This is a genomic window from Ancylobacter koreensis, from assembly GCF_023016525.1.
Lineage (GTDB): Bacteria > Pseudomonadota > Alphaproteobacteria > Rhizobiales > Xanthobacteraceae > Ancylobacter > Ancylobacter koreensis.
The window spans coordinates 57,321-111,690 of the sequence record NZ_JALKCG010000004.1 but is presented as its reverse complement, the minus strand read 5'-3'; the positions used below and the strand labels follow the sequence as shown (position 1 = coordinate 111,690).

Genomic DNA, 54,370 nt, shown 5'->3' with positions numbered 1-54,370 from the left:
AGAGCGACCCGAACGCCAAGATGCTCGTGACCGCCGATGAGCTGGTCTACGACTACACGCGCAACGAGGTCATCGCCGAAGGCAACGTCCAGATCTATTACGACGGCGCCGTGCTTCAGGCGAAGCGCGTGGTCTACGACCAGAAGGGCAGCCGTCTGCGCGCCGAGGGCGGCGTGCGCCTCAAGGACAAGGACGGCACCGTCATCGCCGCCGACAATCTCGACCTGTCGCAGGACTTCGCCGACGGCTTCGTGAATTCGCTGCGCATCGACACCGCCGACGACATGCATTTCGTCGCCGCGCGCGCGGACCGCTCCGGCGGCGACACGACGGTTCTGACCAGCGGCGCCTACACGCCTTGCGAACCCTGTAAGGAAAAGCCGGAGAAGCCGCCGCTGTGGCAGATCCGCGCCGCCAAGATCATCCATAAGGAGAAGGAACAGACGATCTATTTCGAGGACGCTCGCCTTGAGTTCCTCGGCATCCCGATCGCCTGGGCCCCCTATATGGAAGCGCCGGACCCGACCGTGAAGCGCAAGTCCGGCTTCCTCATTCCGCAGTTCGTCAACACGTCCGAGATCGGCTTCGGCGCCACCATTCCGTATTTCTGGAACATCGCGCCCAACATGGACGTGACGTTCTCGCCGATGATCGTCTCCAAGCAGGGCGTGCTGCTCGACGCCGAGTTCCGCCACCGGCTGGAGACCGGCACCTACTCGATCCGGGCCGCCGGCATCATCCAGCAGGACAAGGACGCGTTCATGGGAACGGACGTCTTCGGCCAGCCGGATCCCCTGCCCGGCTATCGCGACCAGCGCGGCATGGTCGAGACCCACGGCCGTTTCAACATCAACCAGAACTGGTACTGGGGTTGGGACGGCTGGCTGATGTCGGACGAGACCTTCCTTCAGGATTACAACCTGATCAGCGCCACCAAGCGCGAGGTCACGTCGCAGGTTTACCTGGTGGGCCAGGGCGACCGCAGCTATTTCGACCTGCGGGCCATGTACTTCACCGGCCTCACCTCCTACGACGTCGAGGCGCAGCAGCCGGTCATCCATCCCGTGCTCGACTACAGCAAGACGCTGGGCGAGACGGTGTTCGGCGGCCAGCTCAGCTACGACGTCAACTTCACCAGCCTGACGCGCGACGAGATCGACCTGCGCGCCACGTCGGCCGCCTATGCCCCGCTCTTCCCGACGCTGTATGACGGCCCGACCAACCAGTGTGACCCTGCCCGGGTCGCGGCGGTGGGCGCCACGCTGCGCGACGCCTGCCTGATGCGGGGCATGGTCGGCAGCTACAGCCGCCTGTCGGGCGTCGTCGACTGGCGCCGGACCTTCATCGACAACGCCGGCCAGATGTGGACACCGTTCTTCAACATGCAGCTCGACGTCGCTTCGGTGCAGGGGCAGCCCGAGGACACGCCGTGGCTCGACGGCGACGACTATCAGCTCTTCCGCGCCATGCCGGCCGTCGGCCTCGAATACCGCTACCCCTTCATCTCCGCGCAGAGCTGGGGCACGCAGACCATCGAGCCGATCGCGCAGGTCATCATCCGCCCGGACGAGACCGACATCGGCAGGTTCCCGAACGAAGACGCACAGAGCCTGATCTTCGACGACACCAACCTGTTCGAGGTCAGCAAATACTCCGGCTACGACCGCGTGGAAGGCGGCGGGCGCGCCAATGTGGGCATCCAGTACACCGCCAACTTCAACAATGGCGGCCAGATCAACGCCCTGTTCGGCCAGTCCTACAAGCTCTTCGGCCAGAACTCCTACGCCTATGAGGACATGGCCAATACGGGCGCCGAATCGGGCCTCGAGACCGATGCGTCCGACTATGTCGCGCGCCTCTACTACCAGCCGACCAAGGATTTCTCGGTCATCAATCGCTTCCGCTTCGACGAGGCCGACTGGTCGGTCGAGCGCTACGAGATCGAGGGCCGCGCGACGCTGAACGAGAAGCTCACCGTCACCGCGCTCTACGGCCTCTACGCCGCCCAGCCCGAGCTCGGCTATTACGACGAGCGCGAGGGCATCCTCGGCCTCGGCACGCTCAAGCTGAACGAGAACTGGAGCGTGCGCGCGGGAGCCCGCTACAATCTGAACCTCGACGAGGTCGACTACACGCTGCTCGGTATCGCCTATGCCGACGAGTGCTTCGGCATCGCGCTCAACTACCGCTCGGACTACACCGAGAGCGGCAATCGCGAGCGCGTCGACACCCTTCTGGTGACGATCTCGCTGAAGACGCTCGGCGAGGCGGGCTTCTCGTCGCAGCTCGGCACGAGCTCCGGTTCGAGCAACGACTGACGGCCGGCGTCGCATTGACGCCACATCGCCCGCTCAGAAGAGCGCGATCCATGGGAAGAAACGGTGCCCGCGCGCAACGGGCCTGAGGAGATGGGGACGGACATGCTCGCAGGGGCTCGGTTTCAGGATGGCTGGCGCATCTGCCGTCATCTGGTCGCCACGCGGGCCGTCGCCGTCGCGCTCTCCGCATTCGCCCTCCTCGGCGCCGTTTGCGCGGTGCCCGCTCCCGCCGCGGCCCAGCAGATTCTCGTCATGGTGCAGGGCCAGCCGATCACCAGCTTCGACGTCGCCCAGCGCATCAAGCTCGCCCAGCTTACCGAGCGCCGCTCGCCGACCCAGAAGCAGGCGCTGGACGAGCTGATCGACGAGCGCCTCAAGATCGTCACCGCCGAGCGGTTCGGCATCACCGCCGACAAGGACGAGATCGACAAGATGTTCGCCCGCATGGGCACCCGCACCGGCCGCACGCCCGAGCAGCTCACCGCCGCGCTGGCGCAGGCCGGCCTCGACGCGCGCATGCTCAAGGAAAAGATGCGCGCCGACTATGTGTGGAACAACTATGTGCGCGGCCGCTATTCCTCCGCCGCCACGGTGCGCGATTCCGACGTGTTCGCCGCGCTGGAAAGCAAGGGCGAGGACCTCACCCGCGCCCAGCGCACCACGGAATACACCGTCCGTCAGATCGTGCTGGTGGTCTCCCGCACGGCCAGCCCCGGCGAGCGCTCGCAGCGCATCGCCGAGGCGAACAGCCTGCGCAAGGCCTTCACCGACTGCGAGAGCGGCGTCGCCACGGCGCGCGGCGTGCGCGAGACGGTGGTGCGCGATCCCGTCATCCGCACCTCGGCCGATATGAGCGCGCCAGTGCGCAAGGTGATGGACGAGACGCCGATCGGCCAGCTCACCGCCCCCGAAGTCACCCGCGTCGGCGTCGAGATGGTGGCCGTCTGCGCGCGCCGGGAAGTCGTCGGCGAGAGCAGCCAGAAGCGCGAGATTCGCGCCGAGCTGGAGAACAAGCAGTTCGACTCGGTTTCCAAGCGCCTGCTGGACGATGCCCGCAAATCCGTGATGATCCAGTACCGCTGACATGCCTCCCGTCGCTTCCTCCGCCGCGTCCGCGCCCCTCGCCCTGACGATGGGCGAGCCGGCCGGCATCGGCCCCGACATCACCCTGGCGGCGTGGCGAGCGCGCCTTGCCCGCGAGCTGCCGGCCTTCTTCGTCTCCGGCGACGCCGAACTCCTGCGCGTGCGGGCGGCGGAGCTGAAACTTGACGTGCCCGTCGTCGAATGCGCGCCGGAAGATGCGGAGCGCCTCTTCGCGCAGGCGCTGCCCGTGGTCGCCGCCGGCCCCCGCGTCACCGCCGCTCCCCGCCGCCCGGACGCCAGCAGCGCGCCGGCCGCGCGTGCCGCGATCGATGCCGCTGTCGCGCTGGTGCAGGCGGGCCGTGCCGCCGCCGTCGTCACCAACCCGATCTCGAAGGCCGTGCTCTACGCCGCCGGCTTCACTTTTCCCGGCCACACCGAGTATCTCGCCTATCTCTGCGGCGAGCCGGCGCCTCGTCCCGTGATGATGATCTGGTCGCCGGAGCTGGCGGTGGTGCCGGCGACGATCCATGTGCCGCTCGCCGATGTGCCGCGCCTGTTCACGCAGGCGCTGCTGGTCGAGACCGCCCGCATCGTCGACCGCGATCTCCGGCTCCGCTTCGGGCTCGCCGCGCCGCGCCTTGCCATTTGCGGGCTGAACCCGCATGCGGGCGAGGAAGGCACGCTGGGCGAGGAGGACGAGATCGTCACCCGCCCGGCGGTCGAGACGCTGCGGCGTGCCGGCATCGACGCGCGCGGCCCGCTGCCGGCGGACACGCTGTTCCACCCCGCCGCCCGGGCCACCTACGATGCCGCCATCGGCGCCTATCACGACCAGGTGCTGGCGCCGGTGAAGGCGCTGGCCTTCGACCGCGCGGTCAATGTCACGCTGGGCCTACCCTTCGTGCGCACTTCGCCCGACCACGGCACCGCTTTTGACATCGCCGGCACCGGCCGGGCCGATCCGTCGAGCCTGATCGAGGCGCTGCGCCTCGCCCGGCGCCTCGCCGACCGCGACGCCGCCGCGCGCCCGCCGGTCGAAGCGCTGGCGCTCGACGCTCCCCCCGCCTGACCGGAGGGACGCGGCATGAGCATCGACGACCTGCCTCCCCTTCGCGAGGTCATCCGCGAGCACGGGCTGTCCGCGCTCAAGTCGCTCGGCCAGAACTTCCTGCTCGACCTCAATCTCACCTCCAAGATCGCCCGCACCGCCGGGAGGCTCGACGAGGTGACGGTGATCGAGGTCGGCCCCGGACCCGGCGGGCTCACCCGCGCCATCCTCGCGCTGGGGCCGCGCAAGGTGATCGCCATCGAGCGCGACGCGCGCTGCATCGCGGCACTGGCGCAGGTCGCCGCCCATTACCCGGACCGGCTCGACATCATCGAGGGCGACGCGCTGGCGGCTGATTACCGCGCGCTGGTGCCGGAGGGCGGGCGCGCCGCCGTCATCGCCAACCTGCCCTACAATATCGCGACGCCCCTGCTCATCGGCTGGCTTTCGACCGATCCGTGGCCGCCCTGGTTCGAGAGCCTGACGCTGATGTTCCAGCGCGAGGTGGCCGAGCGCATCGTCGCCGCGCCGGGCGAGGACCATTACGGCCGGCTGGCCATCCTCACCGGCTGGCGGGCGCAGGCGCGCATCGCCTTCGACGTGCCGCCTTCCGCCTTCGTGCCACCGCCGAAGGTGACGTCCTCCGTCGTCCACATCGTGCCGCGCCCGGCACCCCTGCCCTGCCCGCTGAAGGCGCTGGAGCGGGTGACGGAAGCGGCCTTCGGCCAGCGCCGCAAGATGCTGCGCCAGAGCCTCAAGAGCCTCGGCGTGGACGTCGGCGAATTGCTGGCGGCCGCCGGCATCGAGCCGACCGAGCGGGCCGAGCGCGTACCGGTGGAGGGCTTCGTCGCGCTCGCCAATGCGTGGCTGGCGCTGCGCGGCGCTCAGTCCGTCAGCGCCGCCAGCTCCTGATCGAGCCGCTCGACAATCGGCGGCAGGCCGAGCTGGCGCTCGCGGCGCAGGCGCTCGGCTGCGAGGATGGCTTCAAGGCTCCGGAAAGTCTCGCCGAGGTCCTCGTTGACCAGCACGTAGTCGTAGTGTTCCCAGTGCGCGATCTCGGTGCGCGCGTTCTTCAGCCGCTTCTCAATCACGCCCGAGGCGTCCTCTGCCCGGCGCTCCAGCCGCGTTTTCAGCTCAGTGGCGGAAGGCGGCAGAATGAACACGCCCACAATGTCGCTGCGCATCTTGTCGTAGAGCTGCAGCGTACCCTGGTAGTCGATATCGAACAGCACGTCCTTGCCGGCAATGAGCGCGCTCTCCACCGCTTCGCGCGGCGTGCCGTAGAAGTTGCCATGCACCTCCGCCGACTCCAGAAGGTCGCCAGCGTCACGTAGCTTCTCAAAGCGCTCGCGCTTGATGAAGTGGTAGTGGATGCCTTCCACCTCACTGGGACGCTTGTCGCGCGTCGTCACCGAGACCGAAAGATGGATCTCCGGGTGCTTCTCCAGAAGCAGGCGCGCGAGGGTGGATTTGCCCGCCCCGGAAGGGGAGGACAGCACGAGCATCACCCCGCGACGGAGAACGGAAATCTGGGAAGGGCTGGTCATGCTCTCACTCAATGTTCTGGACCTGCTCGCGGAACTGCTCGACGACGCCCTTCAGCTCCAGCCCGATGGCGGTCAGCGACACGTCGTTGGCCTTGGAGCACAGCGTGTTGGTCTCGCGGTTGAATTCCTGCGCGAGGAAGTCGAGCTTGCGCCCTACCGCCCCGCCCTCGGCCAGCATGGCGCGGGCGGCCGCGACATGGGCGACCAGCCGGTCGAGTTCCTCGCGCACGTCGACCTTGGAGGCGAGCATCAGTGCCTCCTGATGCAGCCGGTCGGGATCGAAATTCGCGCCGGTGTCCATCAGCGTGCGGATCTGCTCGGCGAGCTTGGCGCGGATCGCCTCCGGGCGGCGCGCCGGATTGGCCTCGGCCGCCGCGGTGAGCCGCGCGATGCCGTCCAGACGCTCGCCCAGCACGACCGCGAGGGCAGTTCCCTCTTGCGCGCGCATGGCGGCGAGCGACGCCAGCGCAGCCTCAAAGCCGGCGATCACCGACTGCTCGGCGGCGCGGCGCGCGGCCTCGCTCTCCTCGGCCTCGGAGACTTCCATCACGCCCTTGATGCCGAGCAGGCTTTCCAGCCGCACCGGTGGGGCGTCGAGATCGGTGGCGACCCGGCGCACCGAGGACATGACCGCGCGCAGCACATCCTCGTTGATGCGTACGCTGACCCCGGGGTCGGTGCGGGTGAGCGACAGGTTCGCGTTGACGTTGCCGCGCGAGAGCACGCGCGAGGCTGCCTGCTTGAGGCCGGGCTCCAGCCCTTCCCACCCGGCGGGCAGTCGCAGGCGGACGTCGAGCCCCTTGCCGTTGACCGATTTCAGTTCCCAGGCCCAGCTCCACGCGCCGCTGGTGCCCTGCGTGCGTGCAAAACCCGTCATGCTGGCGAGCGCCATACCATCCCCCGGCCGCGCCCTCGCGGCGGGCGGACCATAATCGCCGCCGCCGCCGGCCTCAAGCCGGTGAAGGGCCCTCAGTCCACCGCCGTCGCGCCGGTGGTGCCCGAGGTGCCGGCCGGCTGGCTCGCGGGGTCGATCTTGCGATCCTTCTCGATCTGGCGCCAGCGCGTGACGTTCTTGTTGTGCTGGTCGAGAGACTCCGCGAAGGCGTGGCCGCCCGAGCCGTCGGCGACGAAGTAGAGCGCCTTGCTCTTGGCCGGATTGGCGGTCGCCTCCAGCGAGGCGCGGCCGGGATTGCCGATCGGCCCCGGCGGCAAAGCGGGGATGGTGTAGGTGTTGAAGGGCGTCGGCGTCGAGATGTCCGTGCGCGTCAGCGGGCGCTCCAGCCGGCCCTTGCCGCGCACCAGCCCGTAAATGATCGTCGGGTCGGACTGCAGCCGCATCTTCTTGTTGAGCCGGTTGACGAAGACCGCCGCGACCTGCGCGCGCTCCTCCGGCACGCCGGTCTCCTTCTCCACGATGGAGGCGAGGATGACGAGTTCGTCCGGCGACTTCAGCGGCAGCTCGGGATCGCGCTTCGCCCAGATCTCCTTCAGCGCGGCGTCCTGCGTGCGGGTCATGCGGCGCAGCAGGTCCTCGCGCGAGGTGCCGCGGGTGATCTTGTAGGTGTCCGGCATCAGGCTGCCCTCGCGCGGCACCTGCCGCACGGAGCCGGCCAGCTCGGCGATCTCCGCCAGCCGCTCGACGATCTGGTCGCTGGTCAGCCCCTCGGGAATGGTGACGGTGTATTCGATCACCTTGCCGGAGACGAGCGTGTCCAGCACCTGCTGGATCGAAGCGCCCTGCGCGAACTCATATTCGCCGGCCTTGAGCTTGCTGGAGGCGCGGGTGCCCATGGCCGCGCCGACGAAGACCCATTTGTCCTCGATGACGCCCTGCCGCACCAGGAGGTCGGCAATGTCCATCACGCCGTACTCGTTCGGCACGATGACCGCCTTGTCCTCGGCGAGCGGGCCGACGGCCTGATAGCGCGACTTGCCGACCCACAAGGCGCCGCCGCCGAGCACGATGGCGACGAGGAGCAGGGTGAAGAAGGCACTGCCGGCGGCGACGAGAGGATGGCGCGCCCAGCGCGAGGGCCGGCGCACCTTCTCCGGCTTGGCGGGCGCGGCAGCCGGCGGTGCGGCGGCCGGCGGCGCGGAAGCGGCGGGATCGGCGCCGGTCGGCGTCGTGGGAGTCTCGTCGGTCATCGGGTGCCTCGCCTGGCGCTCGCGGGCAGCGCAACGCACTGGCAGACTACCCGAAATAATGGCGAAAGCGGGAAACCGGCGGCCCGGCCGGGCCGCGCTTTCCCCTGCGCCGTCATCACGTTGCGGTCAGTTCGCGTAGCGCTTGAAGACCAGCGACGCGTTGGTGCCGCCGAAGCCGAAGGAATTCGACAGCGCATATTCGATCTCGCGCTTGCGCGGCGCGTGCGGCACCAGGTCGATCGGCGTCTCGACGGAGGGATTGTCGAGATTGATCGTCGGCGGAGCGATCTGGTCGCGGATCGCCAGCAGCGAGAAGATCGCCTCCACCGCGCCGGCGGCGCCGAGAAGATGGCCGATGGCCGACTTGGTGGACGACATCGAGGCGCGGGCGGCGTTGTTGCCGAGCAGGCGCTGCACCGCGCCGAGCTCGATCTCGTCCGCCATGGTCGAGGTGCCGTGGGCGTTGATGTAGTCGACCTCCGCCGCCGTGATGCCGGCGCGCTTGAGCGCGGCGGTCATGCAGCGGAAGGCGCCGTCGCCATCCTCGGAGGGGGCGGTGATGTGATAGGCGTCGCCCGTCAGGCCGTAGCCGACGATCTCGCCATAAATCTTGGCGCCGCGCGCCAGCGCGTGCTCCAGCGCCTCGACCACCACCACGCCGGCGCCCTCGCCCATGACGAAGCCGTCGCGGTCCTTGTCATAGGGACGCGAGGCCCTCTCGGGGGTGTCGTTATAGCCCGTCGAAAGCGCGCGGCAGGCGGCGAAGCCGGCAAGCGCGAGGCGGTTGATCGGCGATTCGGTGCCGCCGGCCACCATCACGTCGGCATCGCCGAAGGCGACGAGACGCGCGGCGTCGCCAATGGCGTGCGCGCCGGTCGAGCAGGCCGTCACGACGGCATGATTCGGGCCCTTGAGCCCGTGCTCGATCGAGACATAGCCGCCGGCGAGGTTGATCAGCCGACCGGGAATGAAGAAGGGCGAGACGCGGCGCGGGCCGCGCTCCTGCAGCAGCAGGCTGGTCTCGGCGATGCCGTTGAGGCCGCCGATGCCGGAGCCGATCAGCACGCCGCTGGCGCACTGGTCCTCATAGGAGGTCGGATGCCAGTCGGCATCGTCGAGCGCCTGGCGGGCGGCGGCCATCGCATAGACGATGAACTCGTCGACCTTGCGCTGCTCCTTGGGCTCCATCCACTGGTCGGGATTGTAGGTGCCTTCGGAGCCGTCGCCGCGCGGAATCTGGCAGGCGATCTTGGCGGGCAGGTCCGAGACGTCGAACGTCTCGACGCGGCGGGCGCCGCTCTGACCGTCGAGAAGACGCTTCCAGGTAACGTCGACGCCGCAACCGAGCGGCGTCACCATGCCGAGGCCGGTAACGACGACACGCCTCATCCGATGTCTCCGGGGAACTTCAGACCTGTGGGCGCCGCGACGGGAGGCCCGCCGCAGCGCATGCGAGCAGCCCTCAGGCCGCGTTCTTTTCCAGGAACTTGATCGCGTCGCCGACCGTCAGGATGGTCTCGGCGGCATCGTCCGGAATCTCGACGTTGAAGGCCTCTTCGAAGGCCATGACAAGCTCGACGGTGTCGAGGCTGTCGGCGCCGAGGTCGTCGATGAAGCTGGCATTATCCGTAACCTTCTCGGGCTCCACACCCAGGTGCTCGGCTACGATCTTCTTCACGCGCTCGGCAATATCGCTCATCGGTCCACCCTCGTCCGTATCCGGAGGTTGCTACGTTGTTCCATATGGCCCCCGCGCGAACGCGGTGTTGGCGGCCGGTTTTATGCCCCGATTACAGGAGGTGTCCGGACGAATCCGCAACTCTCTTGCGGTGTCCACCCCTGTGAGCCGAGGCGGTCGTTAGCATACTTCAACCGTCAAAACCAGCACCGTAAAGAGCCGGTTAACGACGGTCGGAGCGGCTTTGCTCAGATCATCGCCATCCCGCCATTCACGTGCAGCGTCTGGCCCGTGACATAAGCGGCCTCGTCCGAGGCAAGGTAGACGGCGCAGGCGGCGATGTCCTCCGGCGTGCCGAGCCGGGCGGCCGGAACGGCGGAGAGAATCGCGTCCTTCTGCTTGTCGTTCAGCACATGCGTCATCGGCGTGGCGATGAAGCCCGGCGCGATGCAGTTCACCGTCACGCCGCGCGCCGCCACTTCCTTGGCGAGCGCCTTCGACATGCCGATGAGGCCCGCCTTGGCGGCGGCATAGTTGCCCTGCCCGGCATTGCCGGTGACGCCGACCACCGAGGTGATGCCGATGATGCGGCCGGTGCGGCGGCGCATCATGGAACGCGCCGCGGCGCGGGTCAGGCGGAAACCGGCGGTGAGGTTCACCGCGATCACCGTGTCCCACGCCTCGTCGGAGAGGCGCACGAACAGGCCGTCGCGGGTGATGCCGGCATTGTTGACGAGGATGTCGATGTTGCCCATCGCCTCCTCCGCCTGCGGCACCAGGGCCTCGACCTGCTCGGTGTTCGACAGGTCGGCGGGCAGGACATGGGTGCGCTCGCCAAGCTCGGCGGCAAGGGCTTCAAGCACCTCGCGGCGGGTGCCCGAGAGCGCGACGGTGGCGCCCTGCGCGTGGAGGGAGCGGGCGATCGCCCCGCCAATGCCACCCGTCGCGCCAGTGACGAGGGCCGTCTTGCCTGTCAGATCGAACACGGGAATCTCCTGAAATCTCTGCCGTCAGGCCTGCGCCGGGGCGGCGAAGGCGGCGACATCCTCGGGCGTGCCGACATTGGCGGAGGCCACTTGCCGGGCGATGCGCTTGGTGAGGCCGGAAAGCACCTTGCCGGTGCCGACCTCGACAAGGCGGGTCACGCCCTGGCCGGCCATGAAGGCGACGGATTCGCGCCAGCGCACCGTGCTCGTCACCTGCTTCACCAGCAAAGCGCGGATCTCGTCGGGATCGGTGACGGGGGCGGCGGTGACGTTGGCGACCAGCGGGACCTTCGGCGCGCGCACCTCGACGCCGGCCAGCGCTTCGCGCATGGCGTCGGCGGCCGAGGCGATGAGGCTGCAATGGAAGGGCGCGGAAACAGTGAGCAGGATGGCCCGGGCCGCGCCCTCGCGCTTGGCGATCTCGCAGGCGCGCTCGACGGCGGCGGCGTTGCCGGAGACCACGACCTGGCCGGGTGCGTTGTCATTGGCGATGTCGCAGACTTCTCCCTGGGCGGCCTCGGCGGCCACCGCGACGACCTGCTCGTAGTCGAGGCCGAGGATCGCCGCCATGGCCCCCGTGCCGACCGGCGTCGCCGCCTGCATCGCGGTGCCACGCAGGCGCAGCAGCCGAGCGGTGTCGGCGAGCGAGATCGAGCCGGCGGCGGCGAGCGCGGAATATTCGCCGAGCGAATGGCCGGCGACGAAGGCGGCGTCGCGGGCGAGATCGAGCCCGGCCTCGCTCTCCAGCACGCGCAGCGCGGCGACCGAGGCGGCCATCAGCGCGGGCTGCGTGTTGGCGGTCAGCGTCAGCGTCTCGATCGGGCCGTCCCACATGATGGAGGACAGCTTCTCGCCGAGCGCCGCGTCGACTTCCTCGAACACGGCGCGCGCGACGGCGAAGCTGTCGGCGAGGGATTTGCCCATGCCGACCACCTGGCTGCCCTGGCCGGGAAATACGAAGGCGCTGCTCATGACGTTAAGGAATTCCGTCCGCTAAGAATTGGCGGGCGCAGGAACACCGAGCGACGCCCCATGTCAAGCGCAAGCGGCCTCGCGGCAACCGCCGGCGGGGCTTCTCAACCGCGAATTCGGGTCGGCCGGCACTCTCTTATATGCTGAGCGCACGGCGCGGGTCCGGCCGCGCTCCGGCAAGACGGCGAGGGCGTGCGGAGGCATACGGTCCGGCACGGATGGGCGCGCACCTTGATTTCCGCCGCTTTTCACGTATAAGCCCGCGCACTGTCAGTCCCGGCCGGGGGCTGAACGGACGGTCGCGCATGGACTTTTCCACGCCGGCAGCAGGCCCGAGGGTCTGCGTCGTCCCGTGTCCCCGCCTTCGAGATTGTTCGAGCCTTTCCGGGGCTCGAAGGGCTCGGCGCCGGGATGATGGGCCGCAATGGTGCGGTATCCTATTGGAAAGGCACGAAACATGGCTCTCTACGAGCACGTGTTCCTCGCGCGCCAGGACGTCACGGCGCAGCAGGTCGAGGAACTCACCGCCCGCTTCAAGGGTGTGATCGAGGCGAATGGCGGCTCGATCACCAAGACCGAATACTGGGGCGTGAAGACGCTCACCTACCGCATCCGCAAGAACCGCAAGGCGCATTTCTCGCTGCTCAACATCGACGCCCCGGCGGCGGCGGTGGCCGAGCTGGAGCGCCAGCAGCGCATCGACGAGGACGTGCTTCGCGTCCTGACGATCCGCGTCGAGGAGCTCGAGGAAGGTCAGTCCGTCATGCTGCAGAAGCGTGACCGCGACGACCGCGGCGAGCGTGGCTTCGGTGATCGCGGCTTCGGCGGCGACCGCGGCTTCGGTGGTGGTGGTGGTCGCGGCTTCGGCGGCGACCGTGGCGATCGTGGCCCGCGCCGCGACCGTGATGAGGCTCCGGCCAACCAGGAGAACGAGTGATGGCTTTCGGTGGCACTGGCGGTCCGTCCGCGAACTCCTCGGGCGCGCGTCGCCCCTTCTTCCGCCGTCGCAAGACCTGCCCGTTCTCCGGCGCCAACGCGCCGAAGATCGACTACAAGGACGTGCGTCTGCTGCAGCGCTACATCTCCGAGCGCGGCAAGATCGTCCCCTCGCGCATCACGGCCGTCTCGGCCAAGAAGCAGCGCGAACTGGCCCAGGCCATCAAGCGCGCGCGCTTCCTCGGCCTGCTGCCCTTCGTGATCCGCTGATCGCATGACGCCTGCTTCCCCGGCTCTAGCCGGGGGAAGCCTGGCAAGGCTATCCGCCCCCGGCCACGGCCGGGGGCGTTCCACCCGAAAGATTTCCGACAGGCTCGCGGGGATGGTCCCGTGATCCCTGGCTGGGGCGGACGATGATCCGCTCCTAACCGCCCGAAGCGGGACAGCTCGTCGATGGTTCAGAACTGGCTCATAGCGTTCGGCGCCGGTGCGGCGTCCGCCCTCCTGGTCGCCACGGTTGCGACCGGCAACGCCATCGCCCTGCCCCTGTTCTACCTCGCCCCGCTGCCCATCCTCATCGTCGGCCTCGGCTGGACGCATGTCGCCGCGCTGGTGGCGGCCTCCGCCGCCTCGGTCGCCATCGGCGTGTTTTTCGGCCTCGAACTTCTGCTCGCCTATGTCGCCGGCGTCGGCCTGCCGGCCTATGTGCTCTCCTATCTCGCGCTGATGGCGCGGCAGGCGCAGCCGGACGGCCCATATGAGTGGTTCCCGGTCGGCCGCATCGTGCTGGCCGCCGCCATCCTCGGCTGCCTCGCCGTGGCGGCGCTGATCCCGCTCGTCGCCGGCTCGGTCGAGGACTACCAGGCCGCGCTGCGCACGCTGTTCCAGGCGATGCTGGAGGAGAACCCCGGCGCGGGCGCCGCCGACACCGAGCGGCTGATCGACCTTCTGGTCGTGGTGATGCCGCCCGCCGCGGCCCTTGTCACCATGGTGACGCAGATCGGCAATCTCTGGCTCGGCGCGCACGTCGCGCGCATGTCGGGCCGCCTGATGCGCCCCTGGCCGGACCTCGCCGCCATCTCCCTGCCACGCGCCAGCACGGCACTGCTGGCCGGTGCGCTGATCGCCGCGAGCCTTGCTGGCGGCTTCGTCGGGCTGCTGGCCGAACTGCTCAGCGCCACGCTCGTCATGGCCTTCGGCTTCATCGGCCTCGCCACCATCCACTGGATCACGCGCGGCGCCGCCGGCCGCTCGCTGGTGATCGCGACCGTGTGGATCGCGGCACTGGCGCTGGGCTGGCCCTTCGCGGTCCTCGCCCTTCTCGGCCTTGTGGAAACCCTTTTCGGCCTGCGCGGCCGCTTCCGGCGGGGAGGCCCCGCGGGCGGCCCGCCGGCGGCGAATGACGGCTGAACCCGCCTCAATCGAACATCAGACAAAAGATCGAATGGAGAACTGAAATGGAAGTCATTCTGCTGGAACGCGTCGCCAAGCTCGGCCAGATCGGCGACATCGTGCGCGTCAAGGACGGTTTCGCCCGCAATTTCCTCCTGCCGTCGGGCAAGGCGCTGCGCGCCACCAAGGACAATAAGGGCCGCTTCGAATCGATGAAGGCCCAGCTCGAGGCCCGCAACCTCGAACTGAAGTCCGAGGCCACCAAGGTCGGCGAGAAGCTGGCCGGCACCGAGGTGGTGCTGGTGCGCCAGGCCGGCGAGACCGGCCAGCTCTACGGCTCGGTGTCCACCCGCGACATCGCCGAGGGCCTGACCGCCGCCGGCTTCAGCGTTTCCCGCCAGCAGATCGTGCTCAACCAGCCGATCAAGACCATCGGCGTGCATGAGGTTCCGGTGAGCCTGCACCCCGAGGTCGAGGTGACCGTGCGCGCCAACGTCGCCCGCAGCGCCGAGGAAGCCGCCCGCCAGTCGCGCGGCGAAGACCTCTCGGTGGTTCGTGACGACGAGGACGAGGACGAGGCCGAATACTTGGACGAGACCACCGAGGAGACCGAGGTGGACGCCGAGGCCGAGCAGGCCTGAAGCATTTACCCAACGTAATACGTCAAAAGGCGTAGCCCGGCCGGTCACGGCCGGGCTTTTTTGCATGCGCTACAACAACGGGAATGTTGCGAGGAAGAAAATCATGTGATGCAATGATTGGCATACCTTAGACATGCCCAGAGCATGGGCAGGCAGCAACGCATGGTGAAGAGCCCTTGCGGCTGGTCGCCAAGGCTGCCGGTACCGTTGGAGTTGGCCGATGGAACGGTTGCTCTCGCAGGTCCTCGCGCGCATCGTGCGTCGCGGCTCCCTTACTGTCATCTTTGCTTCCGGCATGCGCGCCACCTTCGGCGACGGAACGGGTGAACCGCTCACCGTTCGCTTCACCTCCGAGGCGTGGCAGCGACGGATCTTCTTCGACCCCGAGCTGAAATTCGGCGAAGCCTATATGGATGGCGGCGCCGTGATCGAGGAAGGCGACCTCGCCGACGTCCTCGCGCTGCTGATGGCGCAGGTCGGCCTCGCGGTGCCGAGCGCCAGCGCCAAGTCGCTCATGAAGCTGCGCTTCCTGTTCCGCCGGCTGGCGCAGTTCAACCCGCGCGACCGCTCGCAGAAGAACGTCGCCCATCACTACGATCTCGACGGCCGGCTCTACTCGCTGTTCCTTGACGCCGACCGGCAATATTCCTGCGCCTATTTCGAGCATCCGGGCCAGTCGCTGGACGACGCCCAGCTCGCCAAGAAGCGCCACATCGCCGCCAAGCTGCTGTTCGACCGGCCCGGCCTCTCCGCGCTCGACATCGGCTGCGGCTGGGGCGGCATGGGGCTCTATCTCGCCGGCAATGCTGGCGCGCAGGTGACGGGCGTCACGCTCTCGCAGGAGCAGCTCGGCGTCGCGCGCTGCCGCGCCGAGGAACGCGGCCTCGCCGGGCGGGCCGAGTTTCGCCTGCAGGATTACCGCGACGTGCCCGGCCCGTTCGACCGCATCGTCTCGGTCGGCATGTTCGAGCATGTCGGGGTGAGCCATTTCGACGAGTATTTCGGCAAGGTCGCGCAGCTCCTGAAGGACGATGGCGTGGCGCTGATCCACTCCATCGGCCGCTCCGAGGGGCCGGGCATCACCAATCCGTGGATCGCCAAATACATCTTCCCCGGCGGCTATATCCCGGCGCTGTCGGAAGTGCTGCCGGCCATCGAGCGGGCGGGCCTGCTGGTGACCGACATCGAGATGCTGCGCCTGCACTACGCCGAGACGCTGAAGGCGTGGCGCGAGCGCTTCCTCGCCCATCGCGAGGAGGTCGAACGGCTCTACGATGCGCGCTTCGTGCGGATGTTCGAGTTCTACCTCGCCTCCTCCGAGATGGCCTTCCGCCATCAGGGAATGATGGTCTTCCAGATCCAGCTCGCCAAGCGCGAGGGGATCGTGCCGCTGACGCGCAGCTATATCGCGGAAGCCGAGAAGGCGCTGAAGGAGATGGAGCGGCAGAACCGGCCCGGCCTGCGGCTGGCGGGCGAGTAGCGCACGCCTGCACGCCCCGCGCGAGCGGTCGCCGGGGCCGAATCGCGTCAAGCGAGATTCGGCTTTCCACAGGCACTCCACAGGACAAAATAGGGCGTGCGCGATTCGCCCCGGACTCGCCACCGGGGTGACGGTAGCTCTTGTGGCGCCCTGTCCGCACCCGGAAACGCCATGCTCGATTCCCCCAGCCGCCCCCCGGCGGTGCCCGAGACGACCTATCGCACGGCCCCGCACAACATCGAGGCGGAGCAGGCGCTGCTGGGCGCGATCCTCGTCAATAACGAGGCGTTCTACCGGGTCTCGGACTTCCTCGAGCCGCGCCATTTCTTCGAGCCTGTCCACACCGCCATCTACGAGACCGCGAGCGCGCTGATCCGCGCCGGCAAGGTGGCGACGCCGGTGACGCTGAAGACCTTCCTGCCGGCCGAGCTCGACGTCGCCGGGCTGACCGTGCCGCAATATCTCGCCCGCCTCGCCGCCGAGGCGACGACCATCATCAACGCCGAGGATTACGGGCGCACCATCTACGACCTCTCGGTGCGGCGCGACCTGATCGCCATCGGCGAGGAGATCGTCAACGAGGCCTATGAGGCCGCGATCGACACCACGCCGCAGGAGCAGATCGAGGACGCCGAGAAGCGCCTCTACGAGCTCGCCGAGACCGGGCGCTACGATGGCGGCTTCATGCGCTTCAACGACGCGCTGAAGGACGCGGTCGACATGGCCAGCCGCGCCTTCCAGCGCGACGGCCACCTCTCCGGCACCGCCTCCGGCCTCGAAGACCTCGACCAGATGATGGGCGGCCTGCAGCCTTCCGACCTCATCATCCTTGCCGGCCGCCCGGCGATGGGAAAGACTTCGCTCGCCACCAACATCGCCTTCAACGTCGCGGCCGCCTATCGCTCGGAAACGTTGCCGGACGGCTCGATCCGCGCGCTCGACGGCGGCGTGGTCGGCTTCTTCTCGCTGGAAATGTCGGCCGAGCAGCTCGCCACCCGTATTCTCGCCGAACAGGCCGAAATCGCCTCCTACAAGATCCGCCGCGGCGACATCTCCGAGCACGAGTTCGACAAGCTGGCGAGCTGCGCCCAGATGATGCAGACGATCCCGCTCTACATCGACGACACCGGCGGCATCTCCATCGCCCAGCTTCGCGCGCGTGCCCGCCGGCTCAAGCGCCAGCGCGGGCTGGACTTCATGGTGGTGGACTATCTCCAGCTTCTCACCGGTTCGTCGAAAAGCTCGTCGCAGGGCCGCGTGCAAGAGATCACCGAGATCACCACCGGCCTCAAGGCGCTGGCCAAGGAACTCAGCGTGCCGATCATGGCGCTGTCGCAGCTCTCGCGTCAGGTCGAATCGCGCGACGACAAGCGCCCGCAGCTCTCGGACCTGCGCGAATCCGGCTCCATCGAGCAGGACGCCGACGTGGTGATGTTCGTGTTCCGCGAAGAATACTACCTCAAGAGCCGCGAGCCGAAGGAAGGCACCGAGGAATGGTTCAAGTGGGACCAGGACATGAAGGCCGCCATGGGCATCGCCGAGGTGATCATCGGCAAGCAGCGCCACGGCCCCACCGGCACGGTGAAGGTCGCCTTCGAGGCGCAGTACACCCGCTTCTCCACGCTGGCGCAGGGCGACCGCCTTCCCGAACATTGAGCATCCAGCCGTGAGCGCGCGCGACATTCCGCTTTCCGAGGCCGGCGGCATCCTCACCGTCGACCTCTCCGCGCTGGCGGCCAATTACGGGGAACTCGCGCGGCGCGTGGCGCCGGCCGCCTGCGCCGCCGTGGTGAAGGGCGACGCCTACGGCATCGGGCTGGAGCCGGCCGCGCAGGCGCTCTGGCAGGCCGGCGCGCGCAGCTTCTTCGTCGCCCTGCTGGCCGAAGCGCGCGAGGTGCGCGACCTGCTGCCCGAGGCCGAGATCTTCGTGCTCAACGGGCTGTTTCCCGGCACCGAGGCGGCCTATGCCGCAAAGGCGCTGCGCCCGGTGCTCGGCAGCCCGGAGCAGGTGGCAAGCTGGAGCGCCTTCTGCGCCCGCACCGGCACGGCGCTGCCGGCCGCGCTTCATGTCGACACCGGCATGAACCGGCTCGGCCTGACACCGGCGGAGGCGGTGAACATCGCCGAGGGGCGCGAGGAGCTCGGCTTCCCGCTCGTGCTGCTGATGAGCCACCTGGCCTGCGCCGACGAGCCGGAGCATCCGCTCACCGCGCGCCAGCTTGAGGATTTCCGCGCCATCGCCGCGCTGTTCCCGGACGTGCGCGCCTCGCTCGCCAATTCCGCCGGCGCGCTGGGCGACCCGGCGCTGCACTTCGATCTCGTGCGGCCGGGCATCGCCGTCTATGGCGGGCGCCCGCGCCGGGACGTGGCGCCGCTGCGCCCGGTGGTGCGGCTCGACCTGCGCGTCGTGCAGTTGCGCCATGTCCATGAGGGCGAAACGGTGGGTTATGGCGGCGCCCACACCGCGCTGCGCCCGAGCCGCGTCGCCATCCTCTCGGCCGGCTATGCCGACGGCATACCCCGCCTAGCCGGCGCCTCGGACCTGCGCCCCGGCGCCGAGGCCATCGTCGCCGGCCATCGCTGTCCGCTGATCGGACGCATCTCGATGGACCTGCTGGCGGTCGATGTCACCGAGGTGGCGCAAGAGCGCGTCGCCATCGGCGATTTCGCGACGCTGCTCGGTGACGGGCTCGGCCTCGACGGGCTCGCCCGCCATTCCCACACCATCGACTACGAGATCCTCACCTCGCTCGGCCGACGCTATCACCGCCGCTGGGTCTAGCCGCAGGATTTGATCCCTGTTTGTTCTTTGGCGAAATGACGCTAGAAGCGGGGGAACGATCAACAGCCGGACGAACGCGCCATGGCCAAGCGCCCCGCCTCCTTCATCTGCCAGGTCTGCGGCGCCGCGCATACGCGCTGGCAGGGCCGCTGCGAATCCTGCGGGGCGTGGAACTCCATCGCCGAGGAGACGACCGCCGCCGATACGCTGCCGGCGAACTTGCGCGGCGGGCGCAAGGGCCGGCTGATCGCACTGGAAAGCCTTTCCGGCACCTCCGAGGACGCGCCGCGCGTCCGCGTCGGCATTTCCGAGCTCGACCGGGTGGCCGGCGGCGGGTTGGTGCCGGGCTCGGTGCTGCTGATCGGCGGCGACCCCGGCATCGGCAAGTCGACCCTGCTGATCCAGGCCTCCGCCGCGCTGGCGGGCGCCGAGCATCGCGTCATCTATGTGTCGGGCGAAGAGGCAGTAGCGCAGGTACGCCTGCGCGCCGAGCGGCTCGGCCTTGCCGGCGCGGCGGTCGAGCTGGCCGCCGAGACCAATGTCGAAGATATCGTCGCCACGCTGTCGGAGGGCCGCAAGCCGGCGCTGGTGGTGATCGATTCGATCCAGACCATGTGGACGGACACGGTGGAATCCGCGCCCGGCACGGTGACGCAGGTGCGCTCCTCCGCGCAGATCCTCATCCGCTATGCCAAGCGCGCGGGCGCCGCCGTCATCCTCGTCGGCCATGTCACCAAGGACGGCCAGATCGCCGGCCCGCGCGTGGTGGAGCACATGGTCGACGCGGTGCTCTCCTTCGAGGGCGACGGCGCGCATCATTTCCGTATCCTGCGGGCGCAGAAGAACCGCTTCGGGCCGACCGACGAGATCGGCGTGTTCGAGATGACCGGCCTCGGCCTCTCGGAAGTCGCCAACCCCTCCGAGCTGTTCCTGTCGAACCGCGACAGCGGCGCGCCCGGCACCGCCGTCTATGCCGGCATGGAGGGCACGCGGCCCGTTCTGGTGGAGATTCAGGCGCTGGTGGTGCCGACAAATCTCGGCACGCCGCGCCGCGCCGCCGTCGGCTGGGACCCGAGCCGGCTCTCCATGGTGCTGGCGGTGCTGGAGGCGCGCTGCGGCATCAAGCTCGGCGCGCATGACGTGCATCTCAACGTCGCCGGCGGCTTCCGCATCAGCGAGCCGGCCGCCGACCTTGCGGTTGCCGCCGCGCTCATCTCCTCGCTCTCGGGCGCCGTGCTGCCGCATGACAGCGTCTATTTCGGTGAGGTCAGCCTCACCGGCGCGGTACGCGCCGTGCCGCATGCCATGGCGCGGCTGAAGGAAGCTGCCAAGCTCGGCTTCACCCGCGCCGTCGCGCCGGAGGCCAAGGGGAGTTCCGGCGGGAGTTCTGGCGGGAGCGGCAACGGGGCAGCGAAAGAGCCGCTGGAATCGCCCCTCGCCACCGAGACTGTCACCTCTCTTGGGGATATCGTGGCCGCCATCGCCTCCCGCGCCCCGCGCCGCGCCCCGCGCGAGCGGCAAGAGGGATGACGGGGGCGCTCGCGCACGCTATACGTCGCCCGATCCTGCTGAGGGCCGGGACGGCGCAGATTCGCTGCGCGCTCCCGCCGGAAGCCGCCTCGACCACGGTGCGATAGTCTTGACCCTGCTCGACATCATCCTCGTCGCCGTGATGGTGGTCTCCGGCCTGCTGGCCATGGTGCGCGGTTTCGTGCGCGAGGTCTTCGCCATCGCCTCCTGGGTCGCCGCCGCGCTGGTGACGCTCTATGCCTATCCCCACGCCCTGCCGCTCGCGAAGCAGTACATCGCCAACGACACCTTCGCGATGGCGGCGACCGTGGGCTCGGTGTTCGTCGTCACGCTGCTGATCGTCTCGATCATCACCGTGCGCATCTCCGACCTCGTGCTCGACAGCCGCATCGGCGCGCTCGACCGCACGCTGGGCTTCCTGTTCGGCCTCGCCCGCGGCTTCCTGATCATGGTTGTGGCCTATCTGTTCTTCAACTGGCTGGTCCAGAACGAGCAGGGCCAGCCGGAATGGATTCGCGACGCCCGCTCCAAGCTGGTCTTGCAAAGTGCGGGTGACTGGCTCATCTCCGTATTGCCGGAAGACCCCGAGAGCCTCATTCGCGACATTCGCAGCTCGAAGGAAGCCGAACCGACCGAGCCGCCGCCCGAGCCCTTCAACCCGGCTCCGGCCGCTCCCGGCCAGGCGAAGCCGTCGGCGCCTTAATTCGACCGTGCCCGTGGGACAAAGGCGTCCCGGGGCTCGGTTGTATTCGAGCATGGAGCGGGCGCAGCCTTGAACTGCGCTGAGGAGCGATGGTCCAATGGCCAATCTGACTGCTGATCACGTGGCGTCGAAACCCGCGCAGGCCGACGAGTTCTACGACGATTACGGGGACACGCTGCGCGAGGAGTGCGGCGTGTTCGGCATTTACGGGCACCCGGATGCGGCGGCGATCACCGCGCTGGGCCTGCATGCCCTGCAGCATCGCGGGCAGGAAGCAGCCGGCATAACCACTTACGACGGCAGGCGTTTCCACTCCGAGCGGCGCCTCGGCCTGGTCTCGGACGCATTCTCCGACGGCGAGGCGATCAAGCGCCTGCCGGGCCATATCGCGGTCGGCCATGTCCGCTATTCCACGACCGGCGAGACCATCCTGCGCAACGTGCAGCCGCTTTTCGCCGAGCTCGACGGCGGCGGCTTCGCCATTGCCCATAACGGCAACCTCACCAACGGCCTGACGCTGCGCCGCCAGCTCATCCGCGACGGTGCCATCTGCCAGTCGACCTCCGACACCGAGGTGATGCTTCACCTCGTCGCCCGCTCCAAACGCGCCCGCTTCACCGACCGCTTCATCGACGCGCTGCGCACGCTGGAAGGCGCCTATGCCTTCGTCGGCCTCACCAACAAGAAGCTGGTGGGCGCGCGCGACCCGCTCGGCATCCGCCCGCTGGTGCTCGGCGAACTCGACGGCCACCCCATCCTGACCTCGGAGACCTGCGCTCTCGACATAATTGGTGCGCGCCACGTGCGCGACATCGAGCCGGGCGAGGTCATCGTCTTCTCCTCCGACAAGGTCGAGACGCTGCGTCCCTTCGGCAGCGTGCCGCCGCGTCCCTGCATCTTCGAGTACATCTATTTCGCCCGGCCGGATTCGGTCGTGGGCGGGCGCTCGGTCTACCAGGTGCGCAAGACCATGGGCATGCAGCTCGCCGCCGAGGCGCCAGCCGATGCCGACCTCGTGGTGCCGGTGCCCGATTCCGGCGTGCCGGCCGCCATCGGCTTCTCGCAGGCCTCCGGCCTGCCCTATGAGCTCGGCATCATCCGCAACCACTATGTCGGCCGCACCTTCATCCAGCCGACCCAGTCGGTGCGCGATCAGGGCGTGCGCATGAAGCACTCCGCCAACCGCGCGGTGGTCGAGGGCAAGCGCATCGTGCTGATCGACGACAGTCTGGTTCGTGGAACGACGTCGGTCAAAATCGTGCGCATGATGCGCGAGGCCGGCGCCCGCGAGGTGCATTTCCGCATCTCCTCGCCGCCGATCACCCACCCGGACTATTACGGCATCGACACGCCGGACCGCGACAAGCTGCTGGCCGCGACGCACGACCTCGAAGGCATGCGCCGCTATATCGGCGCCGATAGCCTCGCCTTCCTCTCCATCGACGGCATCTACAAGGCGATGGGCTATGAGGGGCGCGATCCCGCCCGCCCGCAGTTCACCGACCACTGCTTCACCGGCGAGTATCCCACCCCGCTGACCGACCGCGACGGCGAGGTTTCCCCGCGCCAGCTCTCGCTGCTGGCCGAGGCGAGCTGAGCCGGCATGGTCGAACTGCAGCAGTGGCATCGCGGCCGGCTGATCGATCACGTCTCGCTGGTCGTCGCCGATTTCGAGGCCTGCCGCCGCTTCTATGCGGCGGTGCTGGACGTGCTCGGCGTGCCGCTGGTCGAAGGTGACGGCTATTTCTTCGCCGACGAGCTGTTCGTCTCGCCCGGCGAGCCGACCACCGGGCGGGCGCATCTCGCCTTCCAGGCCGGCGACGAGGAGACGGTGCGCCGCTTCCACGCCGCCGCGCTGGCTGCGGGAGGGCGCGACAATGGCGGGCCGGGGCTGCGCGACTATCACCCCGGCTATTACGCGGCCTTCGTGCTCGACCCCGAAGGCAACAATATCGAAGCCGTCACTCATGGCCCCGCCCGGCGCTCGGCGCCGTCGGTGGTGATGACGGATGAAGGCTGATCGTTCGAGGAAACCCCAAGGAAACGCCATGTCGGACCTCCCCGCGGCAGACGTTGCCGCGCGCCCGCTCGCGGGCCGCTACGCCCTCGTCTCCGGCGCCACCCGCGGCATCGGCCAGGCGACCGCCCTCGCGCTCGCGGAAGCCGGCGCGCATGTCATCGCCGTCGGGCGCACCAGCGGCGCGCTGGAGGAACTCGACGACGCCATCACCAAGGCAGGCTCCACCGCCACGCTGGTGCCGCTCGACGTCAAGGACGGCGCCGGCATCGACCGGCTGGGCGGCGCGCTGTTCGAGCGCTTCGGCCGGCTCGACATCTTCGTCGGCAATGCCGGCGTGCTCGGCCCGATGACGCCGCTGGCGCAGGTCGAACCGAAGGAGTGGGACGACACGGTGGCGGTCAATCTCACCGCCAACTGGCGCTTCATCCGCTCGCTCGATCCGCTGCTGCGGCTTTCCACCGCCGGCCGCGCCGTGCTGGTGTCCTCCGGCGCCGCGCACAAGGCGCGCGCCTTCTGGGGCCCCTATGCCGTCACCAAGGCGGCGGTGGAGGCGCTGGCGCGCACCTGGGCCAACGAAGTGGCCAACATCTCGGCGCTGAAGGTGAACCTGATCAATCCGGGCCCGATCCGCACCCGCATGCGCGCCAAGGCCTTCCCCAGCGAGGACCCGGAGACGCTGCCGGCTCCCGAGGAACTGGCGCAGGCGATCCTGTCACTGTGCCTGCCGTCGTTCGGTGAGACCGGGCGGCTCTACGACTTCCCCACCCGCCGGCTGGTGGATTTCCGGATGCCGGACTGAAGCCGGCACGGGTGCCGGGCGGCGATGGACATCCTGATCGGGACCAATCACCTCGCGAACTTCAGCGGTTCGGAGATGGTCTGCCTGGAGATGGCAGCGTATTTTCGCGCGCAGGGCCATCGCGTCACGGTGTTCGCGAATGTCGCCGGCGATCCCGTCGCGCGTGCCTTCCGACATGAGCTGCGGATCGAGATCGTCACCGATCCCGCGCGCGTCCGGCCCCCCGCCTTCGATCTCGTCTACCTCCAGCATCATGTCGCGGGCCTGTTCGATTATGCGACAGGGCCCGATACCCGCGCGCGGACGGCGTTCGTCTTCGGCAAGCTGGGCCGGCGGAGCTTCATGCAGAGCGGCGGCTGGCGTCATGAGCGCGTGCTGGCCGACGGCTATTTCGCCAATTCCGAACTGACCGGCGAGGCGCTCGCCGCCCTCGACCTCGGCGCGCCGGTCCACGTCTTCCACAACGCCGCGCCCGCCGCCTTCTTCCGTCCGGCGGTCACCGCCACACGGCTAAGGACGATCCTCGTCGTCACCAACCACGACGATCCGGCGCTGATGGGCGCCATAGATCGCCTGTCCGCGACCCATCGTGTCCGCCATATCGGGGCCAGCGGCGGAGCGCACCAGCGTGTCACGCCGGACATGATCCGCGCCAGCGATCTCGTCATCTCGATCGGCAAGACGGTGCCCTACGCCTTGGCTGCGCGCGTGCCCGTTTATGTCTACGACCATTTCGGCGGCCCCGGCTATCTGACACCGGCCAATTTCGCCCGTGCCGCGCGCTTCAATTTCACCGGACGCTGCTGCGAAAGACTGCTGGACGCGCAGGCGCTGGCCCGCGAGATCGTCGGGCAATACGCTGCGGGCCTTGCTTTCGCGGCGGGGAGTGGGCCAGCCGAGCTGGAGCGCTACCGGCTGGAACCGCATCTCGATGCGCTGCTGGCGACGGAGGCTTCCGACAATGCGGCGCGGGCGGCGCGGATGGCCGCCAGCGGGCCGGACCTGCAGGCCGAGAGGCTGATGGCGACCTATGTGCGCGAGCAGAGCCGCGATGCGCAATTCCTGCTCCGCCGCCCTTTGAGGGTGCTGAGACGCCGGCTGGTGGCGGAAGCAGCCCTCGCCGCACGGCGGGGGCGGCGCACGGCGGGAGGCCTCATCGGCCGCCTGCGCGGGGACTGATCAGTCCTTCTCCGCGTAGGGATTGTCCTTCTCGCGCAGCGTGAGGCGGATCGGAACGCCGGGCAGATCGAAAGTGATGCGCAGGCTGTTCACGAGATAGCGCACATAGCTCTCGGGCAGCGCGTCGGCGCGCGAGCAGAACAGAACGAAGCTCGGCGGGCGGGCCTTGGGCTGGGTAATGTAGCGCAGCTTGATGCGGCGCCCCGAGACGGCCGGCGGGGGATGGTTGCCCGTCGTATCGATCAGCCAGCGATTGAGCGGGTTGGTCGAGACGCGGCGGTTCCACACCTCGTGCGCCTGCTGGATCGCCCGCACGAGACGGTCGAGCCCCTCGCCCGTCAGTCCCGACAGCAGCACCACCGGCGCGCCCTTGAGCTGGGGCAGCCAATGGTCGGCCTCGCCGCGCATGCGGCTGACCATGCCCGGCTGGTCCTTGACCAGATCGGACTTGGAAAGCGCCAGCACCACCGCCCGGCCCTCGCGCTCGGCGAGGTCGGCGATGCGCAGGTCCTGCTCCTCGAAGGGGTGCGTCGCGTCCATCAGCACGACCACAACCTCCGCGAAGCGGGCGGCGCGCAGGCCGTCGGCGACGGAAAGCTTCTCCAGCTTGTCGTCGATGCGGGCGCGCTTGCGCATGCCGGCCGTGTCGAACACGCGAAGCTCGACGCCGTGGCGCTCGATGTCGACGGCGATGGAATCGCGGGTGATGCCGGCCTCCGGGCCGGTCAGCAGCCGGTCCTCGCCGAGCAGGGCGTTGATGAGGGTCGACTTGCCGGCATTCGGGCGGCCCAGCACGGCGACGCGGATGCGCCGGCCACCGGGGCCGTCCTCCTCGTCCTCGTCTTCCTCATCGGGCACGACCTGCGCAAGGGCACGCACAAGGTCCGCCATGCCGTCGCCGTGCTCGGCGGAAAGCTCCACCGGCTCGCCGAGGCCGAGCGCGTAGGAATCGAGCGTGCCGCCCTCCGAGCCGCGCGCCTCGGCCTTGTTGGCGACCAGGATGGTGTGCTTGCCGGAGCGGCGGGCGAGTTCGGCGAAGGAGCGGTCGCTCGGCGTGACGCCGGCCTTGGCGTCGATCAGGAACAGCAGCACGTCGGCGTCGTCGATGGCCGCCTCGGTCTGCGCGCGCATGCGCCCTTCGAGCGATTCCGCCTTCGCCTCTTCGAGGCCTGCCGTGTCGATGACGCGGAAGGACAGATGGCCGAGGCGCGCATCGCCCTCGCGGCGGTCGCGGGTCACGCCGGGGCGGTCGTCGACCAGCGCGAGGCGCTTGCCCACAAGACGGTTGAACAGGGTCGACTTGCCGACATTCGGCCGGCCGACAATGGCGACGGTCATCGTCATTGGGAAAGGCGCCTCCGCGCCGGTGGCGTCACTGGCCGGAAGGCGCGGCGGCGCCCGACGGGCTGCCCGCCGGCGCCGGGGCCGGCTCGGCGGGAGCCATGCCGTAGGTGGAATTGGCGGGCTGGGGCGGCGCCTGATTGTAGTCGACGCCCGGCACGCCTTCCGGAAAGACGGGAGTGCGCGCGCCCGGCAAGGGCTTCTCGCGCTCGGCAAACGGGTTCAGCGCGTCCAGCGTCTCGCAGCCGGCCATGGCCAGCGTCAGGCCGAGCAGGGGAACGAGGAGAAGGAGGCGGGGGACGGTGTCGCGGCGCATGGGCGGCTCCTCACTGCACCGCGGGAGCCGCGGCAGGCGCGGCTTCCGGAGCGGGCACGGCTTCCGGGGCGGCAGCGGGCGCCGGCGCCGGGACGGGGAGCGAAGAGGCCGCCAGCGTGCGCAGCAGCTCCGCGCGACGGCGCAGGCCGGGCGGCGTCTCGCCGTCGTTCAGGATCGCGGTGAAGCTGTCGGTCGCCGCCTTGTAGTCGCCCGCCTTGTACTGGGCGAGGCCGACGATCTCGCGCGCGGAGTGGCGGAAGGCGCCGGCCGGCGTGTCGAGGGGCTTGAGGCGGCTCTCGATATCCGAAAGCGGGGCGGTGTCCACCAGCAGCAGCGCCGCGCGCACCTGCGCCACGTTCTGCATCAGCGGGCTGATCGCGGGGTCCTTGGCGATGGCGTCGTAATCGGAGACAGCGGCCGCCTTATCGGTCTTGGCGAGCTCGGTCGCGGCGCGGAAACGGGCGAGGACGCGGTAGCCCGACGTGCCGTCCTTCTCGATCGCCTGGAAGGCGGCTTCCGCCTCGGCGGGCTTGCCGGCGGCGGCGAGCTGGAGCGCTTCCTCGAAGCGCGCGCCGGCGGCCTGGTCCTGCTGCTGCTTCCACCATTCATAGCCGCGCCAGCCGGCCACGGCGACGACGATCAGCACGGCGAGCGCGATGACGTGGGCGCCGTAGCGCGTCCACAGGCGGTTGAACCGCTCGCGGCGCAGATCCTCGTCGATCTCGTTGAAGATGTCAGCCATGTCGCGTCCGTCGCAAGCTCGTCGAAAAGGCCCGCCTCGCGGCGGGCCGTGCTGGAAAGGCCGGGTAAACTAGCGATGCGGCTTCAACAAGGCAAATCGCAACGGGCCCCTGCGGCGCCCGGCGCGGCCTTGCCGCCAGCGTTGCCCGTCAAGACTTCTTCGGCGCGTAGACATGCTCGGGCCCGGGGAAGCTGCGCGCGCGCACCTCGCTCGCATAGGCCTCTACGGCGGCGCCGATGGACGGGCCGATATCAGCGAACTTCTTCACGAATTTCGGCACGCGGTCGGAGAGGCCGAGCATGTCTTCCAGCACGAGTATCTGCCCGTCGCAGGCGGCCGAGCCGCCGATGCCGATGGTCGGCGGGGCCACCTCGGCGGTGATCTGGCGGGCAAGCGGCTCGGCCACCGCCTCGATGACGATGGAGAAGGCGCCGGCATCGGCGATGGAGCGGGCATCGTCGCGGATCAGCGCGGCGCTCGCCTCGTCGCGGCCGAGCGCGCGGAAAGAGCCCAGCGTGTTGATCGCCTGCGGCGTCAGCCCGACATGGCCCATGACCGGCACGCCCCGGTCGGCGAGGAAGCGCACGGTCTCGGCCATGCGGCGGCCGCCCTCCAGCTTGATCGCGCCGGCGCCGGTCTCCTTCAGCACCCGCGTCGCGGTGGCGAAGGCCTGCTGCGGCGACCCTTCATAGGAGCCGAACGGCAGGTCCACCACCACCAGCGCCCGCGAGGAGCCGCGCATGACGGCCTGCCCCTGCAGGATCATCATGTCGACCGTCACCGGCACCGTCGTTTCCATGCCGTGCATCACCATGCCGAGCGAATCGCCCACCAGCATGAAGTCGACATGCGGGTCGACGAGGCGCGCGGTGTGGGCGTGGTAGGCGGTCAGCGAGACAATGGGTTCGCCGCCCTTCTTCGCGCGGATATCCGGGGCGGTGAGACGGCGCGCGGCGGACTGGACGGACATGGCGGGCGCGATCCTCTTTTTGCCGGCCAGCCTTGGGGCGGCCTTGTCAGCCCATCACGGGCACCCCGACGATGTGGGGGTGGAACCAGAAGGCGAGGAGCGCATAAAGCACGACACCCCCGGCGACCGCAACGAGATCGCCCCACCAGCCCGACGGCGCCACCGGCAGCGGCGCGCCCCGACGCTTGGCGAGGATGCGCAGCACCACCGCCCAGCCGAGGATGACCACCGCCAGCGTCACCGTGGCGGCATCGCCATTGGCCAGCAGATGCGCCAGCGCCCAGGTCTTGATGGCAACGAGGAAGGGAAACTTCAGCCACGCCTTGATGTGGCTCGGCACCAGCGCGGCGACGGCGGCGATGCAGGCGATGAGCATGAGCAGCAGCGCCAGATGGCGCAGGCCCACCGGCGGATCGTAGAGCTGCGCCGGCCCCGCCGCCCGCCACTGGCCGAAGCCATAGGCGATCATCAGCACGCCGGCGATGGCGAGCACGGCGTGGACGATACGGTAGAGCGTCGGGTCGAGGCCCGCGAAGGCGCCGGCCTTGCGGCGCGCCGCGACGATGTGGATGGCGACGAAGAGGGCGAGGCCCACCAGCATCAGGATCATGGAAGCGCTCCCGGACATGAATTCCGGCGCGACGCTAGAGCGTTTCCAATCCGAGCGCCATGGCCCGCCCCCGCGCCTTTCGTCGCTTGCCGGCAAAGAGGCGCACGGCCCGGCCTGCGGCAAGATCATACGGTTGTGTAAACCATAGCCGGCATCGGCGCTCCCCCGTCCGGCACCGTCGTGCCAGAATGCTGCCGCAATTCGGGGAGGGCTGCCATGAAGCCGCTGTTCTGCACGCTCGCCGTGGCCGTATCGCTGCTTGCCATGTCGCCGGCCATGGCCGGGAGCCTTGCGCAGCCGGAAGGCGCCGGCACCTCGCCCGCCACCGCGACCGGCGTCACCATCCCGCAGGATGCCGGGCAGGCGACAACGCTGCCGGCCGCCCCCGCCGCTCCTCCCGGCGGCGCCGCGCACGGCGTGCCCGGTCCCTCGGCCGCCGTCGACGTCCCCTCCCCGCCGATGACAGATGCCGGCGTACCCTCGGCGTCGTCGGCGCCCGCCGCGCCTCCGGCTGTTCCGGCCACCAGTTCCGCCGCTGCGCCCGCAGCGCCGGCGGCCGCAAGCACCCCGGTGGCGGCGATCACGCCGGCCGCCCTGGCACCGGAGCCGCCGCCGCGCAACGTGGTGGCGCAGATCAGCCTGTCGAAGCAGCGCATGGAAGTCATCGTCGACGGCCAGACGCGCTATTCCTGGCCGGTCTCGACCGCCCGCAAGGGCTACCGCACCCCGACCGGAAGCTATGGCGTCGAGCGCATGCACCGGCGCTATTTCTCGCGTAAATACGACAACGCGCCGATGCCCTACGCGATCTTCTTCCATCGCGGCTGGGCGATCCACGGCACGGGGGACCTGCGCCGGCTCGGCCGCCCCGCCTCGCATGGCTGCGTGCGCCTGCACCCGAACAATGCGGCGGCGCTGTTCGCGCTGGTGAAGGATTACGGGCGCGACAATACGCGGATCGTGGTAACGCGTTGACGTCAGGGCAGGCGTGCCCGCGTCTTTTGAACCAAATTCGAAACGATGAGTTGCTTGGCGCCGCAACTATGGCAGCATGCGCGCGGCTTGAGTTCGGCGCGCCCTGATGCTGCTTGATTACGTCACCCTGCTGACGGCGGTCGGAATATCGGCAGCCTGCCTGTCGATCACGATCTTCATGGGCTGGCTGATGGCGCCCAGGGACAGCTATCTGCTCGCCTGCTCGGCGGGTGGCGCGGTCGCCGGGCTCGGTCTTCTTGTCTACGGCTTCTACGTCGCCAACCCGCTTCCCGTCTTCGGGATCGCGGCCTTCGCCGTCATCATCGCCGGTCTGGCACTACTGGTCGGCGCGGGGCACTGCTTCCGCACGGACCGGCCGGCGCGGCCGCTGGTGATCGGGCTGACGCTCGGCGGCTGGGCGCTCGCACTGCCGGGGCTGGCCATGGGCTATACCGGCCTTGGCTTCGTGCCGATCAATCTGGTGGTCGGCGGCCTGCTGCTGCTCACTGCCGCGCAGTACTGGGCGGCGCGGAAACAGGCTCCCTATGCCATCGCGACCCTTTGCGGCCTCTACACGCTCACGGGTCTCTCCTTCTTTGTCTGCGCGGCCGACCTGCTCAGGGATGGCCGTGCCGTGCTGGACGGCGCGCCGCAGGGATGGGCCGAGGACCTGTCGCTGCTGGTGATGATCGCCTGCATTCCCGGCATCGGCGCCGTGACGCTGGCTCTGAACCAGGCGCGCATCGCCCGCCGGCACCAGCTGGAGGCGATGACCGATTCGCTGACCGGCCTGCTCAACCGCCGGGCGCTGTTCGACGCTGCCGACGGCCTCTCCACGTCGGGCGGAACGGCCGTGATCGTCTTCGACATCGACCGCTTCAAGGCCATCAACGACCGGCACGGCCACGCCGCCGGCGACCGGGCGATCATCGCCTTCGCGCGGGCAATGACGCGTCATGCGCCACCGCCGGCCATCGCCGCGCGGCTCGGCGGCGAGGAGTTCGCCATCGTGCTCCCGGTGGCGACCGCCGACAGCGCCTTGCGCATCGCGGATACGATCCGCCACCGCTTCCGGGAATCCATCCGGGATTTCGCCATCGAGGGGATGGAAGGCTCGGTCAGCGCGGGCATCGCCTTCGTGCGCGCCGCGCGCATCAAGGCCTTGAGCTTCGAACAGGCGCTGAACGAGGCCGATGCGGCGCTCTACGCCGCCAAGAATGCCGGCCGCAACCGGGTGATCATGGCCGACCCCCGCCTCGCCTCCGACCGTGGCAGCCGGCGGGCCTTCTAGCCCGCCCTCCGCTCAGGCCGCCTTCTTCACGTCCTTCACATCGGTGAAGACGATGCCGGGCCAGCGGTCGCCGGTATAGCCGATCATGAAGGCGGACGGGCTGAGGAAGACGAGGTCGCCGTCGAGGTCCTCGGCGGTGGAAAGCCGGTTGCCGGCGGCGAACTCGTCAACCCGCTTGGGATCCTCGGCCGAGACCCAGCGGGCGAGCTGGAATTCCGACATGTCGAAGCCGACCTCCAGCCCGTATTCGGCCTCCAGCCGGTTCTTCAGCACGTCGAGCTGAAGCGGCCCGACCACGCCGACAAGCGCGGGCGAACCGTCGGTCGGACGGAACACCTGCACCACGCCCTCTTCGGCCATCTCCTGCAGCGCCTGTTTGAGCTTCTTGGCCTTCATCGCGTCGGGCAGCTTCACCCGGCGCAGGATTTCCGGCGCGAAGCTCGGCACGCCGACGAAGTTGATTTCCTCGCCCTCGGTCAGCGTGTCGCCGATGCGCAGATTGCCGTGGTTGGGGATGCCGACCACGTCGCCGGCATAGGCTTCCTCGGCGAGCTGGCGGTCCTGCGCGAAGAAGAACTGCGGCGTGGCGAGGCTCATCGGCTTGCCGGTGCGCACGAGCTTGGCCTTCATGCCGCGCTGCAGCTTGCCCGAGCAAAGGCGCGCGAAGGCGATGCGGTCGCGGTGGTTCGGGTCCATGTTCGCCTGGATCTTGAAGACGAAGGCCGTCATGCGCGGCTCTTCCGCCTCCACCCGGCGCGTGTCCGCCTGCTGGGCGCGCGGCGGCGGGGCGAACTTGCCGAGCCCTTCCAGCAGGTCGCCGACGCCGAAATTGCGCAGCGCCGAGCCGAAATAGACCGGCGTCAGATGGCCTTCGAGAAAGGCGGAAAGTTCGAACGGGTTGCAGCCTTCACGCACGAGGCCGAGTTCCTCGGCGAGCGCCGCCTCGTCCAGCGTGACGTTGAGCGCGGCGATCTCGCCCATGCTCATCTGGCGCAGCGCGCCGGTCTTGCCCTCGTCGCCGTCGAGCAGGCGCATGCCGCCGGTGGCGATGTCCATGGTGCCGACGAAATCGCGCCCGCGCCCGACCGGCCAGGTCATCGGCGTGGTGTCGAGCGCCAGCGTCTTCTCGATCTCGTCGAGAATCTCGAAGGGGTCGCGGCTCTCGCGGTCCATCTTGTTGATGAAGGTAATGATCGGGATGTCGCGCAGCCGGCACACTTCCAGCAGCTTGCGGGTGCGCGCCTCGATGCCCTTGGCGGCGTCGATCACCATCACCGCCGCGTCCACCGCCGTCAGCGTGCGGTAGGTGTCCTCCGAGAAGTCCTCGTGGCCCGGCGTGTCGAGCAGGTTGAACACGTGGCCGTCGAACTCGAAGGTCATCACCGAGGTGGCGACCGAAATGCCGCGCTCGCGCTCGATGGCCATCCAGTCCGAGCGGGTCGAGCGCCGGTCCTTCTTGGCCCGCACCTGACCGGCGAGCTGGATCGCGCCGCCGAACAGCAGCAGCTTTTCGGTCAGCGTGGTCTTGCCGGCGTCCGGGTGCGAGATGATCGCGAAGGTGCGCCGACGCGACACTTCGAGCGCGATGGGCGAGGCGGCGGAATTGGAGAGCGCGTTCATGGGGCGGAAATGGCAGGGATGGCGCGCCGGATCAAGGGGTGGCGGGATTTCCGTCCCTTTGCCGTCATCCCGGCCGAAGCACAGCGAAGAGCGGGGATCGCGTGCAGAAGAAGGCGGGACGCGATCCCGGATATTGCCTGCGGCAATTCCGGGACGACGGTAAACGTTCAGCCGAACTGCTTCTCATAGGCTTCCGGCTTGAAGCCGACCAGCAGCGCGCCGTCGATGTCGAGCACCGGGCGCTTGATGAGCGAAGGATGCGCCTGCATCAGCGCCAGAGCCTTGGCCTCGTCGATATCGGTGCGATCCGCCTCGTCGAGCTTGCGGAAGGTCGTGCCAGCGCGGTTGAGCAGCACTTCCCAGCCGACCTTGCCGGCCCATTCCTTCAGGTGCCCGGCGTCGATGCCGGATGACTTGTAGTCATGAAAGGCATAGGCGACGCCGTGCCCGTCCAGCCAGGCGCGGGCCTTCTTCATCGTGTCGCAGTTCTTGATGCCGTAGATGGTGACGCTCACCTTCGCCCCCTGCCCTGCAATGACCGCCGCGCCCGGCGGACAGCGAAAGGCCGCGCCCGTTGCCGGAGCGCGGCCCTCGTCGATCTCAACGCAAAGCGTCGGTAGAGTTCACTTGGCGGTCGCGGCACCGATGGCGCCGCCGGCCACCGCGCCGATGCCGGCGCCCCAGGCCGCGCCCGTGCCGCCGCCGGCGATGCCGCCGATGACCGCGCCGGTGCCGGCGCCGATCAGCGCGCCCGTGCCGGCGCGGCGCTCGGTGGTGGTGCAGCCCGCCGCCACCAGGGCGACGATGGCGACGGCGGAAAGCTTGATGGCGACAGACTTGGTCATGGGTGGGCCCCCTCGCGTGGATTCGCAGTCAGATTAGCTCCGAGGACCCGAGCGTACAATCGCACCGTGACGGCCGCCTTGAGAAGAATCAGCGGGACGGCCGCCACAGCGGGAAATCAGCGCCAGCTGCGGACCCAGCGGCCGGGCTCGTAGACCCACTGGCCACGGCGAAACACCCAGCGCGGGCCGACATATTCGAAGCCGCGACGGTTCTCCTCCCAGTGGCCGGGCGTCCACACCCAGCCGCGACGCGGCAGCCACGCCCAGTGGCCGGGCACCCAGGTGTAACCCCGGCGCGGAGCGGGGCGCGGCTCGCGGCGCGGCGCCGGCGGGCGGCTGGTGGGCACGGCCTGCGCCTCGGCGTCCGTCACCGCCGCCATGCCCAGCGGGGCGGCGATCAGCGTGGCGGCAAGGGCCTTGAGGAGCGAGCGGCGGGAAAAGCGGCTGGAGTGCATGGAGGCGTCCTGATTGCGGATCCTGAAGCGCAGGCACGGCGGTCGACATTGGCACCGCCGGCGCCGGCAGGGAAGCGACAGGCCACCGCAATATGACCGCCGCAAGGCGACGCCGGCCGATCGATACCTCGCGTCTTCGTGCCTGCAATTTCACGCCGCAAAGGCGTATGATGGAGAGAACCGCCGGACGTCGAACGATCCGACGGGCCCCGGGAGGTTGCCATGCATCGCCGAATCCGCCTGATCCTCGCCGTCGCCCTGTTCTCCGCCCTCGCCGCCAGCGCGGCGGCGGCACAGGAGCCCGGCGCCGACGCCACCTGGAATTCGCTGAAGCCGGACGTATTCGGGGAGCGGGCCATCAAGGAGGCCAGCCCGCTGGTGCGGCTCACCGCCCCCATCCGCGCGGAGGACGCCGCCATGGTGCCCATCGAGGTCGAGGTGATGATGCCGGCCGGCGACCCGCGCACGGTGAAGAAGCTCACCCTCATCGTCGACGAGAACCCCGCCCCCGTCGCCGCCACCTTCCGCTTCGGCGGCGAGCGGCACGACGTGACGCTGGGCACCCGGCTCCGAGTGAACAGCTATTCCTATGTGCGCGCCATCGCCGAAACCAGCGACGGCGAGCTTCACATGGCGGCGCGCTATGTGAAGGCGTCCGGCGGCTGCTCGGCGCCGGCTCTGAAGGATGAAGAGGCCGCGCTGAAGAATATCGGCCAGATGAAGCTGAGGCTGGTGACGCCCGGCAAGGCGGACGGGCCGGCCAAGAGCGGCGACGCCACGCAGGCGAGCCGTGTCTCGCAGCTCCAGCTGATGATCCGGCATCCGAACTATTCCGGCCTGCAGATGGACCAGGTCACCCGGCTCTATATCCCGGCCAAATTCGTCGATTCCATCGAGGTGAAGCAGGGCGACGAACTGGTGTTCGCGATGGAGGGCGGCATCTCGCTGAGCGAGGACCCGGCGATCCAGTTCTCCTACGAGCCGACCGGCAAGGAGGTCCATGTCGACGCCGGCGACACGGACGGGCGCAAGTTCGAGGGCGCGCTCAAGCCGGCGGGCTGAAGCCCTCGGGAGGCCGCCTCGTCATCCCGGACGCCCCTGCGGGCGCGCGCCGGGATCGGGTGACGAACGCCGAGCGCAGCCGGCATGCGATCCCGGATACGGCCTGCGGCCGTTCCGGGATGACGGTTACGAGCGCGGGCGCTCAGTAGAAGCAGGTGACTTCCGCTTCGGCCTGCGCGCGACGCAGGTCCGCCACGATGTCGCGGAACATGCCGGTCGAGCGGAAAACCTCTGCCTGCTGGCCCGCCACCTGCCCGACGCTGAGGATCGTCTCCGCCTCGACATAGCGCTCATAGGGCAGGATGGTCGCGATGGTGTCGATGGAGCAGGAGCACTTCTCCAGCGCCGGCCGGCTCTGCCCGTTGGCCGCCATGCAGCCAAAGATGTAATCGGCGCGCGCCACCGTCGGATAGTCGTTGATAAGGCCGGAGGTCGGGGCCGAGGGCGCCGGCTTGGTGACGCCCGGCGTGACGCCCGGTGCAAGCCCGATGGCGAGACCGGGATCGGCCGTAACGGTCCCGGAAACGGCGCCCTCCTGCGCGGCAGCGGCGCCGCCGGCCAGCGCCAGCGCGACCAGCGTTGCCGCCGCAAGGCGGGCCGGCCGGCGGACGTTCCAGATGAAGCTCGACATGGCGTTTCTCCCGTTCGGCCGCCTATTTCGCCGCCGGCGGGGTCGCGCCGGTGAAGGTGAGGCTGGTCTCGATGATGTTGGACGCGCCGTCCGCCTTCGGCGTCACCACGTCGACGGAATAGAGGCCGCCCGGCACGGCGTCGGAGAACAGCATCTCGTAGCGGCGCCCGGCCAGTTCCTGAAGCTTGTCCTTGTTCGGGTCCTCGGCGAAGGGCGCGAAGCTCAGCTTCCAGCCCTCCACCTCGCGGCCGTCATAGGAGAAGCGCGCCGGCTCTACCTTGCCGGTGCCGAGATGCTCGCGCACGCGGTTGCGCAGATAGAAGGGGCTGCCCTTGGAGAGCTGCGCCATCTCCTTCACATCGCGCTCCAGCAGCACCAGCGCGATGGGGTTGCCGTTCATGGTGGGGAACGGCCCCGCCTCGCCTTCCCTGTCGCCGCGATGGATCAGCACGTCGGCGACGCGCTTGGAGGCATCGTCCGGCGGCGCCGTCACCGACATTTCCAGCGTCTCGTCGAAGCTCTCGCCGAGCTTGGCCTCGCTGGTGACGTGCTTGTAGGCGTAGTTCAGCGTGGTGCCGGGCGCGACCTTGGTCAGGTAAGGCGCCTCGAAGAACACCGCCGACGCCGTCGGCTCGGCCGCCGACGCCGCAGGTAAGCCGAACAGGCCAGCCCCCAGCAGGCAGGCGGCGAGGAAGGAACCGGGCGAACGCTTCGGCACAGGCGGCATGGACGGCACTCCCAGGGGTCAGGTCGTTCGGTCCGGCGTCGTGTAGCGCCGGTAATCATAGTCCTCGCCGCCCGTCGCGTCGGCCTCGGCCAGCGCCAGCAGATGGGCGTGCAGCGGCGACTTGTGGCAGGCGGGATCGGTGGCGGCGGCGTCCCCGGCGATGGCCATCGCCTGGCAGCGGCAGCCGCCCCAGTCGAGCTCCTTGCGCTCGCAGCTCCGGCACAGATCGGGCATCCAGTCGGTGCCTCGGAAAGCGTTGAAGGCCGGCGAGTTCAGCCACACGTCGCTGAGCGAATGCTCGCGCACGTTCCAGAAATCGAGGCTGGGGATGGTCTCGGCGGCATGGCAGGGCAGCACCTTGCCGGACGGCGTGACGTTGAGCGACTGGCGGCCCCAGCCATTCATGCAGGGCTTGGGGTATTTCGCGTAATAGTCCGGCACCACCGCGTCGATGGTGAGCCGTCCCTTGAGGCGCACACGCGCCTCCTCCACCACGTCGAGCGCCCAGAACACCTGGTCCCGCGTCGGCATCAGCGCGCCGCGGTTGCGCAGCGCCCAGCCGTAATATTGCGAGTGGGCAATCTCGATGCGCTTGGCATCGAGCTGGAGCGCCAGCTCGATGAAGTCAGGGATCTGGTGGATGTTGGCGCGATGCACCACCGAATTGACGGTCAGCGGCAGGCCGAGCCGGCGCACCTCGCGCGCCACGGCGAGCTTGCGCTCATGGGCGCCGCGATAGTTCGACACCTTGTCGGTGATCTCGGGCGTGGCGCCCTGGAAAGAGAGCTGCACATGATCGATGCCGGCATCCGAGATGGATTGCAGGCGCTCCGGGGTGACGCCGACGCCGGCGGTGATCAGGTTGGTGTAGAGCCCGACCTCGACGCAGTGGCGGATCATCTGTTCGAGATCACGCCGCGCGGTCGGCTCGCCGCCCGACAGGTGCACCTGCAGAACGCCGAGCTTGGCGGCTTCCGAGAAGACGCGCAGCCACGTCTCGGTGTCGAGCTCGACATTGCGCCGGTCCAGCTCGACCGGGTTCGAGCAATAGGGGCATTGCAGCGGGCAGCGATGGGTCAGCTCCGCAAGCATGCCATAGGGCGCGGGCGGGGCGGGGCGGACCGTCGCGTCGGGGCGCGCGGCAGGAGCGATGACATTCATGACGCCGCGTCTCCAATCGTGGGCACCGCCACCTCGATCATGCCCTTCTCCACCAGACCGGCGATGAAGGCATCGACATCGCCCGCCACCCGCTCGCGCTCGACGGAGAAGGTGCTGGCCAGTTCGTCGACGATGAGGTCGATGGAGCGCGCGCCGTCGACCTTCCTCAGGATCTCGACGGCGACGGGATCGGGATTGAGCACGCGCTCGGGGGCCAGCAGCACCCACTGGCCACGCGCCTCGTCATGGCGCAGGCGCACGCCCCGGGCGAGCCGGGGGATGCCGGTGGCGGCGAGGATCGCGGTCATCACTTCTCCCTTTCCTCCGGCTCCGTCCGGTTCCGCCGGCGCCCCCGAACCACCGTGCGGCCGTCCGGGGCGCCGGACAACTCAATCCTTCGGCACGAACTTGCCGGGATAGGCCTGCTTGGGGTCGACATAGGCGAAATACAGCGCGTCGAGCTGCACCCACAGCACGTCGCACTTGAACTCCAGGGCGCGGATCGCGGCCTCCTGCTGTTCCGGAGTGCGCGCGTGCTGCTTCACATAGGCGAGCGCGAAATCGGCGTCGCGCGGCGCTTCCGTGAGGCGCTTGTCGAAATAGGCGAGCGTCTCTTTCGAGACGAATTCATAGTTCTTCAGCATGCCGGCGACACGCTCGCCGATGATGCCTGGCGAGAACATCTCGGTGAGCGAGGAGGCGATCGCCTCCAAGAGGCTCTTCTCGCGGACGAAATGAACATAGGCGTCGACCGCGAAGCGGGTCGCCGGCAGCAGGCCCTCCAGCGAGGTGACGTAGTGGCGGTCGAGGCCGAGCCCGTCGGTGAGCTTCAGCCAGCGGGCGATGCCGCCCTCTCCTTCATGGTTGCCATCATGGTCGACGATGCGCTGGCGCCAGACGCGGCGCAGCTCCGGTTCCTCCATGCGGGCGAGGATGGCGGAATCCTTCACCGGGATCATCGCCTGGTAATAATAGCGATTGAGCGCCCAGGCCTGCACCTGGCCGAAGCTCAGTTCGCCATGGTGCAAGAGTTTATGGAAGGGGTGCAGGCTGTGATAGCGCCTCGCGCCCACGTCACGCAGGCGCGCTTCCAGTTCTTCCGGCGAAAGAAGCGTCGTCATAAGGCAATCTCCATCCCGTCTTGAGCGATTTCCCATCCGGCTTTATTTGCCGTTATCCGCTCTTCGGAGCCATCGACAAGCACCGGATTGGTGTTGTTGATGTGGACATAGATTTTTCGGCCCGCCTTGACCTGCCGCAAAGCCTCGATGGAGCCGCCCTCGCCCGACATCGACATATGACCCATGCGGGCGCCGGTCTTGGTGCCGACGCCGGCGCGGATCATCTCGTCGTCGCGCCAGAGCGTGCCGTCGAACAGCACCGCGTCGGCCCCCTCCAGACGCGCGCGCAGCGCATCGGTCATCGCCGCGCAGCCAGGAATGTAAAGAACACGCCGCCCGCCGGCCGACAATTCGACGCCGATGGTCTGCTCGCCCTCCACATCGGTGGAGAGCCGCCCCTTCTCGGCCTGCTCGCGCGCTTCGAGATAGAGCGCGATCTTGCCGGGCACAGGGAAGATGGTCGCGCTGACGCCCTCGACCAGATCGAACGACGAGCCGAGCCCGACCGGCCGCCGCGCCACCACATCGTCGGCCAGCACGTCGAATGCGCTGCTGGCCCTGAGCACGCCATGCACCGCCGGCGTCGCCAGCAGGGTGAAAGGCTGCGCCTCGCGCAGGCTGAGCAGCCCGGCGACGTGGTCGATATCGGCATTCGTCAGGAGCACGGAGGAGATCGGCGAGTGCCGGAGCCCCGCCTGCGGGTGCAGCGCGGGCACGCCCTGTATCTGGGCAAGAACTTCCGGCGCGCAATTCACCAGCGCCCAATGGATGCCGTCGGCGCTTACGGCGATGGAGGCCTGCGTGCGCCGGCGCACCCGTGGGTCGCCGGCCCAGGCAAGCGAACAGACCGCGCAGCGGCAGTTCCATTGCGGGAAACCGCCGCCTGCGGCCGATCCGAGGACGACGAGTCTTAAGCGGGACGGGGACGTGAGCATCGGCAAACCGAGATCGCGCCTACCCGCCCCTTAAGACTCAGAAGTCCGCCGGATAGTAGGCGTTGACTTCCATGCCGACGCAGACTTCGACGATACGCGGAGTGGTCCAGGCCATTTCTTCCTCCTCGATATACCAGCCACTTTTACTTCATAAGAAGATCATAAGAGGCTGCGTTGATTTGCGGTGACTAGAACCGCACAAGCAATGTGATGATCATTTCCTCATTCGTCAAGAAGACGTGGCGCATATTCGGGCGGGCACACATAATACCACCCAAGGCTGCGCCAAGCCTTCCCTTCGAAGGAAGCGGACGGACGGCACGATAGGATCATGCCGCCCGCACGTCGATCATGAAGCCGCGTCCGCGCACCGTCACGATCAGTTGACCGCCATCGGGAAGCGCCTCCGCCAGCTTGTGGCGGAGATAGCCCACGTAGACGTCCACCACGTTGAGCGAGGCGCCGCCATGGCCGGCCCACAGCGCCGCGAAGATGTCGGCGCGCGACAGCGGCTCTCCGGTGTTACGCATGAGAAGCGCGAGGAGTTCCACCTCGCGCTCGGTGAGCCGCACCCGGGTGCCGCCGAGCTGCGCCTGCCGCGTGTCGAGATCGAGGCTCAACGCGCCGACCTCCAGCGTGCGCGGCTCGCTCTCGCCGTTGCGGCGCAGCGCCTGCACCTTCACCCGCGCCAGCAGTTCCTCGAAGGCGAAGGGCTTGACGATGTAGTCGTCGGCGCCCGCCATAAGCCCCTCGGTGCGTTCGTTCACGCTGGAGCGGGCGGACAGCATGATGATGGGCGCGGTCTGCCCGCCGGCCCGCATCGCCTTGCACACCTCGATGCCCGAGCGGCCGGGCAGCATGACGTCGAGGATGATCGCCTCCCACGCCTTGCCGCCGGCGGCACGCAGCGCCTGCTCGCCGTCCCCCACCAGCTCGACCTGGTAGGACTCAGAGGAGAAGCCACGCCGCAGCAGCGAGCCGATGTCGGGATCGTCCTCGACGATCAGTATGTTCATTGGGCCGCCTCCAGATTCATGTCGGGCACGGGCACCGGAAGGCGCACGCTCACGCAGGTGCCCCTCATCCTGCCGGAAGCGCCCTCCGCGCCGATCTCCGTGCCGCCTTCCATACCGCTTTCAATCTCGATGCGCCCGCCATGGCGGTCGACGATCCACTTCGCCAGCGCGAGGCCGATGCCGAAGCCGGTGCCCTCGCGCGTGCCGGAGGTGCCGCGCCAGAACCGCTCGAAAACGTGCGGCAGTTCCTCCGGGGCGATGCCGGTGCCGCGGTCGCGCAAGCGGATCAGTACTTCATCGCCGTCGCGCTGGGCTTCCAGACGCACGGTCTCGCCATAGGGCGAGTGGCGCACCGCATTGGCGACGAGACCGTCGAAAGTCTGGCGCAGCCAGTCGCGGTCGGCGTCGATGGCGAGGTCGTCCGGCGCGCAGCTCGTCTCCAGCGTGAGGCCGGCGGCGCGCGCCACGGGCATCATGCTCTCGCGCACATCGGCGAGCAGGTCGGAGACGGGGAACAGCGAGCGGTCGAGCTCGATCTGGCCGCTCTCCGAGCGGGCGATGCGCAGCAGGTCCTCGACGCGCCTGTGCAGGCGCCGCGCCCGCGACTGGATGACCAGCAGCGCAGCACGCAGGTCCTCTTCGCGCGGCCGGGCGGGGCGCAGCGTGATTTCCACCTCGCCGAGAATGACGGTGAGCGGCGTGCGCAGTTCATGGCTCACATCGGTGAAGAAGCGGCGGCGGGCGAGGTCGACATCCTCCAGCCGGCGGTTGGCGGCGCGCAACTCGGCGGTGCGGGCGTCGACCGTCTCCTGCAGATGGCGCTGCGCCGCCACCAGCCGCTGCTCGCGGCGCGCCAGATGGGAGGCCATGCGGTTGAAGCGCGCCATGGCGAGGCTCAGTTCGTCGTGGCCAGTCACGGTGACGCGGGTGTCGGTCCTCCCGCGCGCGATGGCGGCGGCGGCGGCGGCGACGTCGGCGACGCGCTTCACCAGCGAGCGCCCGAGCAGATGATAGAGCGTCACCGCCAGCAGGCAGGCGAGCGCGACGCCGATCAGCCCCCAGCGGATGGTGCGCTCGCGCAGCTCGCGAACCTGCGTGTAGGCATCGAGCGCGGTCGTGCGCTCCTCTTCCATGGCCTGGCTGAGCGGGCCGCCGAAGCCGGCGGCGAACACGTCCAGCGCCACCCGCGCCGCCGTCGCGGGCTCCTCGGAGGCCAGCGCCCGGTCGATCTGCCGGTCGAGTATTTCGAACTGCGCGCGCAGCCGGGCGATGGTGCGGCTGCGCGCCGCCATGAGGGTGCGCTGCTCCTCCCCCACGAGGCGGCCGACATAATCGGCAAGCGCCGTCTCAAGGCGCACGAAGGATTCGCGCGCACGCTCGGCGGCGAGAACCCGGCCGCTGCGCAGCGGCGTGCGCTCGGCACCGGGCTGCTCGTGCCCGGCCTGCAGCGCCATCAGCGCATAGTCGCCGATGCGGCCGGAGATGGTGGAAAGCAGTTCCAGCCGTGTCTGCGCCGAGACGAGCCGGTCGAGCTGCGCGTTTACCGCCCCCAGCGCCATGACGAGCGCAACCGTCGACGCTGCCGTCACGAGCACCGCGACGGACATCAGCAACGCCATGCGCGCCCTGAGCGACGAAAACCAGCCACGCCCCATGGCGCCTCACCGACCTGCGCCACCCGAACGGAGATGGCGGGCGATGATTCCACGGACGGACGCGACGCGCACGCTGCGGCGCAGCACGAGCCTGCGGACGCGTTTGCCACGCAGCATCGTCGTCACGCGCGAGCGCGGCAGGCCGTCCGCGTCAGATGTCGCGACCACCGGCGCCATGGGGCGCGCACCGCCATTTGGTGACCCGCCATTTCGGGTGGGTCTCGCTCCATTCGGCGATCACGACCGGCGCGTCAATCATGCACTGGAAGCTGGCCGGCCGGCTTTCGAGCCCGACCGGAACCGGCTCCTCGCGGCAGGTGCCGGGGCTGGCGATGAGGCAGACCGAGAGTATGAGCTCCATGAAAAATCCTCGAGGCGGAGAGACAAAGGCGCCCGAGCATTTCCCCCGTCAGGCCAAGGACGATGGCTTTCGCCGCCCGCGGCAGTTGCCATTTTCGCTACGAATTTTAGCAAGAACCGCCGCCTCGCCCAACCCGCAACAGGATACCGCCGACGGCAGGCATGACGCCCGCGCGAGGGGCCGGCGTCGCCGCACGCACGGACGAACGCCTCGACTGCCGAAGTTTTCACCATGCCGCCTGGCTTCGCAACGGCAGGCGCCATTCACGATGCGAGCAAGAAACATGGGGCAAGCCCGCGCCGCGGCGTCACACGGATGAAGAATCCCTTGCGGATAAAGGGGAAGCGGGCCTAGTCTCACATCCGTAACGTGTCTGGTCGCGCTATCGGGCCAACCGGTTTGGTGTTCCAAACGCTGCAACAAAGATAGCCGGGACATCTCTGAAGGGTAGACCCGACCCTTCGTCATGCAACCCCGTTCTGGGAGGAATAGATGGCCAAGATCAATAAGGTACTCATCGGCGAGTCGCTGGTGGGCGATGGCAACGAAGTGGCGCATATCGACCTGATCATCGGGCCGCGCGGTTCGGCGGCGGAAAGCGCCTTCGTAAACGCGCTGACGAACAACAAGGACGGCTTCACCTCGCTGCTCGCGGTCGTGACCCCGAACCTGCTCGCCAAGCCGAACACCATCCTGTTCAACAAGGTGACGATCAAGGACGCCCGTCAGGCCGTCCAGATGTTCGGCCCCGCCCAGTATGCCGTCGCCAAGGCTGTCGTGGACAGCGTGGCCGAGGGCGTGATCCCCGAGGAAGAAGCCGACGACCTGTTCATCTCGGTCGGCGTGTTCATCCACTGGGAAGCGGCGGACGACGCCAAGATCCAGCAGTTCAACTACCAGGCGACCAAGGAAGCGCTGAAGCGCGCCGTCGACGGCTCGCCGTCGATCAAGGAAGTCCTTGCTCAGGCCGCCTCGGCCAAGCACCCCTTCGCCGCCTAGATCGGAAGCAACCCTGGGCAGACAAAACCACCGCCCGCGGCCCAGTATCCGAAGGGCCTGCTCCAGCGGTTGGCGGCGATATTCCTCAACAAGTGACGGTGCCCGCACCGTCACTTGCGCCAAGCAGGGGGCGGCAAACCGCCTTCTCGTGCCCAACGCGACCCCCGGCCCGGAGCCTCTGGCTCCGGGCCTTTTTATTTGATCGGGGATCGCCGGAGCCTCTGGCTCCGGGCCTTTTTATTTCGGGAAGAAGAATTGCCGGAGCCTCTGGCTCCGGGCCTTTTTATTTGGATGAGGCTCACCGGAGCTTGCAGGCCACGCGCAGGAAATGTTGGCCAGCAATCCTGTGGACGTCTGGCCTGCTTACTTTCCGCCCAGGGCGCGGCGGAGTTCGTGCCCGGCCTCGCCCTCGCGCTCCTCGGCGGTCAGGGCGACCGGCAGGTCGCGCGCGAGGCGCGCGGGAGCCCCCTCCAGCACGACGATGCGGCTGGCCAGCTCCACCGCCTCGGCGCTGTCATGGGTGACGAACAGCACGGTGGCGGGGCAGCGTTCCAGCAGGCGGCGCAGCAGTGCGCGCAGACGCGCGGCGCCCGCCTCGTCCAGCGAGACGAAGGGCTCATCCATCAACAGCAGGTCGGGCTCGATGATGAAGGCGCGGGCCAGCGCGACGCGGCGCTGCTGGCCAAGCGACAGCCGCTCGGGATAGGCGTCGGCGAGCTCCGCCAGCCCCACCTCGCCGAGCATGTCGAGCGCCCGCCGGCGACCCTCCTCGCCGGCCGGCAGCACCAGCGCGACATTCTCCAGCACGGTACGCCAGGGTAGCAGGCGCGGGTTCTGGAAGGCGTAGGCGATGCGCGGCGCCTTCCCGTCCTCATCGAAGCGCACCGCGCCGCGAAAATCGCGGTCGAGGCCGGCAACGATGTTGAGCAGCGTCGTCTTGCCGAGGCCCGAGGCGCCGAGCAACACGACGAAGGCACCGTCGTCGACGTCGAGGCGGAACTCGTGAAATATCTCGCGCGCTGGCGCCCCGGCCTGCGCGGGGTAGCGCTTCTCGGCGATGTCGAGACGCAGCGCGCTCATCGCCGCCACCGCCCGGCATGGCGTTCCCATGGCTGCATCAGCCCGACCTCGATGAATTGCACAACCGCCGTGAAGGCGAGTGCATAGGCGAGGATGGTGGCGACGTCGAAAAGCTGGAACGCCGTCTGCAATTCGAAGCCGACGCCGTTGGAGCGGCCGAGCAGTTCCACCACCAGCACGATCTTCCAGGTCAGCGCGAGGCCGGAGCGGGCGCTGGCGGCGAAGAAGGGCACGAGCTGCGGCAGCACCACATGGCGCAGCGTGGCGAGCGGGCCGAGGCGATAGACCCGCGCCATCTCGTCGAGATCGCGCGACAGGGCGGCGGCGCCCTCGCGCAGGGTGACGGCGACATTGGGGATCTTGTTGATCGACACCGCCGTGATCGCCGCCGCCTCGGTGAGGCCGAACCAGACGTAGCACAGGATGATGACCACCAGCGCCGGCAGGTTCAGAAGCACGATCACCCACGGGCCGAACAGCTCGTTCAGCGCCGGCGAGCGGCCGAGCAGAATGCCGATGGCCGAGCCGACCACCATGGCGATGAGAAAGCTGGCGGCGACCCGGCCGAGGGTGATGGCGATGCTCGACGGCAGCACGCCGGTTCGCGTGGCGCGCATGCCCGCCTCGACCACGGCGGCCGGATCGGGCAGCAGCGGCGAGGCGATCCACCAGGCGGCGAGCTGCCAGAGCAGCAGCAGCGCCAGCAGGGAGGTCGCGGTCAGCCCCAGACGCGCGGCGGCGGACACGACGGCCTCACTCGCCCACGGGGCCGAACAGCGAGCGCTCGAAGCCGGGATTGGGCCCGACCAGCTCGGGCCCGCCGATCTGCGCCAGCACCTCGTAGAGCTTCGCGCAGGACGCGCGCTCGGCCTCGCCGAAGGCACCGGGAATGCCGGCACGGTAATAGTCGCGCAGCCGGGCGAATTCGGCGTCGTCATTGGCCTGCATCAGCGGGCGGATGCGGTCCCAGGCGGCGTTGTCGCTCGCCAGCACACGGTTGGCCGAAGCGGCGGCGCGCAGGAAGGCGGAGATGGCCGCGCCCCGCTCGGTCATGACGGCGTTGCGCCAGACGAAGCCGACCAGCGGCGGGGTGGGGTCGATGCCGAGGCCGCGCACGATCTCCTTCACGTCGAGCAGCCGGCGGAAGCCGCGCGCGTCGAGCCGCGCCGCGTAGGGCCAGAAGGTCAGCACCGCATCGACGCGCCCGAGCGCGAGCTGTTCGCTCACCAGCGGCGCGGCGCCGAACACCGGCTCGGCATCGTCGGCGAGGTCGGTGCCGGTCTGCGCCTTGTAATAGGCGCGCAGCAGCAGCCAGCTCTTGTCGAGCGCGCCGCCGGCGACGCCGATCTTGCGGCCCTTGAGGTCGGCCGGCGTCTTCACCTGCCCGTCGGCGGCGACCATCAGGGCGCCGAGCGCGTTGGAGAAGGGGGCGAAGCGCATGCGCTCGCCATCCTGCGTACGGCGCAGCGCCCACAGCCAGTCGCTGACGATGAGGTCGATGTCGCCGGCCTGCAGCGCGACGGTCGTGGCCTGCCCGCCGGCGAAGTCGACGCTCTCCAGCGTCAGCCCCTCGCGACGGTCGAACCCCTCGGCACGAATGGTCTCCAGCAGCCAGTTGAGCGTGCCGAATTTCAGCGTGCCGACGCGCAGCTGTCGCTCGGGATCGACGGGCGCGCCCGCGCCCTCCTGCGCCCGCGCCGGTACGAGGGACAAGCCGGCAAAGCCGGCGGCGCCCGCCAGCAGCGCGCGGCGCGAGAGGGGAGCGAGGGAGCGGAAAGGGGTCATCAGGCGTTTCTCACGGTGCGGCCTTCCCGGTCAGCGGCGGATCGAACAGGCGGTTGCGCACCAGATAGGACACGCCGCGCATCCAGGATTCATCGGTGTTGTTGCGGATGTCGGCGCTGCCGGCGCGCAGCACCTGCCCGGTCTCGACGTCGCGGATCTGGAAGTTGATATTGAGGATGAGGTTGGAGACTTTCTGCACGAGGCCGATCACCTCTATGTCGGCGCCGAGCGCGCGGGCAATCGGCAATTCGCAGCTGTTGCAATTGCGGAACGGGGTATTCTCCTCGATGCGCGCTTCCTCCGGCTTGAGGTCGACCACGTCGTAACCGGCGGCAGCGAGCTTGCTGCGCATCTCCTGCGTGATCAGCGCGAGGCGGTGTTTTTCCTCCGGATGCGGGCCCCGAGGGTCCGCCTCGCCGCTGGTGTCGAACAACTCGAAATCGAACACGGCGACCCGGGTGGCCGCGTGTGCCTGTCCGGCCAGCGACAGAAGTCCCAGCGCGGCTGCGAGCACCGGGCCGATGGTCCTTGAGGTTTTTCCCATTCTCCGCCTCCCGTGCCGGGCATTGTTCTCGTCCGGCCCAATCATATCGACGGAATGATCTCCCGCAAGAGACCGGGAAAAAGTTCCCGGTTGCAATACATGCGCTATGCTTGCAATGACGAGGGCGTTACATTTTCTTATTAGTTTCTTATGCTCGCAATTTTATTGAATGCTGGATTTCGATTGCGTAGAGTTTTCCCACGGCATCTGAGAAAAGTTCCGAAGACACTGTCGCGGACAACAACACCAGCCGTGGGATGGAAGGCCGATGAGATGGATGGCGAGCGCCGCAGTAGCGGCGCTGATCGCGGCGGGCATTGCAATGCTGGCTCCCCTGCCCGCCCGCGCGCAGGAGACGGGCCCGGCCACACCTTCCGTTGCGTCACCGCCGCTGACGGCCAAGCCGGCGGCCGCCATTGCGCCGGCGCAGACCTTCCACATCGGCGTCGTGCGCCAGCTTCCCGAGCCGCCGCCATGGATCGCCCCGCTGCAGATGCCGCCGGACGATCTTGGCATCGCCGGCGCCGAGCTCGGCATCCGCGACAACCTCACCAGCGGCCGCTTCCTCAAGCTCGACTACAAGCTCTCCACCGAGATCGTGCCGACCGATGGCGACCCTCTGCCCGTGGTGCAGAAGCTGGTCGAGGCGGGCAACGGCTTCATCCTGCTCGACGTGCCGGCCGACCAGCTGCTGAAGATTGCCGACGCCTATAAGGGGCAGGACGTCGTCTTCATCAATGTCGGCGCCACCGACGACCGGCTGCGCCAGCAGGACTGCCGCGCCAACGTGTTCCACATCGCCCCGAGCCGGGCCATGCTGACCGACGCGCTGGCGCAGTTCCTCGTCACCAAGCGCTGGCGCAACTGGTTCCTGATGGTCGGGCGCACCGACGGCGACAAGCTCTATGCCGAGGCGGTGCGCCGCTCGGCGAAGAAGTTCGGCGCCAAGATCGTCGCCGAAAAGGAATGGGACTATGGCCCGGACGCGCGCGCCACCGCGCAGTCCGAGGTGCCGCGCGGCACGCAGGTCGGCGAATACGATCTTCTGATCGTCGCCGATGAGCTCGGCGAATTCGGCGACATCCTGCCCTACAACACCTGGCTGTCGCGTCCCATCGCCGGCACGCAGGGCCTCATGCCGCTCTCATGGCACCCGACGATGGAGAACTGGGGCGCCTCACAGCTCCAGAGCCGCTTCTTCAAGCAGTCCAAGCGCCTGATGCTGCCGCTGGACTTCCAGATGTGGCAGGGCGTGTTCGCGGTGGGCTCCGCCAGCCTGAAGACGCGCGACAGTGCCCCCGCCAAGGTGAAGGCGCAGCTGCTGTCGCCCGACTACGACCTGCCGGTGTTCAAGGGCGTCGCCGCCTCGTTCCGCGACTGGGACCACCAGCTGCGCCAGCCGATCCTGCTCACCCACGCCACCAACACGGTGACGCTCTCGCCGCAGGCCGGCTTCCTGCACCAGACGTCGCCGCTCGACACGCTGGGCTTCGACCGGCCGGAATCGGCCTGCAAGCTCCAGTAAGACGTTCAATAAAATCAAAGAATTGCCAGGAGGAAACGATGAAACGTCCGATCATGCTGTCGACCGGCATCGCCGCCCTCGCGGGGCTGCTGATGGTCGACGCGCTTCCGGCGCAGGCCAGCCCGCGCGCCTTCGTCACCAATGAGCGCGACCACACGATGAGCGTGGTCGACATGAACACGCTGAAGGTCATCGACACCATCAAGACCGGCCGGCGCCCGCGCGGCATCATCGCCAGCCCGGACGGCAAGCTGATCTATGTCTGCGCCTCCGACGACAACCGCGTCGAGGTGTACGACGCCGCCACGCTCAAGCTGGTGAAGACGCTGCGCTCGGGGCCCGACCCGGAGCTGTTCGTGCTGCACCCCTCCGGCAACCCGCTCTACATCGCCAACGAAGACGACAACATGGTCACGGTGGTGAATGTCGAGAACAACGATCTCGTTGCCGAGATCCCGGTCGGCGTCGAGCCCGAGGGCATGGGCATCAGCCCCGACGGCAAATACATGGTCAACACGTCCGAGACGACCAACATGGCGCATGTGGTCGACACCTCGAACAACGAGATCATCGAGAACATCCTCGTCGATTCCCGCCCGCGCATCGCCCAGTTCACCGAGGACGGCAAGCAGCTCTGGGTCTCGTCGGAAGTCGGCGGCACGGTCGCGGTGATCGACCCGGCGACGTGGAAGATCATCAAGAAGATCTCCTTCAAGATCCCCGGCGTGACCGACGACGCGATCCAGCCCGTGGGCGTGCGCGTCACCAAGGACGGCTCCAAGGCCTTCATCGCCCTCGGCCCGGCCAACCGCGTGGCGGTGGTGAACGCCAAGACGCTGGAAGTCGAGAAGTACCTGCTGGTCGGCCAGCGCGTCTGGCAGCTCGGCTTCACGCCGGACGAGAAGTTCCTGCTCTCGACCAACGGCAATTCGAACGACATCTCGGTCATCGACGTGGCCAACGAGAAGGTCACCAAGTCCGTCACCGTCGGCCGCCTTCCCTGGGGCGTGGTCGTGGTGCCGTGACCTGAAAAAGATCAACCAGTCAGCCAATTCGGAGGAACGCCATGAAGACGCACATCATTCTCGCCGCCGCCGCAACGCTCGCGCTCTCGGGCGCCGCCTTCGCCAAGGGCGATCTGACGCTGAAACCCACCGAACTGCCGGAGCTGAAGCTCGGCCTCGGCGATGCCGGCTACGGCGTCTCGCAGAAGAGCTACGAGCTGGAGACCGGCAAGGCCTATTCGCTGGAGCTCTCCTCGACCGGCAAGAAGGAATGCGCCTGGCAGGCGCCCGGTTTCTTCCAGAGCATCTTCCTACGCAAGGTCGAGGTGGAGGAAGTCGAGGTGAAGGCGATCGGCCTCACCGAGATCGAGTTCGAGCAGGACGGCGAGGCCGAGCTGTTCTTCGTGCCGATCAAGCCGGGCACCTATCCCTGGTTCTGCAAGGGCATGGAAGAGCGCGGCATGAAGGGCGAATTCATCGTGAAGTGACGGACGCCGGCCATTGAACGACCTACTCTCCTCGTGAACACTGTCCCCGGCTTCCCGCCGGGGACTTTTCTTCTCTCCCGCTTGGGGAGACGCCGCCCCGGGCGGCACGGTGACGGAAGACGAGATGACGGCGGACGAGACCCCGGCAACCGAGACCTCGGCGAACCACCCGGCAGGCGCCCCCTCCCCCGGCCTTTCCCCCGCGCCGCCGGCGCTGGCGATACGCCACGTCACCCACGAATTCGGAGCGCGCAAGGCGCTGGACGATGTGAGCCTCACGGTTCCTGCCGGCAGCTTCACCGCACTGCTCGGCCCCAACGGCGCCGGCAAGACCACACTGTTCTCCCTCGTCACCCGGCTCTACGACAACCGCAGCGGTTCCATCGACGTGCTCGGCCACGATGTGCGCCGCGAACCCGCCGCCGCGCTCAGCGCGCTCGGCGTGGTCTTTCAGGCGCGCACGCTCGACCTCGAACTCACCGTGCTGGAGAACCTGCTCTACCACGCGACGCTGCACGGCATCGGCTTTCGCGCCGGCCGGCGGCGGGCGCTGGAACTGCTGGAGCAGGACGGGCTGGCCGACCGCGCGAAGGACAAGGTGCGCAACCTCTCCGGCGGCCAGATGCGGCGCGTCGAGATCGTCCGCGCGCTGATCCACCGCCCGCGCCTGCTGCTGCTCGACGAGCCGACCGTCGGGCTCGACATCGCCTCCCGCGCGGCGCTGGTGGCGCAGGTGCGCAAGCTGGTTGCGCAGGAGGCCCTCGGCGTGCTGTGGGCCACCCACATCATCGAGGAAATCGTGCCCGGCGACCGCATCGTGGTGCTGCATCGCGGCCGCGTGCGGGCCGATGGCACCTATGGCGAGATCCTTGCCCGCACCGGCAGCGACGGGCTGGGCGCCGCCTTCCTGAGCCTGGTCGGCGAGGATTCGGAGGTGGCGGCATGAGCACGCCCGGCCGCTTCCGCCTGCCGCTGGCCGGCTATCTCATCGTGCTCGCCGGCATCTGCTGGCGCGAGGGGCTTCGCTTCCTCAACCAGCGCGGCCGCTTCCTCTCGGCGCTGGTGCGTCCGCTGGTGTGGCTGTTCATCTTCGCCGCCGGCTTCCGCTCCGTGCTCGGCGTCTCGATCATCCCGCCCTACGAGACCTATGTGCTCTACGAGGTCTATGTAACGCCGGGGCTGGTGGCGATGATCCAGCTCTTCAACGGCCTGCAATCCTCGCTCTCCATGGTCTACGACCGCGAAGTCGGCGCGATGCGCATCCTGCTGGTCAGCCCCTATCCGCGCTGGTTCCTGCTGGTCTCGAAGCTCACGGCGGGCATCTGCGTCTCGCTGCTGCAGGTCTATGCCTTTCTCGCCGTCGCCTGGTTCTGGGAAGTCGAGCTGCCGCCCGTGGGCTATTTCGCGGTGCTGCCGGCGCTTCTCCTCACCGGGCTGATGCTGGGCTCCATGGGCCTTCTGATGTCCTCGCTGTTCCGGCAGATGGAGAACTTCGCCAGCGTTATGAACTTCGTCATCTTCCCCATGTTCTTCGCCTCCTCCGCGCTCTACCCGCTCTGGCGGGTGCAGGAGAGCAGCCTCGTGCTGTGGTGGATCTGCACGTTGAACCCCTTCACCTATGCGGTCGAGGTGATCCGCTTCGCGCTCTACGGCCAGTTCGAGCCGTTCGCGGCGCTCGTGGTCGCCGGCTGCGCGCTGGTGTTCCTCGCCGCCTCCATCCTGGCGTATGATCCTTCCGCCGGGGTGATGGCTCGCCGCGGCGGGCCGGACAACGCCAAATAGACGCCGGCCGACATCCAGGGCGCCGCAGAGCGCCCGAACGACCCGAGGAAAAGCCCATGCCCGCGACCAGGAATTCGACGCCGTTCCGCCCGCTGCGCCTTGCCGTCCCGTTGCTGCTGCTCTCCTGCGCGCCCGGTCTTGCCGCCGCGCCGACGGGCGGGCTGTGGCCCTGCGTCCAGCGCAAGGTGCCGGTGCTGGCAGCCGGGCAGATGTGGTCCGGCCCCTCCATCGAGAACGTGAACTGGCAGCAGGACAGCGACGTCGCCGCCCTCGTGCCGGTGCTCGTCGCCCAGCGCACGCCCATCGACGATGCGACCGAGCAGGTGGAGAGCTTCGCGCAGAAGGCGGGAGCCGAGCGCAAGGACCGGCTGACCCTGCTGTTCGCCGGCGTGTTCGACCAGATCAACGCCCGCCGCAGCCGCATCATGAACGGCATCGAGCGCTATTCGCAGCACCAGATCGAGCTGTCCCAGCGCATCAAGTCCGAGAGCCTCGAACTCGCCAAGGCCAAGAAGGCGGCGCAGAGCGACGAGGACAAGGCCAAGGCCGCCGAGCTCGAACAGCGCCTGCTGTGGGACACCCGCATCTACGACGCCCGCAACCAGGCGGTGACGGCGGTGTGCGAGAGCCCCGTGCTTCTGGAGCAGCGCGCCTTCTCGCTCGCCCGCGCGATCCAGAACGTGATGGAGTGACGCCGGCGGCCTATCCCGGAAGGCGGCGCAGCCGCAGCGCGACATGGGCGACGATGGCGAGGTGCAGGAGGAGCGCACCCGCCAGCCCGGCCGCGTGCAGGCGCCAGCCGACCTCCGGCTCCATGCCGATGACGGCAATGGTCGTCACGCTCAGCGGCAGGAAGAGGACAACCGCCGTCATCAGGCCGGGATTATAGGCGCCGAGCCGCAGGCGGGCGCCGATATGGGTGAGCGCGTTGACCAGCATGGCATAGGGCGCGACGAGCCCGTAGCCGGCGCCCCAGGCGAGCGCGGCATAGAGCGCGCCGAGATTCAGCAGCCACACGACGCCGACATTGATGACCAGCACGGCCGGCGTGGTGAGCGCCTCGCGCCCGCCGAACACCCGGTCATTGGCGAAGCGGCGGAACCGGTCTCCCGCGTGCTCCTCGACCTGATGCATCATGTAACCGGGGCTGTGCAGGAAGATGAGCACGAGGGCCAGAGGCGCCACCATTGCCAGCAGCGGCGTGCTGGCGAGGAGCGCGGCGGCCATGAAGCCGGCGCCCGCCACCCAGCGGTCGGCCAGCCAGCTTTCCATCCGCCCGAAGCGCGCTCTCATGGATGCAGATTACATGATTTCCGCCGGCGCGAGGCGGCGACGAGCACGCCGGGCCTCTCCACGCGAGGGCGCCTAGTCGAGCGGCTTGGCTTGCTCAAGCGGCAGGCCGGCCTTCGCCCAGCCGTCGCTGCCGGCGGGATACCAGATCACGTTGGTGTAGCCATATTCGCCCATGGCGCGGCGGGCGGCGTTCCAACTCATCCAGCAATCGGTGAGGCAATAGAAGACCAGAGCGGCGTCGCGACGACCCTCGGTGAGGGCGCCGAGCCGGTCGCGGAAATAGGCATCCATCTGCGGGCTGAGCGCGCCGTAACCGACATTCGCCAGCCACACGCTGCCCGGAAGATGGTCGCGCCGCTTGTCGCGCCAGATCGTGCCGGGGGGAAGGTTCGCCGGCTTCACGTCGCGCGGCATCACGTCAAGGAAGAGCGCCGCATTGCCGCGCCACAACCGCTCGGCCTCGGCCGTGTCGATGACGCGCGCGCCCTTCAGCGTGGCGGGCGTGGGCGCACGGTACGCCTCCATGCGGTAGCCGCCCGGCTCCGGCACGGCCGAGGACGGAGCAGCCCCCGTGGAAGCGCCGGGTGCGGCAGAGGCCGCCGGGACGGACTCGCCCCGGCCGGCGGTCGGCGACAGCGCGTAAAGCGCTACCGCCAGCCCCGCCATTCCAAGCCAGGCGAGGCGGGAGAGCGACGGTTCGGGCCGTTTGCTCATCGCCGCCTCCCCCACGCTCACGGCGCCAGTTCGACCGGCCGGTCCTGGCCGTCGAGCAGCGGCACGCCATAGTCCAGCAGGAT

At 68.7% G+C, this 54,370-nt stretch carries 58 protein-coding genes and 1 pseudogene (2 of these 59 only partly in view); 27 read left to right on the top strand and 32 right to left on the bottom strand.

The window, feature by feature from the left end; genetic code table 11:
• The 4 genes from MWN33_RS12010 to rsmA all read left to right on the top strand — a co-directional run.
• Nucleotides 1-2,318: the 3' portion of an LPS-assembly protein LptD gene (locus MWN33_RS12010; RefSeq protein ID WP_247201002.1), read on the top strand. 202 nt of this gene lie to the left of the window's left edge; only the last 2,318 of its 2,520 coding nucleotides appear in the window; its start codon lies off the left edge, out of view; the stop codon is at nt 2,316-2,318.
• 102 nt (nt 2,319-2,420) lie between these two features.
• Nucleotides 2,421-3,401, top strand: coding sequence for a SurA N-terminal domain-containing protein (locus MWN33_RS12005; protein WP_247201001.1), 981 nt, complete (start codon nt 2,421-2,423; stop codon nt 3,399-3,401).
• Nucleotide 3,402: 1 nt separating this feature from the next.
• Nucleotides 3,403-4,470 (top strand): 4-hydroxythreonine-4-phosphate dehydrogenase PdxA, encoded by a 1,068-nt coding sequence (gene pdxA / locus MWN33_RS12000; RefSeq protein ID WP_247201000.1) that lies wholly within the window; start codon nt 3,403-3,405, stop codon nt 4,468-4,470.
• A 15-nt stretch (nt 4,471-4,485) separates the two neighbouring features.
• Complete coding sequence (rsmA, locus tag MWN33_RS11995; RefSeq protein ID WP_247200999.1) at nt 4,486-5,361, top strand: 16S rRNA (adenine(1518)-N(6)/adenine(1519)-N(6))-dimethyltransferase RsmA; 876 nt, start codon at nt 4,486-4,488, stop codon at nt 5,359-5,361.
• On the opposite strand, the gene gmk is transcribed toward rsmA, so the two are convergent.
• The 7 genes from gmk to fabD form a co-directional block, all read right to left on the bottom strand.
• The gene (gene gmk, locus MWN33_RS11990; RefSeq protein ID WP_247200996.1) at nt 5,334-5,996 is read right to left on the bottom strand and encodes a guanylate kinase; all 663 of its coding nucleotides are present in this window, start codon (nt 5,994-5,996) and stop codon (nt 5,334-5,336) included. The genes rsmA and gmk overlap by 28 nt on opposite strands.
• Nucleotides 5,997-6,000: 4 nt before the next feature.
• A complete protein-coding gene (locus MWN33_RS11985) occupies nt 6,001-6,888 on the bottom strand; it encodes a YicC/YloC family endoribonuclease (RefSeq protein ID WP_247200995.1) in 888 nt (295 codons plus the stop codon).
• A 77-nt stretch (nt 6,889-6,965) separates the two neighbouring features.
• Complete coding sequence (mltG, locus tag MWN33_RS11980) at nt 6,966-8,141, bottom strand: endolytic transglycosylase MltG (RefSeq protein WP_247200994.1); 1,176 nt, start codon at nt 8,139-8,141, stop codon at nt 6,966-6,968.
• A gap of 126 nt (nt 8,142-8,267) precedes the next feature.
• Nucleotides 8,268-9,530: a beta-ketoacyl-ACP synthase II gene (fabF, locus tag MWN33_RS11975; RefSeq protein ID WP_247200993.1), complete on the bottom strand. Its 1,263-nt coding sequence runs from the start codon at nt 9,528-9,530 to the stop codon at nt 8,268-8,270.
• A 73-nt stretch (nt 9,531-9,603) separates the two neighbouring features.
• Nucleotides 9,604-9,840, bottom strand: coding sequence for an acyl carrier protein (locus MWN33_RS11970; RefSeq protein WP_152301733.1), 237 nt, complete (start codon nt 9,838-9,840; stop codon nt 9,604-9,606).
• A gap of 227 nt (nt 9,841-10,067) precedes the next feature.
• Nucleotides 10,068-10,805: a 3-oxoacyl-[acyl-carrier-protein] reductase gene (gene fabG / locus MWN33_RS11965; protein WP_247200992.1), complete on the bottom strand. Its 738-nt coding sequence runs from the start codon at nt 10,803-10,805 to the stop codon at nt 10,068-10,070.
• A 24-nt stretch (nt 10,806-10,829) separates the two neighbouring features.
• Entirely contained in the window at nt 10,830-11,777 is a 948-nt protein-coding gene (gene fabD, locus MWN33_RS11960) for an ACP S-malonyltransferase (RefSeq protein ID WP_247200990.1), read from the bottom strand.
• Nucleotides 11,778-12,234: 457 nt separating this feature from the next.
• Between fabD and rpsF the strand changes: the two genes are divergently transcribed.
• From rpsF to MWN33_RS11895, 13 genes are all read left to right on the top strand, one after another.
• Entirely contained in the window at nt 12,235-12,714 is a 480-nt protein-coding gene (gene rpsF, locus MWN33_RS11955; protein WP_247200988.1) for a 30S ribosomal protein S6, read from the top strand.
• On the top strand, nt 12,714-12,983 hold the full coding sequence (gene rpsR / locus MWN33_RS11950; RefSeq protein ID WP_247200986.1) for a 30S ribosomal protein S18: 270 nt from the start codon (nt 12,714-12,716) through the stop codon (nt 12,981-12,983). Before rpsF ends, rpsR begins: the two co-directional genes overlap by 1 nt.
• A 183-nt stretch (nt 12,984-13,166) precedes the next feature.
• Nucleotides 13,167-14,123, top strand: coding sequence for a DUF2232 domain-containing protein (locus MWN33_RS11945; protein WP_247200985.1), 957 nt, complete (start codon nt 13,167-13,169; stop codon nt 14,121-14,123).
• Between the two features lie 47 nt (nt 14,124-14,170).
• On the top strand, nt 14,171-14,746 hold the full coding sequence (gene rplI, locus MWN33_RS11940; RefSeq protein ID WP_247200983.1) for a 50S ribosomal protein L9: 576 nt from the start codon (nt 14,171-14,173) through the stop codon (nt 14,744-14,746).
• Between the two features lie 220 nt (nt 14,747-14,966).
• On the top strand, nt 14,967-16,226 hold the full coding sequence (locus MWN33_RS11935) for a cyclopropane fatty acid synthase (protein ID WP_247200982.1): 1,260 nt from the start codon (nt 14,967-14,969) through the stop codon (nt 16,224-16,226).
• Between the two features lie 171 nt (nt 16,227-16,397).
• Entirely contained in the window at nt 16,398-17,882 is a 1,485-nt protein-coding gene (locus MWN33_RS11930) for a replicative DNA helicase (protein WP_247200981.1), read from the top strand.
• Between the two features lie 10 nt (nt 17,883-17,892).
• On the top strand, nt 17,893-19,008 hold the full coding sequence (alr, locus tag MWN33_RS11925; protein ID WP_247200979.1) for an alanine racemase: 1,116 nt from the start codon (nt 17,893-17,895) through the stop codon (nt 19,006-19,008).
• Between the two features lie 81 nt (nt 19,009-19,089).
• Nucleotides 19,090-20,538 carry a DNA repair protein RadA gene (gene radA, locus MWN33_RS11920; RefSeq protein ID WP_247200977.1) on the top strand — a complete coding sequence of 483 codons (1,449 nt, stop codon included), beginning with the start codon at nt 19,090-19,092 and terminating at the stop codon, nt 20,536-20,538.
• 103 nt (nt 20,539-20,641) lie between these two features.
• Nucleotides 20,642-21,241, top strand: a complete 600-nt coding sequence (locus tag MWN33_RS11915) for a CvpA family protein (RefSeq protein WP_247201258.1) — start codon at nt 20,642-20,644, stop codon at nt 21,239-21,241.
• Between the two features lie 97 nt (nt 21,242-21,338).
• Complete coding sequence (gene purF / locus MWN33_RS11910; RefSeq protein ID WP_247200975.1) at nt 21,339-22,838, top strand: amidophosphoribosyltransferase; 1,500 nt, start codon at nt 21,339-21,341, stop codon at nt 22,836-22,838.
• A gap of 6 nt (nt 22,839-22,844) precedes the next feature.
• The gene (locus tag MWN33_RS11905; RefSeq protein WP_247200973.1) at nt 22,845-23,261 is read left to right on the top strand and encodes a VOC family protein; all 417 of its coding nucleotides are present in this window, start codon (nt 22,845-22,847) and stop codon (nt 23,259-23,261) included.
• 28 nt (nt 23,262-23,289) lie between these two features.
• Nucleotides 23,290-24,060 carry an SDR family NAD(P)-dependent oxidoreductase gene (locus MWN33_RS11900; protein ID WP_247200971.1) on the top strand — a complete coding sequence of 257 codons (771 nt, stop codon included), beginning with the start codon at nt 23,290-23,292 and terminating at the stop codon, nt 24,058-24,060.
• Between the two features lie 24 nt (nt 24,061-24,084).
• A complete protein-coding gene (locus MWN33_RS11895; protein WP_247200969.1) occupies nt 24,085-25,239 on the top strand; it encodes a glycosyltransferase family 4 protein in 1,155 nt (384 codons plus the stop codon).
• Here the strand turns inward: MWN33_RS11895 and der are convergent, their stop codons facing one another.
• From der to MWN33_RS11870, 5 genes are all read right to left on the bottom strand, one after another.
• Nucleotides 25,240-26,583, bottom strand: a complete 1,344-nt coding sequence (der, locus tag MWN33_RS11890) for a ribosome biogenesis GTPase Der (RefSeq protein WP_247200967.1) — start codon at nt 26,581-26,583, stop codon at nt 25,240-25,242. It abuts the gene before it with no gap.
• A gap of 28 nt (nt 26,584-26,611) precedes the next feature.
• Nucleotides 26,612-26,896, bottom strand: a complete 285-nt coding sequence (locus tag MWN33_RS11885; RefSeq protein WP_247200962.1) for a hypothetical protein — start codon at nt 26,894-26,896, stop codon at nt 26,612-26,614.
• 10 nt (nt 26,897-26,906) lie between these two features.
• On the bottom strand, nt 26,907-27,638 hold the full coding sequence (locus MWN33_RS11880; RefSeq protein WP_247200961.1) for a tetratricopeptide repeat protein: 732 nt from the start codon (nt 27,636-27,638) through the stop codon (nt 26,907-26,909).
• 148 nt (nt 27,639-27,786) lie between these two features.
• Nucleotides 27,787-28,608, bottom strand: a complete 822-nt coding sequence (panB, locus tag MWN33_RS11875; protein WP_247200960.1) for a 3-methyl-2-oxobutanoate hydroxymethyltransferase — start codon at nt 28,606-28,608, stop codon at nt 27,787-27,789.
• A 46-nt stretch (nt 28,609-28,654) separates the two neighbouring features.
• A complete protein-coding gene (locus MWN33_RS11870; protein WP_247200955.1) occupies nt 28,655-29,218 on the bottom strand; it encodes an NnrU family protein in 564 nt (187 codons plus the stop codon).
• 570 nt (nt 29,219-29,788) lie between these two features.
• Here MWN33_RS11870 and MWN33_RS11865 point away from each other — a divergent pair.
• Nucleotides 29,789-30,193 (top strand): L,D-transpeptidase, encoded by a 405-nt coding sequence (locus MWN33_RS11865; RefSeq protein ID WP_425532001.1) that lies wholly within the window; start codon nt 29,789-29,791, stop codon nt 30,191-30,193.
• A gap of 106 nt (nt 30,194-30,299) precedes the next feature.
• Nucleotides 30,300-31,484, top strand: coding sequence for a GGDEF domain-containing protein (locus tag MWN33_RS11860; RefSeq protein ID WP_247200953.1), 1,185 nt, complete (start codon nt 30,300-30,302; stop codon nt 31,482-31,484).
• A gap of 12 nt (nt 31,485-31,496) precedes the next feature.
• Here the strand turns inward: MWN33_RS11860 and MWN33_RS11855 are convergent, their stop codons facing one another.
• The 4 genes from MWN33_RS11855 to MWN33_RS11840 all read right to left on the bottom strand — a co-directional run bounded on the left by MWN33_RS11855 (nt 31,497) and on the right by MWN33_RS11840 (nt 34,404).
• On the bottom strand, nt 31,497-33,104 hold the full coding sequence (locus MWN33_RS11855) for a peptide chain release factor 3 (protein WP_247200952.1): 1,608 nt from the start codon (nt 33,102-33,104) through the stop codon (nt 31,497-31,499).
• Nucleotides 33,105-33,271: 167 nt separating this feature from the next.
• Nucleotides 33,272-33,619: an ArsC family reductase gene (locus MWN33_RS11850; RefSeq protein WP_247200951.1), complete on the bottom strand. Its 348-nt coding sequence runs from the start codon at nt 33,617-33,619 to the stop codon at nt 33,272-33,274.
• A 108-nt stretch (nt 33,620-33,727) separates the two neighbouring features.
• Nucleotides 33,728-33,949 (bottom strand): YMGG-like glycine zipper-containing protein, encoded by a 222-nt coding sequence (locus MWN33_RS11845; RefSeq protein WP_247200949.1) that lies wholly within the window; start codon nt 33,947-33,949, stop codon nt 33,728-33,730.
• 116 nt (nt 33,950-34,065) lie between these two features.
• The gene (locus MWN33_RS11840) at nt 34,066-34,404 is read right to left on the bottom strand and encodes a hypothetical protein (protein WP_247200947.1); all 339 of its coding nucleotides are present in this window, start codon (nt 34,402-34,404) and stop codon (nt 34,066-34,068) included.
• Nucleotides 34,405-34,626: 222 nt separating this feature from the next.
• Between MWN33_RS11840 and MWN33_RS11835 the strand changes: the two genes are divergently transcribed.
• A complete protein-coding gene (locus MWN33_RS11835; RefSeq protein ID WP_247200946.1) occupies nt 34,627-35,466 on the top strand; it encodes a quinoprotein dehydrogenase-associated SoxYZ-like carrier in 840 nt (279 codons plus the stop codon).
• Nucleotides 35,467-35,608: 142 nt separating this feature from the next.
• Here the strand turns inward: MWN33_RS11835 and MWN33_RS11830 are convergent, their stop codons facing one another.
• The 9 genes and pseudogenes from MWN33_RS11830 to MWN33_RS11785 all read right to left on the bottom strand — a co-directional run bounded on the left by MWN33_RS11830 (nt 35,609) and on the right by MWN33_RS11785 (nt 43,073).
• Nucleotides 35,609-35,956, bottom strand: coding sequence for a hypothetical protein (locus tag MWN33_RS11830; RefSeq protein ID WP_247201256.1), 348 nt, complete (start codon nt 35,954-35,956; stop codon nt 35,609-35,611).
• A 163-nt stretch (nt 35,957-36,119) separates the two neighbouring features.
• Nucleotides 36,120-36,824, bottom strand: a complete 705-nt coding sequence (locus tag MWN33_RS11825) for a hypothetical protein (protein ID WP_247200944.1) — start codon at nt 36,822-36,824, stop codon at nt 36,120-36,122.
• 18 nt (nt 36,825-36,842) lie between these two features.
• The gene (gene pqqE / locus MWN33_RS11820; protein ID WP_247200943.1) at nt 36,843-37,985 is read right to left on the bottom strand and encodes a pyrroloquinoline quinone biosynthesis protein PqqE; all 1,143 of its coding nucleotides are present in this window, start codon (nt 37,983-37,985) and stop codon (nt 36,843-36,845) included.
• Nucleotides 37,982-39,142 (bottom strand): annotated as a pseudogene (pqqC, locus tag MWN33_RS19235) (pyrroloquinoline-quinone synthase PqqC). Before pqqC ends, pqqE begins: the two are co-directional and overlap by 4 nt.
• Nucleotides 39,103-40,041, bottom strand: coding sequence for a pyrroloquinoline quinone biosynthesis protein PqqB (gene pqqB / locus MWN33_RS11805; protein WP_247201255.1), 939 nt, complete (start codon nt 40,039-40,041; stop codon nt 39,103-39,105). The pseudogene pqqC and the gene pqqB overlap by 40 nt, the downstream one beginning before the upstream one ends.
• 37 nt (nt 40,042-40,078) lie before the next feature.
• Entirely contained in the window at nt 40,079-40,156 is a 78-nt protein-coding gene (gene pqqA / locus MWN33_RS11800) for a pyrroloquinoline quinone precursor peptide PqqA (RefSeq protein ID WP_144343266.1), read from the bottom strand.
• Nucleotides 40,157-40,370: 214 nt separating this feature from the next.
• A complete protein-coding gene (locus MWN33_RS11795) occupies nt 40,371-41,057 on the bottom strand; it encodes a response regulator transcription factor (RefSeq protein WP_247200938.1) in 687 nt (228 codons plus the stop codon).
• Entirely contained in the window at nt 41,054-42,664 is a 1,611-nt protein-coding gene (locus MWN33_RS11790) for a sensor histidine kinase (RefSeq protein ID WP_247200936.1), read from the bottom strand. Before MWN33_RS11790 ends, MWN33_RS11795 begins: the two co-directional genes overlap by 4 nt.
• 199 nt (nt 42,665-42,863) lie before the next feature.
• Nucleotides 42,864-43,073, bottom strand: coding sequence for a hypothetical protein (locus MWN33_RS11785; protein WP_247200935.1), 210 nt, complete (start codon nt 43,071-43,073; stop codon nt 42,864-42,866).
• A 492-nt stretch (nt 43,074-43,565) separates the two neighbouring features.
• On the opposite strand from MWN33_RS11785, the gene fae reads away from it, so the two are divergent.
• A complete protein-coding gene (gene fae, locus MWN33_RS11780) occupies nt 43,566-44,072 on the top strand; it encodes a formaldehyde-activating enzyme (RefSeq protein WP_152301697.1) in 507 nt (168 codons plus the stop codon).
• A gap of 363 nt (nt 44,073-44,435) precedes the next feature.
• Here fae and MWN33_RS11775 read toward each other — a convergent pair whose 3' ends face one another.
• From MWN33_RS11775 to MWN33_RS11760, 4 genes are read right to left on the bottom strand one after another with little or no spacing between them, the layout of a single operon-like run.
• Nucleotides 44,436-45,152 (bottom strand): ABC transporter ATP-binding protein, encoded by a 717-nt coding sequence (locus tag MWN33_RS11775; protein ID WP_281493746.1) that lies wholly within the window; start codon nt 45,150-45,152, stop codon nt 44,436-44,438.
• On the bottom strand, nt 45,149-45,898 hold the full coding sequence (locus MWN33_RS11770) for an ABC transporter permease (protein WP_247200933.1): 750 nt from the start codon (nt 45,896-45,898) through the stop codon (nt 45,149-45,151). The genes MWN33_RS11775 and MWN33_RS11770 overlap by 4 nt, the downstream gene beginning before the upstream one ends.
• Nucleotides 45,899-45,905: 7 nt before the next feature.
• A complete protein-coding gene (locus MWN33_RS11765) occupies nt 45,906-46,937 on the bottom strand; it encodes an ABC transporter substrate-binding protein (RefSeq protein ID WP_247200931.1) in 1,032 nt (343 codons plus the stop codon).
• 10 nt (nt 46,938-46,947) lie between these two features.
• Nucleotides 46,948-47,451, bottom strand: a complete 504-nt coding sequence (locus tag MWN33_RS11760; RefSeq protein WP_247200929.1) for a DUF3280 domain-containing protein — start codon at nt 47,449-47,451, stop codon at nt 46,948-46,950.
• A 307-nt stretch (nt 47,452-47,758) separates the two neighbouring features.
• Here MWN33_RS11760 and MWN33_RS11755 point away from each other — a divergent pair, with 307 nt between their 5' ends.
• From MWN33_RS11755 to MWN33_RS11730, 6 genes are all read left to right on the top strand, one after another.
• A complete protein-coding gene (locus MWN33_RS11755; RefSeq protein ID WP_343313047.1) occupies nt 47,759-49,006 on the top strand; it encodes an ABC transporter substrate-binding protein in 1,248 nt (415 codons plus the stop codon).
• A gap of 38 nt (nt 49,007-49,044) precedes the next feature.
• Nucleotides 49,045-50,031 carry a PQQ-dependent catabolism-associated beta-propeller protein gene (locus MWN33_RS11750; RefSeq protein ID WP_247200925.1) on the top strand — a complete coding sequence of 329 codons (987 nt, stop codon included), beginning with the start codon at nt 49,045-49,047 and terminating at the stop codon, nt 50,029-50,031.
• A gap of 41 nt (nt 50,032-50,072) precedes the next feature.
• The gene (locus MWN33_RS11745; protein WP_247200923.1) at nt 50,073-50,498 is read left to right on the top strand and encodes a cupredoxin domain-containing protein; all 426 of its coding nucleotides are present in this window, start codon (nt 50,073-50,075) and stop codon (nt 50,496-50,498) included.
• Between the two features lie 124 nt (nt 50,499-50,622).
• Nucleotides 50,623-51,444, top strand: coding sequence for an ABC transporter ATP-binding protein (locus MWN33_RS11740; protein WP_247200922.1), 822 nt, complete (start codon nt 50,623-50,625; stop codon nt 51,442-51,444).
• Nucleotides 51,441-52,280, top strand: coding sequence for an ABC transporter permease (locus MWN33_RS11735; protein ID WP_247200920.1), 840 nt, complete (start codon nt 51,441-51,443; stop codon nt 52,278-52,280). The genes MWN33_RS11740 and MWN33_RS11735 overlap by 4 nt, the downstream gene beginning before the upstream one ends.
• Nucleotides 52,281-52,336: 56 nt before the next feature.
• On the top strand, nt 52,337-52,972 hold the full coding sequence (locus tag MWN33_RS11730; protein WP_247200918.1) for a hypothetical protein: 636 nt from the start codon (nt 52,337-52,339) through the stop codon (nt 52,970-52,972).
• A gap of 10 nt (nt 52,973-52,982) precedes the next feature.
• Here the strand turns inward: MWN33_RS11730 and MWN33_RS11725 are convergent, their stop codons facing one another.
• From MWN33_RS11725 to MWN33_RS11715, 3 genes are all read right to left on the bottom strand, one after another.
• A complete protein-coding gene (locus MWN33_RS11725) occupies nt 52,983-53,573 on the bottom strand; it encodes an HXXEE domain-containing protein (protein ID WP_247200916.1) in 591 nt (196 codons plus the stop codon).
• A gap of 72 nt (nt 53,574-53,645) precedes the next feature.
• Entirely contained in the window at nt 53,646-54,287 is a 642-nt protein-coding gene (locus MWN33_RS11720; RefSeq protein ID WP_247200915.1) for a PQQ-dependent catabolism-associated CXXCW motif protein, read from the bottom strand.
• A gap of 17 nt (nt 54,288-54,304) precedes the next feature.
• On the bottom strand, nt 54,305-54,370 hold the 3' portion of the coding sequence (locus tag MWN33_RS11715; protein ID WP_247200914.1) for a substrate-binding domain-containing protein. Its footprint extends 753 nt past the window's final position; 66 of the gene's 819 nt are visible here — the last part of the coding sequence; the start codon falls outside the window, past its right edge — the gene reads right to left on this strand; it ends in the stop codon at nt 54,305-54,307.

What these genes read in the sequence shown, in the direction of transcription:
- pqqB (WP_247201255.1), bottom strand. Translation starts at nt 40,041, where the DNA reads ATGCTCACGTCCCCGTCCCGCTTAAGACTCGTCGTCCTCGGATCGGCC.
- MWN33_RS11835 (WP_247200946.1), top strand. Translation starts at nt 34,627, where the DNA reads ATGCATCGCCGAATCCGCCTGATCCTCGCCGTCGCCCTGTTCTCCGCC.
- MWN33_RS11740 (WP_247200922.1), top strand. Translation starts at nt 50,623, where the DNA reads ATGACGGCGGACGAGACCCCGGCAACCGAGACCTCGGCGAACCACCCG.
- mltG (WP_247200994.1), bottom strand. Translation starts at nt 8,141, where the DNA reads ATGACCGACGAGACTCCCACGACGCCGACCGGCGCCGATCCCGCCGCT.
- MWN33_RS11840 (WP_247200947.1), bottom strand. Translation starts at nt 34,404, where the DNA reads ATGCACTCCAGCCGCTTTTCCCGCCGCTCGCTCCTCAAGGCCCTTGCC.
- MWN33_RS11765 (WP_247200931.1), bottom strand. Translation starts at nt 46,937, where the DNA reads ATGACCCCTTTCCGCTCCCTCGCTCCCCTCTCGCGCCGCGCGCTGCTG.
- MWN33_RS11905 (WP_247200973.1), top strand. Translation starts at nt 22,845, where the DNA reads ATGGTCGAACTGCAGCAGTGGCATCGCGGCCGGCTGATCGATCACGTC.
- MWN33_RS11895 (WP_247200969.1), top strand. Translation starts at nt 24,085, where the DNA reads ATGGACATCCTGATCGGGACCAATCACCTCGCGAACTTCAGCGGTTCG.
- gmk (WP_247200996.1), bottom strand. Translation starts at nt 5,996, where the DNA reads ATGACCAGCCCTTCCCAGATTTCCGTTCTCCGTCGCGGGGTGATGCTC.
- rplI (WP_247200983.1), top strand. Translation starts at nt 14,171, where the DNA reads ATGGAAGTCATTCTGCTGGAACGCGTCGCCAAGCTCGGCCAGATCGGC.
- MWN33_RS11725 (WP_247200916.1), bottom strand. Translation starts at nt 53,573, where the DNA reads ATGAGAGCGCGCTTCGGGCGGATGGAAAGCTGGCTGGCCGACCGCTGG.
- MWN33_RS11945 (WP_247200985.1), top strand. Translation starts at nt 13,167, where the DNA reads ATGGTTCAGAACTGGCTCATAGCGTTCGGCGCCGGTGCGGCGTCCGCC.
- MWN33_RS11785 (WP_247200935.1), bottom strand. Translation starts at nt 43,073, where the DNA reads ATGGAGCTCATACTCTCGGTCTGCCTCATCGCCAGCCCCGGCACCTGC.
- MWN33_RS11795 (WP_247200938.1), bottom strand. Translation starts at nt 41,057, where the DNA reads ATGAACATACTGATCGTCGAGGACGATCCCGACATCGGCTCGCTGCTG.
- MWN33_RS11750 (WP_247200925.1), top strand. Translation starts at nt 49,045, where the DNA reads ATGAAACGTCCGATCATGCTGTCGACCGGCATCGCCGCCCTCGCGGGG.
- MWN33_RS11930 (WP_247200981.1), top strand. Translation starts at nt 16,398, where the DNA reads ATGCTCGATTCCCCCAGCCGCCCCCCGGCGGTGCCCGAGACGACCTAT.
- MWN33_RS11720 (WP_247200915.1), bottom strand. Translation starts at nt 54,287, where the DNA reads ATGAGCAAACGGCCCGAACCGTCGCTCTCCCGCCTCGCCTGGCTTGGA.
- rsmA (WP_247200999.1), top strand. Translation starts at nt 4,486, where the DNA reads ATGAGCATCGACGACCTGCCTCCCCTTCGCGAGGTCATCCGCGAGCAC.
- rpsF (WP_247200988.1), top strand. Translation starts at nt 12,235, where the DNA reads ATGGCTCTCTACGAGCACGTGTTCCTCGCGCGCCAGGACGTCACGGCG.
- MWN33_RS11745 (WP_247200923.1), top strand. Translation starts at nt 50,073, where the DNA reads ATGAAGACGCACATCATTCTCGCCGCCGCCGCAACGCTCGCGCTCTCG.
- fae (WP_152301697.1), top strand. Translation starts at nt 43,566, where the DNA reads ATGGCCAAGATCAATAAGGTACTCATCGGCGAGTCGCTGGTGGGCGAT.
- MWN33_RS11985 (WP_247200995.1), bottom strand. Translation starts at nt 6,888, where the DNA reads ATGGCGCTCGCCAGCATGACGGGTTTTGCACGCACGCAGGGCACCAGC.
- MWN33_RS11735 (WP_247200920.1), top strand. Translation starts at nt 51,441, where the DNA reads ATGAGCACGCCCGGCCGCTTCCGCCTGCCGCTGGCCGGCTATCTCATC.
- pdxA (WP_247201000.1), top strand. Translation starts at nt 3,403, where the DNA reads ATGCCTCCCGTCGCTTCCTCCGCCGCGTCCGCGCCCCTCGCCCTGACG.
- MWN33_RS11885 (WP_247200962.1), bottom strand. Translation starts at nt 26,896, where the DNA reads ATGCGCCGCGACACCGTCCCCCGCCTCCTTCTCCTCGTTCCCCTGCTC.
- MWN33_RS11935 (WP_247200982.1), top strand. Translation starts at nt 14,967, where the DNA reads ATGGAACGGTTGCTCTCGCAGGTCCTCGCGCGCATCGTGCGTCGCGGC.
- MWN33_RS11845 (WP_247200949.1), bottom strand. Translation starts at nt 33,949, where the DNA reads ATGACCAAGTCTGTCGCCATCAAGCTTTCCGCCGTCGCCATCGTCGCC.
- MWN33_RS11870 (WP_247200955.1), bottom strand. Translation starts at nt 29,218, where the DNA reads ATGATCCTGATGCTGGTGGGCCTCGCCCTCTTCGTCGCCATCCACATC.
- MWN33_RS11900 (WP_247200971.1), top strand. Translation starts at nt 23,290, where the DNA reads ATGTCGGACCTCCCCGCGGCAGACGTTGCCGCGCGCCCGCTCGCGGGC.
- fabD (WP_247200990.1), bottom strand. Translation starts at nt 11,777, where the DNA reads ATGAGCAGCGCCTTCGTATTTCCCGGCCAGGGCAGCCAGGTGGTCGGC.
- MWN33_RS11855 (WP_247200952.1), bottom strand. Translation starts at nt 33,104, where the DNA reads ATGAACGCGCTCTCCAATTCCGCCGCCTCGCCCATCGCGCTCGAAGTG.
- rpsR (WP_247200986.1), top strand. Translation starts at nt 12,714, where the DNA reads ATGGCTTTCGGTGGCACTGGCGGTCCGTCCGCGAACTCCTCGGGCGCG.
- purF (WP_247200975.1), top strand. Translation starts at nt 21,339, where the DNA reads ATGGCCAATCTGACTGCTGATCACGTGGCGTCGAAACCCGCGCAGGCC.
- fabF (WP_247200993.1), bottom strand. Translation starts at nt 9,530, where the DNA reads ATGAGGCGTGTCGTCGTTACCGGCCTCGGCATGGTGACGCCGCTCGGT.
- pqqA (WP_144343266.1), bottom strand. Translation starts at nt 40,156, where the DNA reads ATGGCCTGGACCACTCCGCGTATCGTCGAAGTCTGCGTCGGCATGGAA.
- MWN33_RS11880 (WP_247200961.1), bottom strand. Translation starts at nt 27,638, where the DNA reads ATGGCTGACATCTTCAACGAGATCGACGAGGATCTGCGCCGCGAGCGG.
- der (WP_247200967.1), bottom strand. Translation starts at nt 26,583, where the DNA reads ATGACGATGACCGTCGCCATTGTCGGCCGGCCGAATGTCGGCAAGTCG.
- radA (WP_247200977.1), top strand. Translation starts at nt 19,090, where the DNA reads ATGGCCAAGCGCCCCGCCTCCTTCATCTGCCAGGTCTGCGGCGCCGCG.
- MWN33_RS11860 (WP_247200953.1), top strand. Translation starts at nt 30,300, where the DNA reads ATGCTGCTTGATTACGTCACCCTGCTGACGGCGGTCGGAATATCGGCA.
- MWN33_RS12005 (WP_247201001.1), top strand. Translation starts at nt 2,421, where the DNA reads ATGCTCGCAGGGGCTCGGTTTCAGGATGGCTGGCGCATCTGCCGTCAT.
- panB (WP_247200960.1), bottom strand. Translation starts at nt 28,608, where the DNA reads ATGTCCGTCCAGTCCGCCGCGCGCCGTCTCACCGCCCCGGATATCCGC.
- pqqE (WP_247200943.1), bottom strand. Translation starts at nt 37,985, where the DNA reads ATGAATGTCATCGCTCCTGCCGCGCGCCCCGACGCGACGGTCCGCCCC.
- MWN33_RS11790 (WP_247200936.1), bottom strand. Translation starts at nt 42,664, where the DNA reads ATGTCCGTCGCGGTGCTCGTGACGGCAGCGTCGACGGTTGCGCTCGTC.
- MWN33_RS11825 (WP_247200944.1), bottom strand. Translation starts at nt 36,824, where the DNA reads ATGCCGCCTGTGCCGAAGCGTTCGCCCGGTTCCTTCCTCGCCGCCTGC.
- MWN33_RS11755 (WP_343313047.1), top strand. Translation starts at nt 47,759, where the DNA reads ATGGCGAGCGCCGCAGTAGCGGCGCTGATCGCGGCGGGCATTGCAATG.
- MWN33_RS11775 (WP_281493746.1), bottom strand. Translation starts at nt 45,152, where the DNA reads ATGAGCGCGCTGCGTCTCGACATCGCCGAGAAGCGCTACCCCGCGCAG.
- MWN33_RS11970 (WP_152301733.1), bottom strand. Translation starts at nt 9,840, where the DNA reads ATGAGCGATATTGCCGAGCGCGTGAAGAAGATCGTAGCCGAGCACCTG.
- MWN33_RS11730 (WP_247200918.1), top strand. Translation starts at nt 52,337, where the DNA reads ATGCCCGCGACCAGGAATTCGACGCCGTTCCGCCCGCTGCGCCTTGCC.